We start from the raw sequence: 56,792 nt of genomic DNA on the forward strand, positions 1-56,792 counted from the left end.
CTCGACGTAAACCGCAAGCTAGAGGCGGGCTTGTTTGGAAAAGCGCCTACCAAACGGAAAACTCATGTCTGTCAAATCGATCGTCGCGACAGTTCTCATGACCTGCTTCACAACAGGAGTGGTCGCTGCTGGCGACGGGCGCACCGGTTCCGGATCAGTTCGCGACCGCCTTGCTGTGAGCTTGTGTGCGGGTCTCGTTGGGAAGATGGACAAATCCACCCCCCCCTTCATATTTCGGAGCTTTGAGCCTGCACCGGGCGGTAAAGCGCTTGATCCCGCTCTTTCAAATGCGGGTTTCACCTATGACAATGCCCTGGCGACGATTGCCCTTTTTTCCTGTGGCAACGATGCCGAAGCGAAAAGGGTTGCCGACGCGCTGCTGCTCGCCGTCAACAACGATCGCTATTACAGCGATGGCCGCCTGCGCAACGCCTACCGTTCCGGCCCCGTTGCGAACGAAAACGATGCTATGCTTTTGCCCGGTTTCTGGAGTGAGGCCAGCAAGACGTGGGTCGAGGATGACTATCAGGTCGGCAGCGCAACGGGCAACCTGGCCTGGGCGGCACTTGCGCTTCTCACTGCCAGTGAACGATTAAGCAATCCGTCCTATGTGCAGGCAGCGACCAAACTCATGCGCTGGATCGATGCGCATACGGCGGGCGTCCGCGATATCGGCTACACAGGTGGCACATTCGGTCATGAGCCTGCACCGGCAAAACTCGAGTGGAAATCGACGGAACATAATCTCGATGTGTATGCCGTTGCGGGTTGGCTCGCCGAAATTGAGGGAGCGCGCGCCTGGCAGGCGATGCGGGACAAAACACGCAAATTTCTTGATGCGATGTGGAATGAGCAGCAGGGACGGTTTTACGTCGGCAGCCTACCCGGAAGCGACACACCCAACTCGAGCCAGTCCGGAATAGATTCCGAGCTCTGGCCCATTCTCGCCGTGCCGGAGTTTCGGGGCCGCAGTGGGCGTGTTCTACATTGGGTTGATCGGCATTATGCGGTTGCGGGAGGTTTTGATTTTAACGACGATCGGGATGGTGTGTGGCTGGAAGGTACGGCCCAGGCCGCGCTGGCATTTCAGCAGGTCGGCGATGCCGAGCGGGCCGAGGCGCTGCTTGCCACCATCGCCGCACAAATATCTCCCGATAACCTGATCTACGCGACAGTCGGGGACGAACTGACGACCGGGCTGATGATCGGGCCGACCTCGACATTTGCCGACTTCAAATATTTCAGGTTGCCGCATGTCGGGGCCACTGCCTGGGCAATCCTTGCAGCGAAAGGCTGGAACCCTTTTCTTAGAAAAAGCGGTTGTATTCGTCTTTGTGAGGGATAATCGTCCGTCTCGGCGGCAGCAGGAGGATATTGCTCCAGGCCGTTGCGCCGGAGATTGAAAACTGGGACGCATGACGCTGCTGAAAGCGGCGAAAAGCGTAAAACCGCAACGTTGACTGCCGACTAGCAGTTCCAGTGATTCAAGCCTGACGGTACGATTAACCAAGCCGAATACCGCCCACTGCCAGACCTGTCAGATGCCCGGTGCGGATCGGAACTTCCTGTGCACCTTCAACGACATGGGGCGGTTCCAAGGCCCGAGCACAAATTCGGCGGTGCTGTTGCGGATACGCGCCCGTGATGTTATCGGCCCGCAATTTAAGGGTGCTTGCCTTCGCTCATTCGTTATTTAATTCAAACGCCGATCCCTTTATTAGCGCTGCGCCGGCACAGTAGGGCATGTCCGAATAGCATCCCAACCTCCGGCGAGGCCGCTTCAATTAAACGCCTGTGGCAGGCGAAATCATGCGCGCCTTCTAGCTGCCCCAATTGCCTCCTGAACCGTCGATCGACGTACTGGCTCTTCTGGAGCGACTAAGTCTGGCGGAACGCGCTCTGGGCGCCTGGACGGTATCACCAGGCTGCTCCCGCACTAGGAACTATTCGTGGTGTGGTCTGATCCTTTCAAGTGCGTGGAGCGAGACGTTTGCCACGGCCAGGTCCGCGTATGTGAGAATCGCCTGACAACGCCGAATGCAACCTACTCGGCCGGAACCGACAATGGAAACGTAGACTTAAGGACATAAAGATATCGTTATATGATGTTGACCGATGACGTGGCTTACAATATGGTCGTCACGCCTAAGGTTCCCCAGTCGTTGCACGCAACGTGCCGGGGCTAAGAGGGAAGTCGGTGCTCCGTGTCATACGGAAAAGCCGACGCTGCCCCCGCAACTGTAAGCGGCGAGCTGAAGTCCAATATGTCACTGGTTTACCCCGGGAAGACGGACGGAAGTGATGATCCGTGAGCCAGGAGACCTGCCTTTGGTGAAATAACGTCCACGGGCGGGGTGTCCCAGTGTGCCGTAGCAAAGGCTGCATTGTCGCGGCCCGTCTTGCTATGCGTCCGCAGACCCATGCCCCCAACTTTATAGGGGCACAACATGTCTCAGACCTGCATTTTTACGATCACGAGCGTACCCTTCGATGAGGACTATCGTCCTTCAGAAAATACGCGCATCACCACCAATTTCGCCAATCTGGCCAGGGGCGAAAAGCGGCAGGAAAACCTGCGCAATGTCATGCGCATGATCGACAGCCGCTTCAACGCCCTCGCTCACTGGGATAATCCCAAATCGGACCGATACTCGGTCGAGTTGGAGATCATTTCGGTCGACATGAGCTTCGATGTCGCAGGTGAAAAATTTCCCCTCATCGAGATACTGAAGACGACGATCATCGATCACAAAACCAGTGAACGTATCGACGGCATTGTGGGGAATAACTTCTCCTCCTATGTGCGAGACTACGACTTCAGCATTGTGCTGCCGGAGCATAACAAGAGCGTTCCTGCCTTCAGCATTCCGGCCGACTTCGGCGACCTGCATGGAAACCTGTTCAAGTCTTTTCTGCAGTCGGATGCCTACCGCTCGTACTTTCGCAAGCCGCCGGTCATTTGCATCAGCGCCTCGACCAGCAAGACCTATTACCGGACCGAAAATCATCACCCCGTGATGGGCGTCGAATACCGGCAGAATGGGTTCTCGTCCACCGACCAGTATTTCGGGAAAATGGGATTGCAGGTTCGCTACTTCATGCCTGCAGGCAGCGTTGCGCCGTTGGCCTTCTACTTTGTTGGGGATTTGCTGGGCGACTACTCCAATATTGAGCTAATCGGCGTCATCAGCACGATGGAAACGTTTCAGAGAATTTATCGCCCCGAAATCTACAATGCGAACGCAGCAGCCGGGACATTTTACCAGCCCAACCTGAAGCACCAGGACTATTCGCTGACCCGGGTCATTTACGATCGCGACGAACGAAATCGCTTGGCGGTGGATCAGGGTAAGTTCACCGAAAAACACTTCATCAAGCCATACCGCGCCGTCCTTGAGCAATTGTTTGCTCACCGCCCCGCCTGAGCATCACTTAGAAGAGGTCCCATCGTGAAGAAACTTCTCCCCACATCGACCGCTGGCAGCCTGCCGAAACCCTCCTGGCTTGCGCAGCCCGAAAAACTGTGGTCGCCCTGGAAGCTGGAGGGCGAGGAATTACTGGAAGGCAAGAGAGATGCCCTGCGCCTTTCACTGTACGATCAGCAACAGGCCGGCATCGACATCGTCAGTGATGGCGAGCAAACACGCCAACATTTCGTCACGACTTTCATCGAGCACCTCGACGGGGTCGATTTTGCAAAACGCGAGACAGTCAGAATTCGCGATCGCTACGATGCGAGTGTCCCGACAGTCGTCGGCGCAGTGTCTCGCCAGAAGTCCGTGTTCGTCGAAGACGCCAAGTTTTTTCGCCAGCAGACCAAACAACCCATCAAATGGGCTTTGCCGGGTCCGATGACGATGATCGATACTCTCTTTGACGGCCATTATAAGAGCCGTGAAAAGCTTGCCTGGGAATTTGCCGGGATACTCAACGAGGAAGCAAAGGAATTGGAGGCTGCCGGCGTCGATATCATCCAGTTCGACGAACCTGCCTTCAACGTATTCTTTGACGATGTGAATGACTGGGGTGTTGCCACTTTGGACAGGGCAATTGAAGGGCTGAAGTGCGAGACCGCCGTCCATATCTGCTACGGTTACGGCATAAAGGCCAATACGGATTGGAAAAAGACACTCGGGTCAGAATGGCGGCAGTATGAGGAAACTCTCCCCAAGCTGCAGAAATCCGGCATCGGTATGATCTCCCTCGAATGCCACAATTCTCATGTCCCAATGGATCTTCTGGAACTTGTTCGAGGTAAGAAAGTGATGGTCGGGGCCATCGATGTGGCAAGCGATACCATCGAAACCCCGGAGGAAGTCGCTGCAACGCTGCGAAAGGCGCTTAAGTTTGTCGACGCAGATAAACTTTGCCCCTGCACCAATTGCGGCATGGCCCCCCTGTCTCGTCGTGTGGCAAGAGACAAGCTGAATTCCTTGAGCGCAGGAGCTGAGATCGTCCGAAGAGAGCTCACTGTTTAGTTTTTTGATAGTCTGAACCTGCGGATGGCTGCCGTTCGCCGCCACCGCGCCCATCGCGACACACGCTGGGAGACTTACGAATGGCTATAAGGTCACGGCGCGGATCATCCTGAGAGCTTCGACGGATGTCCGCCTCTTGGCGCAAAGCTGCCAAGACCGCCTGTTCTCTAAAAATCGGCCCTGTTTCTGCTGAGTGTTTGCGCCAAACGTCTCGGTTGGAAGACATTTATTCCAACGCCACCGACGTCTTCGTGACTTTTGCCAAACAGAACAACTTCCCAGACGCCGAAAATCTCGGGAGCACGACGGCCGCTAAGATCGCCGAAAAAAGTGGGTCTCAGTCAGCAGGACGTATTTGCCGAGAGCAGCAATTGCCTTTTGGAAATGGGGACAGTGGTGGCCATACGGTAGCAGCGATCCCAAGATAAAGAAGCCGTTGCCTCAGAACATCGCTTCAGCGGAAATTCCAAAACGATACTATCGGCCAGAGACTTGGCAATCAGTGACTTTGTCAAATCGAATGAAGGTGTGGCGTTCGTATTCCATCAAGGCTGAAGGCGCGAATCGCTACGGCAGCTTTGCACCTGCGCACAAGACATTGCGGTAGTATGAAAATCGGCTAACTTCGCAACGTCGACAGACAGGAAGAGCAACGAGGTGGCAATGATTGAACCCGGCGGGGATGAGCAATTAGTTACCCCACGTGACGACGGAGCAGCCAGGCATTTACCCGGGATGGAGTTGCCTGGCATTGGTTTGGCTGCGACGGATGGCACGACCGTCGATCTGCGTGAGCCGGGGTTAACCGTGGTCTATGCTTACCCCCGGACAAGCCCGCCCGGAGGAAAGGCGATTGACGGATGGGACGCAATACCCGGCGCGAGGGGATGTACACCGCAGTCCTGTGCCTTTCGTGATCATTTCGCTGAACTGAAGGCATTGGGAGCAACGCGTCTGTTTGGCCTTTCTACGCAGACCACGGAGTATCAGCGAGAGGCAGCAGAGCGGCTTCACCTGCCGTTTCCTCTGCTTTCCGATCATTCACTCCTTCTGGTGTCAGCCCTCCGCCTTCCAACTTTCCAGGCTGGAGGCCTGACACTGCTCAAGAGGCTCACGATGATTATCGAAACGGGCGTTATCAAGCATGTCTTTTACCCGGTCCATCCGCCAGAGAAGAACGCAGATGCCGTCATCGATTGGTTGAGTGCTACGACATGATCAGCCCGCCATCGACATTAATTGTCTGGCCGGTGATGTAGGCCGCATCCTCGGAGGCGAGAAACGCCACCAAGGCTGCCACTTCGGCTGGTGTTCCTGCGCGGCGCATTGGAATGTTGCGCACCCATTCGGCCATGAGTTCGCCGGGCTTGTAGTCACCGAGCATCTGGCCCCAGACTCGGTCGTTATAATCCCACATTTCGGTGTGGATGATGCCGGGGCAAATGGCGTTGACGGTGATGCCTTCGGGCGCCAGTTCCTTGGCCAGACTTTGCGTCAGGCCGACGACGCCGAATTTTGAAGCGGCGTAGTGGGGGGTATAGATAAAACCCTGGCGGGCCTGGCCGGAGGCGGTGTTAACCAGGCGGCCCTTGGTGCCACTTGCGCGGAAGCGGCGGATCGCTTCCTGGCAGCACAGGAACGCGCCCTTGGTGTTGACATCGAGGTTGAAATCCCACTGTTCCTGCGTCAGCTCCTCGATCTTGGAGATGGTGATGACGCCGGCGTTCTGGACCGAGATGGAAAGCGGACCGATTGCCTCTTCGGCTGCGCCATAGGCCTCGCGCACCGCCGCCGCATCCCGCACATCGAGGATCACGCCATGGGTGACTGAGCCGGTTTCGTCCGCCAGCTTTTTGGCGGCGTCATTAGTGTCCTTGTCGACAGAGGCGATGGCGACTTTCGCGCCTTCCTCGGCAAAACGGCGGGCGATGCCGTAACCGATGCCCTTGTTGCCTCCGGTCACGAATACGGATTGACCTTCAAAGCGCCTCATGTCTCCTCCTTATGGGATAACGGCTATGTTTCTGTGCCGACCAGTCGTTCGGCGGTGAATTTGTCGGTGACAAGGACATCGATCACGCCGGTTCTGAGCGCACCGGCGATCGCCTCGGTTTTTTTCGAGCCGCCGGCGAGTGCAATGACGCGGTCGACATTGGAGAGGTTCTCCAGCGGAAGGCCTATGACCCGGTCATCGAGCGGTGTCTTGACGGGCTTGCCGTCCTTGTCGAAGAACCTGAGCGAAATATCGCCCACGGCGCCCGCCTGTGCGAGATCGGCAAGCTCCTTGGCGGAAAAGATATTGCCGGAACGTGCAAGAAGCTCCGATGGCTCGACGGCGCCGACACCGACGATGGCGAGCGTGATAGAACCGAAAAGATCGATGGTTTCGCGCACGAAGGGATCGGCCAGCATCAAAAGCTTGGCCTCGCGAGAGGTGGCGACGCCGGGGACCGGCAGCAATTTCGGTTCGGCCTCCGTCAGCCGCGCCAGCCGGGTGGTGATCTGGGTCGCGTGCGTCTGCACGGAAGGATCGCCCATGCCGCCCAGCGTCTGGACGATGTAACGCGCTTTGGCGCCCTTCAGCGGATGGATGTTTTCCACCATCTTGAAGATCGTCTGGCTCCAGCTGGAAACGCCGATGATCTCGTTTTGCGACAGCGTCACCTCGAGAAAATGCGCGGCAGCCTCGCCGATGCGGGCCATGATCGCGCCGTCGCGATCCTCGCTGCAATCGACGACAATGGCTTCCGGCAGGTCGAAGCGTTCGCGAAGCTGTGCTTCAAGATCGCTATAGGTACCGGGCGGCGGAATGATGCTGGTGCGCACGATACCTTCCGTTTCGGCACGCTTCAGCATGCGCGAGACGGTGGCCTGCGAAAGATTGAGATGTTCGGCAATCTCCGCCTGCCGCCTGTGCTCGCTGAAATACATCTGCGCCACGCGGGATATCATCCGAAGTTCGTTGATCCTGCCCATAAGCCCTCCAGGGTGAATTTTTATTCACCCTTACCCGACGTCACAGGTAACGTCGAGCGCGCAATCGCGTCGCGCCAGACGGCAAGCCGTTGCCTGCCGTCACTGGACGAAGGCGGGATGGCGTTGCCGTGACTGTTGAGCGCGGCGATGGCGTCGAGATCGCTCCACAGACCGAGGGCGAGGCCGGCAAGATAGGCCGCGCCAAGTGCGGAGGCTTCCGGCGCGTCACGCTGGATGACGGGGTGGTCCAGCATGTCGGCGACGCATTGCATGAGGAAACGGTTCTGGCTCGGCCCGCCATCCACGAAAAGCTGTCCGAAGCCGGAGGGCGACTGCGCGCGCATGGTCGAGAAGACGTCATAAACCTGAAAGGCGATGGAATCGGTAACGGCGCGGGCCATCTGCGCGCGACTTGTGCTGAAATTGATCTGCGAAAATAGCGCGCGGCAATTGGAATCCCAATAGGGCGCGCCAAGGCCGACAAAGGCCGGGACGAAACCGGGGCCATCTGGTTCAGCGGTCGCGGCAAGCTCCACTAGAGATGCGACATCTGGCAGGCCGAGAATGTCCGTCATCCACGGCAGGGAGGCGGCAGACACAAGAATATTGCCCTCGAAGGCGAAAGTCGGCTTGCCGTTAATCCTCCAGGCAACAGTCGTGGTGATGCCGCGCTCTGGCGCGATGAAATGCGGCAGCGTCGTCATCACCGATGAGCCGGTGCCGAACGTCACCTTGCCGTCACCGGGGTTGAAGGCGCCGTGGCCGAAGAGGGCGGCGTGGCTGTCGCCGACGGCAGCCAGAATAGGCGTGCCGTCCTTGATGCCGGGAACACCTGATGTCACGCCGAAGTCGCCGCTGCTGTCGCGCGGGTCGGGCAGGGCGTTGATGTCGATGCCAAAAAGGTCACAAAGCTCTTCGCTCCACACCTGCCGGATGAGATCGAGCACCTGGCTTCGGGCCGCGTTGGAGGCGTCGCAGGCATGCACTCTGCCGCCGGTCAGGCAGTGGATCAGCCAACTATCGATGGTGCCGAGGCGAAGGCTGCGGCCCTTCGGCGCACGTTCCAACAGCCAGCGCATCTTGGCGCCGGGAAACATCGGGTCAATAGGCAGGCCGGTCAGCGCCATGACACGTTCGGAATGGCCCTTGCTGATGAGATCGGTGCATTCCTGCGCGGTGCGACGGCATTGCCAGCTCAAGACCGGGCCAAGCGGCTCGCCTGTTTCGCCGTCCCAGATCGTCACCGATTCGCGCTGGTTGGAAATGGCGATGGCTTCAATGTTGACGGCAGAGGGTGCCGAAGACAGGCAGGCGGAAATCGCTTCGCGCACCGACGCCCAGATACGGTTCGGATCCTGCTCGACCCAGCCGGGCTGCGGATATGTGATGCCGACCGGCGATGAACCGCGCGCCAGCAATTCTCCTGTTTCAGAAACGAGAATGGCCTTTGAATTGGTGGTGCCCTGATCGATGGACAGAATGGCGCGCATCACTTGAGTTCTTTCGTCGGCAGTTTTTTCGTTTCAGCCTTGCGGTGATTAAACGACGATATTGCAAAGGGTGTCGCCGCGCATCCGAAGACACGCGACGACCCTGGGAGGAGACTTACTTTCTCTTGAGCAGCGCTGCTGCAGCCTCCGCGATGGCCGCGGGTGCCATGCCAAACTCATCGAGCAGCCATTCTGCCGAGCCGGTATGGGCAAAGACGCCCGGAACGCCGAGGCGCTTCATCGGCACGGGGGCGTGATCGACAACAACTTCGGCGATGGCAGAGCCGAGACCGCCGAAGATCGAATGTTCTTCAGCCGTCAGGATTGCGCCGGTTTCCTTCGCTGCGGCAATGATGGCCGCCTCGTCGATCGGGCGCACGGTTGCCATGTTAAGCACACGCGCCTTGATGCCACGACCGGCCAGAATATCGGCGGCCTTGACGATGCGGTGTGTCAGCGTGCCATTGGCGATCAGCGTTATGTCGGAACCTTCGCGCAGCAGGTTGGCGCGGCCGAGTTCAAAGACGTGGCCATCAGGCAGAAGGTCCGGCACGCCGACGCGCGACAGGCGAAGGAAGCAGGGCCCGGCATAGTCCGCAGCCCATTTGACGGCGGCGGCCGTTTCGATGCGGTCGCAGGGGGCAATGACCGGCAGGTTCGGCAGAACGCGGGTCCAGGCGAAATCCTCGATCGAGTGATGTGTCGGACCCAGTTCGCCATAGGCCATGCCCGAGGAGATGCCGATGAGCTTCACATTGGCGTTGGAATAGGCGAGGTCTGCCTTGATCTGTTCCAGCGCGCGACCGGTCAGAAAACAGGATGCGCCGCAGACGAAGGGAAGCTGGCCGCCATTGGCAAGGCCGGCGCCGACGCCCACCATGTTCTGTTCGGCAATGCCGACATTGACGAGGCGCTCGGGGAATTTCGACTTGAAGCCGCCGAGCTTCGAGGAGCCGACCGAATCGTTGCAAACGGCCACGACCCTGTCGTTTGCAGCGGCCAGCGCTTCCAGCGTTTCGGCGAAGGCGTCGCGGCAATCATAGAGTTTGGCGGCGGTTACGGGCGCGTTCATTACAATGCCTCCGAAAGTTCTTTGACGGCAATTTCGTATTGTTCCTTGCTTGGAACCTTGTGGTGCCAGTCGACGCGGTCCTGCATGAACGAAATGCCGTGACCCTTATTGGTGTGCGCGACGATGCAATGCGGGCGCTCGCCACGATGTTCGAGCGCCGGAACGATCTCTTCCATCGCGTTGCCGTTGATTTCGCTCACCTCCCAGCCGAATGCTTCAAGCTTCGGGCGAAGCGGCGCGACGTCGTTGGTTTCCGAGATCGCAGCACCCTGCTGGAAACGGTTATGGTCGATGATAAGCGTCAGATTGTTAAGCTCGAACTGCGCGGCGGACATGATGGCTTCCCAGTTGGAGCCCTCCTGCATCTCGCCATCACCGGTCATGACATAGGTATGGTAATCCGCTCCCGAAAGCTTGGCTGCCTTGGCCATTCCGACGGCAACTGGAAGCCCGTGGCCAAGCGGGCCGGTATTGGTCTCGACCCCCGGTACCTTGTTGCAGTTGGGGTGGCCATTGAGGCGGGAATTGGGTTGCAGGAAGGTCGAGATTTCCTCTTCCGGGATAAAGCCACGTTTGGCGAGCGTCACATAAAGCGCGCAGGCGGTGTGGCCTTTCGACAGCACGAAACGGTCGCGGGCAGGGTTCTTCGGTTCGTCCGGCCAGATGCGCAATACGCGGAAATAAAGGGCGGTCATGATGTCGATCGCCGACATTTCTCCGCCGATATGGCCGGCACCCGCTTCGAAAACAGCCTGGACGTCGCGAAGGCGAATCTGGCGCGCAATGCGCTCTAGCTCTGTGGGCTGCATGGGATCCTCTTCAAAACATGCGTGTGAATATTTATACAGCTTCTTATATAATTGCAGACGTGGCGTTTCTGTCAAGCCGGAATTGTGAATTGTCCTGTTTCAATCCGTGCCGATTATTTCTGCCGCTTCATTTTCACCAATGATGAAGCGCGCCTCCCCGCCTCATTCCTCGGTCCGTAAAAGGAACCTGCTCAGCCTAAGTCCTTTGGCTGAAAGGGCTCTCCTTGCCACGCAGGCGCGCTTGCGCTGGATTCCCGCGATGCGCACCGGAACGGGATGAGAGGCGCAGGTGTGAAGCCATCCCATCACCCGCAAGGCCCGTCCCGCCCTCCAAGCCTATTGACAAGTTTCTCTCAACTGGCTTATGCATGTTTCACCGAGCATGAATAATTATTCTAATCGGTTTAAAAAAATGCAAGATAGCCACTTGGAGGAGCCATGTCCGTGCTTGAACGCAATGAGGGGGTTACGCACACCAGAAGCCCGCTTGCCTGGCTAAGCGGTGCGACCGGACCTCTTTTGGGCCTGCTGCTGCTGTGTGTCTTCCTGACCTTCACCAGCGAAAATTTTCTGTCGCTTCGAAACGGTCTCAACATCCTCGACCAGATCACCGTGCTCGGCATCATGGCCGTTGGCATGACCTTCGTCATTCTGCTCGGCGGCATCGATCTGTCCGTCGGTTCGGTGCTGGCGCTGTCTATGATGATCATGGGCTGGACAGCCAATGTCGCGGGCATGCCCATGGGCATGGCCATCATGCTGGCGCTCATCGCATCCGCAGCCTGCGGCCTTGTCGTCGGCGTTCTCGTCACCGCCTTCCGGGTTCCGGCCTTCATCGCGACGCTTGCAATGATGTCGGTGGCGCGCGGCCTTGCCAATATGATCACGGACGGTCAGCAGATCGTCGGTTTTCCTGACTGGTTCATGATGCTGGCCATCGACCGCCATTTCGGCGTGCTGACGGCGACCGTGCTGCTGATGCTGGTCGTTGTTCTGGTATCGTTTCTTTTCCTGCGCTTCCGCTCCGAAGGCCGCACCGTCTATGCGGTTGGCGGTAACCCGGAAGTGGCGCGACTTGCCGGCATCAACGTCGCCCTGGTGACGATCTGCGTCTATGTTGCCTGTGCGGTTCTTGCCGGTCTTGCGGGTATCGTTCTTGCAGCCCGTCTCGACTCGGTGCAGCCCTCCAGCGGTTTTGGCTACGAGCTGGATACGATTGCGGCTGTCGTCATCGGCGGGACCTCGCTTTCGGGCGGTGCCGGCGGCATCGGCGGAACGCTGATCGGCGTGCTCATCATCGGTGTGCTGCGCAACGGCCTCAACCTGCTCAATGTTTCTCCCTTTCTGCAACAGGTCATCATCGGTGTGGTTATCGTGCTGGCCGTGGGCGCTGAAACATTGCGCCGGCGCAGAAGCTGAATTTGCCTGCGGAGGGCGATGAGCCGTCCGCGCAATAGACGACCCTCCCGGTATGGGAGGCGTGAAAAGCGGCCGAAGGGGAGGAGGTTTGATCTGCCCGAAGGTCAAAAATCAACAAATGGAGGAATAATCATGAAATTTTCACGCATTCTGCTGACATCCGCCGCCCTTCTGGCCCTGTCGCTCGGTTCGGCCAACGCCGCCGAAGTCAAGAAGATCGGCCTTGCCGTTGCCAATCTTCAGGCGAACTTCTTCAACCAGATCAAGCAGGCCGTCGAAGCCGAAGCCAAGACGCGCGGCATCACCGTTGTCACCGTCGATGCCAAGGGCGACGGTCCGACGCAGGTCAACCAGATCCAGGATCTCCTGACGCAGAACATCGACGCGCTGATCTATATTCCCGCTGGTGCCGCTGCGGCGACCGTTCCGGTCAAGCTTGCCAAGGCGGCCGGTGTGCCTGTCATCAACATCGACCGCAATGCCGACGGCGCACCGGGCGATACCTTCCTCGCCACCGATTCCGTCGCTTCCGCCAAGTCGGTCTGCGACTACATCATCAAGCAGGCAGGCGGCTCGGGCAAGATGGTCATCATTCATGGCCAGAAGGGCACGACACCGGAAGTCGACCGCACCAAGGGCTGCATGGAATCGGTCAAGGCCAATTCCGGCGTGAAGATCGTTGCCGAACAGTGGTCCAACATGTGGAGCCAGGATGAAGGCTTCCAGATCATGCAGAACATGCTGCAGGCCAATCCGGACGTTTCCATCGTCTTTGCCCAGGCAGACGGTCTGGCGCTCGGCGCGGCACAGGCGATCAAGGTCGCCAACCCCTCGCAGAAGATCGTCGTTGGCGGCTTCGATGGCGACACGGCAGCGCTTGAGGCGCTGAAGAACGGCGTCTTTGACGTGACAGCGACGCAGCAGACCCAGAAGATGGGCCGCACGGCTGTCGAGATGGCCGTCAAGATCGTCGGCGGCGAGAAGGTTCCGGCCGTGCAACTCTCCGAGGCGACGCTGACGACGAAGGAAAACGTCGACGGCTTCATTGCCAACCATCCCTGATGCATCCGCCCCCGCGCACTCCAGCCGGATGCGCGGGGGCGTCATCTGTTCGTTTTCAGGCAATTCGGACGCAAAGCCGTGGCGCATCGCTGCCACGCGTGTTTCCCAGGAGGTCCCGTCATGCGCGAGCCGGTTCTTTCGCTCCGTGGCATCAGCAAACGTTATGGCCCGCTCGAGGTTCTGAAAAGCGTCGATCTCGACGTCTATCCGGGTGAAGTCGTGGCGTTGCTGGGTGAAAACGGGGCGGGCAAGTCCACCCTGTCAGGCATCATCGCCGGTTCCCGCGAGCCGTCCGAAGGAAAGATGACCTGGCTTGGCCAGCCCTATACACCCGCTTCGCCGCGTGAGGCGATAGACAAGGGCATTGTACTCATCCATCAGGAGCTGAAACTTCTGCCGGAGCTCTCCATCGCTGAAAACGTCTTTATCGGCCGCTGGCCGATGAAGAACGGCATCGTCGACCGCGCCGAAATGGTGCGAAGGGCGCAGCAGCAGCTGGCGCGGCTCAATCTGCATATTCCCGCAACCCGCAAGGTGGCGGGCCTTTCGACCGCGAACCAGCAGCTGATCGAAATCGCCAAGGCGCTGGCGCTCGATGCCAAGCTCCTGATCCTCGACGAGCCGACGGCGGCCCTTGGCGGTGCGGAAACCCAGGCCCTGTTCGAGCAGGTTCGCAAGCTGCGCGCCGAGGGCGTGGGCATCATCTATATTTCCCACCGCATGGAAGAGATCAGGCAGATCACCGACCGCATCGTCGTGCTGCGCGACGGTGAGCGGGTGCATGAATTTGAAGACAGCGCGACACCTGTGCGCACCATCGTCGAAAGCATGGTTGGCCGGTCGCTGGAACGCCTGTTCCCGGCGCTGCCCGAACCGCAGGAAAAAACGGTGCTGGAGGTCAAGGGGCTGACTGGCACGGGCAATTCTTTCCGCGACATCAGTTTCGGCGTCCGTGCAGGCGAAATTCTTGGAATTGCCGGGCTGATCGGCGCGGGGCGTACCGAACTGGTGCGTGCCATTTCCGGTGCCGATCCGACCAGTGCGGGCGAGGTTTTGCTCGATGGACAGGTACTGACGCTGAAAAGCCCGGCGGATGCGATTGCGAAGGGCATCGTCATGGTGCCGGAAGACCGCAAGCTTCAAGGGCTGGTTGTCGAGCATGAGATCGGTGAGAACCTGATCTACGCCAATCTCGACCGTGTCGGCACCGGCTGGATAACGCCTAGCATCAAGCGTGCTTTTACGAAGGAGGCAATTGCCAAATTCGGCGTGAAGGGCCGCAGCGAACAGCCTGCCTCGGATCTCTCCGGCGGCAACCAGCAGAAGGTCGTCATCGCCAAATGGCTTGCACGTAACCCGCGCGTGGTTGTGCTGGACGAGCCGACGCGCGGCATCGATGTCGGCGCGCGGGCTGGCATTTACGATATTATCGTCGGTCTGGCCAAAAGCGGCGTTGCCGTCATCGTCGTCAGTTCCGATCTCGAAGAGGTGCTGGGCGTTTCAAACCGTATCCTCGTTCTTGCACAGGGAAAACAGGCCGGAATCCTCAATCGCGACGAGGCCAACGACGTCTCGGTCATGGAACTGGCAACCATCTGAAGAAGGAAATAGAGATGTCCACCATCACGCTCAACGCGCCGAAACTTTTCGATCTTTCCGGCCAGGTGGCGTTCGTCACCGGTGCCGGTTCCGGCATCGGCCAGCGGATCGCCATGGGGCTTGCCCAGTCCGGTGCCGATGTCGCGCTGCTTGACCGCCGCACCGATGACGGCCTGGCGCAGACGGCCGATTTCATTGCCAGGGCTGGTCGCAAGTCGATCCAGATCGCCGCCGATGTTACCAGCAAGCAGGCGCTGAGCGAAGCGGTAGCACGCACGCAGGCCGAACTCGGTGCTCTCTCGCTTGCCGTCAATGCCGCCGGCATCGCGAACGCCAATCCTGCCGAGGAAATGGAGGAAAGCCAGTTCCAGACGATGATGGACATCAACCTGAAGGGTGTGTTCCTCTCCTGCCAGGCGCAAGCCAATGCCATGCTGAAGAACGGTCGCGGTGCAATCGTCAACATTGCCTCCATGTCCGGCGTCATCGTCAATCGCGGCCTGATGCAGTGCCACTACAATGCATCGAAGGCTGGCGTCATCCACATGTCCAAATCCATGGCGATGGAATGGGTGGGGCGCGGCATCCGCGTCAACACCATCTCGCCGGGTTACACCGCGACGCCGATGAACACGCGGCCGGAAATGGTGCACCAGACGAAACTGTTCGAAGAGCAGACCCCGATGCAGCGCATGGCGGGCGTCGATGAAATGGTCGGCCCGGCGATCTTCCTGCTGTCAGATGCGGCGAGCTTCGTGACGGGCGTGGACCTTTTGGTAGATGGCGGGTTCTGCTGCTGGTAGGGTTTGCGCGGCAGCGCCGCTCGGATCGATGACCACGTGCAAGAGGCAAGGTGGTCTGCCTTTTGATTTTACGCCCGGCTTTCGCCGGGCGTTTTTTATTCACCGCACAGGCGCGTGAAGACTAGGCAACCTGCTTCTGCGCCACTTCCTCGACAACGTCGCCCTTCAGATAGGCAACGAGGTCCTTGATCGTCACGACGAGCAGGCCGTGGCGTTCGGCGAAGATTTCCAGCTGGGGTAGGCGGGCCATGGTGCCGTCGTCATTGGCGACTTCGCAGATGGTGCCGCAGGGGTACTTGCCGGCCAGGCGGCACAGATCGACGGCGGCTTCCGTGTGGCCGGTGCGGCCGAGCACGCCTGCAGGGTTGGCGCGTAGCGGGAAGATATGGCCGGGGCGGGCGAAATCTTCGGGACGCGAGCCTTCCGATACCAGCGCACGCACGGTTTTTGCCCGGTCTGCAGCGGAAATGCCTGTCGTGGTGCCGGGAATATAGTCCACGGAGACGGTGAAGGCTGTCTTGAGGGATTCGGTATTGCGCGACACCATCAGCGGAATGTCGAGCGCGTCGAGGCGCTCTCCCGGCATGGCGACGCAGATCAGCCCGCGCGCATGGTTCATCATGAATGCGATCTGCTGCGGGGTTATGCTGTCGGACGCGGCGATGATATCGCCTTCGTTTTCGCGGTCTTCGTCGTCAACGACAATTACCATCTCGCCACGGGATATGGCTTCGATTGCGTCTTCAATTTTAGCAATGGTCATTTTCTTTCAAGCCTTTCAAGGGTTATGCCGTTTTGCGGCATTTTCGCGCTTCAAGAAGCGCCAAATATCCCTTGGGCGAACAATGCAATGCGAAGCCCGCTGCATGCGGGCGTCTTTTGCCTTGTCCTCTTCCATCCGGACTATACCGTCGGCTCCGGCCTCTCACCGGATCTGCTGACCTTCCGGCTTTGGAGACCGGAAGCGCTCGCGGGCTCCGGGAAAATCCCGATACCGCCGGTGGGGAATTGCACCCCGCCCTGAGAACATTGCCAACATAAGTTATCAAATGGGGAGGACGCAAGCGGCAATATTTTGCCAGGCTCCGCGCGCGCGAAACGGATATCCCGATTATATTCGAGACCGGGTATTTCATTTCGGAATAAGAATTGTCTGGGGTAAGAGACCAGAAGGCGGCGTTTACGTCGGATCGTTAAACAGCTTATGAAGCTCCCGCTCCAGCTGATCCTGCGTATAAGGCTTGCCAAGCCGTGCAACGTCAAGATCAACTCCAGGCGGCAGTTCTGCATAGCCCGAGGCGATGAGTATCGGAAGCTTTGGGACAATATGGCGCACTGCAATCGCCAGATCTCCGCCGGTCATGCCGGGCATTGAATAGTCGGTGATCAGGAGGTCAAAGCCGGTTCCGTCTCCCAGATGTTCCAGTGCCTCTTTCCCCGAATGCGCTTCAACGACATCGTGACCGAGGTCCATCAGCATATCGGCTGAGCTCATCGCTATGAGAGGGTCGTCATCCACCAGCAGTATTCGTTTCGGTCCTGAGGCGCTCGCGGTCGGGCCAGCCGAGACCTCAATCGCTGCGGAGTCATTTGTGATTTCGGATGTCGAGATTGGGATCCACAGTTCCGCCCTTGTGCCCTTACCCAGTTCGCTTGTCAGCTTGAGGTCGCCTTTCAACTGGGACGCCAGGCCATGGATCATGGAAAGACCAAGACCGGTGCCTTTTCCAAGTTCCTTGGTCGAAAAAAACGGCTCGATGGCCTTTAGCAGCGTGTCACGATCCATTCCGTGGCCCTGGTCGACGACCGAGAGGACGACGTAATTGCCTGCCGCAAGCTCACCGGCCTGGACGTTCTGATGGACATCGTGCAGCCCGATAACGATCTCGCCTCCGTCAGGCATGGCATCACGGGCATTGACAACGAGATTGAGGAGCGCGAGCTCGACCTGGTTGGCGTCAGCCGAGACCAGAGGAAGGTGATCTGGCACGTCAGTTTTGATCACCACTGTTGAGCCGACGGATCTTTTCAGAAGGTCTTCCATTCCGGCAACCAGCGCTCGCATATCGACCGGGTCAATGCGTAGGTCCTGCCGGCGCGAGAAAGCGAGAAGCCGCTGGGTGAGGGAAGCGCCACGTTTTGCGCCCTGTTGGGCACCCTCGATGAGACGGACTGCCCTTGCGTCATTGCCAACGTATTTTCGCAGTAACTCGAGATTGCCAAGGACGGCCATCAGGAGGTTGTTGAAATCGTGCGCCACGCCGCCGGTGAGTTGGCCGATCGCTTCCATCTTCTGGGACTGGCGCAACTGTTGCTCAGCTCGTTCTCGTTGGCTTACCTCTTCCATGACAGTAGCATATGCTTCTTCCAGTTCACGCGTTCGCTCCGCGACGCGCTCTTCCAGAACCTCATTCAACTGCCGTTGATGCTCTTCCGCTTTCAGACGTGAGGTTATGTCGGCCGATACGCCAACAAGCTTGATGGCCTTGCCAGTGCGGTCCCTGTAGAGCTGGGCACGGATCTCCACCCAGTGGGTAGACCCGTCATTCCAGACCGTTCGGTATTCTATCGCGTAGTCGGCGCCCGTTTCGATCGTTGCACGAACAGCCAACTGCATGCGCTCGAAGTCATCAGGATGGACCGATGCTAAGAGGTCCGCATAGGAAAACTCTTCGTCGGGACCGCGGCCAAAAATTAATCGACATGTTGCCGAAGTGGTCAGTTCATTGGTTGCAAGATCGAGCTCCCACGCGCCAAGTCGGCCGGCGGCAAGGGCCGTCTGGAGGCGACGCTCGCCTTCATCGAGTGCTTCCATTCTGGCCCGGGCATCGAACTGCCGCCGGCGACCGCGCATGGCCGACCGGGCAACGCTTATGAAAGTCGTCGCATGAAAAGGTCGCTCGACAAAGCTCACATTTCCCAGAACCTCAGAGAGCCTCGCCGCAGTCGGGTTGCGTTCAGGTCCTCCGCCGCGGTTTGTCAGGATAATGAATGGCAGGTCAGACCAACTGGGCTGCGCTGCGATCCAAGCAAAAATCCCTTTCAGGTCCGCTGAACGAAATGCCTCCTCGGTCACCACAGCGAAGGCGATGTTGTCCCCCAGATCGGCGACAAACGACGCAATATCAGCCACGGTGGTGGAAGATACACCAGCTTCCTTCAGGAGTGACGCTGCAATTTGCGCATCGCGGCCGATCGGAGCATAGACAAGTGCGCGTGTGTCGCCGTTAGGAATTCTTGCTACCCTCCCCGTTGAGAGGAAGAAGCGGGTGTTGATCGCCGACAAAGTTTGGAACGCCGCGAAGGATGCCCTGGAAGTCGGAAAGTGGTTCTCCGAGGGTCAGTCCGTTGCCGGATATTCTGAACTCACGGATCGTGTCTTCGTGAGGGCCTGTGCGCTTCTTGATCACTGATACGGCGCGACGCACTTTTCCGAGCGCCTCGAAATATCTCAGAAGGATGACGCTATCTGCCAGATAAGTAACATCGACGGGCGATTTCATGTCCCCGACGAGGCCATGCTGGGCGACCGTCAGGAATGTATTGGCTCCCTGCCTGTTGAGGTACTGTAGCAGTTCGTGCATGTGCAAGATGAGAGCATTCTCTTCCGGCATAGAAGCCTGGTAGCCATTGATGCTGTCGATCACCACTGTCTTGGCATCGAAAGTTGATACCCGGTCGCGCACGCGCTGTGCAAATTCCCCCGGTGATAGTTCGGCGGCATCGAGTTGCTCGATGTGGACGTGCCCATCTGCCTGCAGCTTCTCCAAGTCGATACCCATTGATCTGGTGCGGGCGTAAAGGAGACCAAGTTCCTCATCGAAAATGAAGACCGCAGCCCTTTCCCCACGCTCGACTGCGGCGTTGACGAACTGCAGAGCAAACAGGCTCTTTCCGGTTCCAGCAGGGCCGATGAGGAGAGTGCTTGATCCACGCTCCACGCCCCCACCGAGCAGGCCGTCGAATTCGGAAAGACCGCTCGAGAGGGTCGTTCGTTCGAATTCGGTTCTGTGCTCAATCGCGCGAAGGCGCGGAAAAACTGCAACGCCACCAGTCTTGATAGTGAAATCATGATAGCCGCCGCGAAACGCCTGACCGCGATACTTGATCACTCTCAACCGACGCCGCTCAGAACCGTAATCGGGAGCAAGCTGTTCGAGATGAATGACACCGTGGACTACGCTATGGACCGTCTTGTCAAAATTTTCCGACGTCATGTCATCAAGCAGCAGCACCGTTGCATCGGAGCGAGCGAAGAAGTGTTTCAATGCGAGGATTTGTCTGCGGTATCGCAACGAACTCTGCGCTAGAAGGCGAATTTCAGAGAGGCTATCAATTACGACGCGCTGGGGTTTGATCCGCTCAAAGGCTTGGAAAATCAGTTTTGTCGTTTCACCCAACTCGAGATCTGAGGAGTAGAGCAGGCTTTGCTGTTGTTCGGCGTCGAGAAGGCTTTCCGGGGGGACGAGTTCAAATATCTCGATCCCGCTACCAATCTCCATGCCATGCGATCTGGCGCAATCGCGCAATTCTTCGTCCGTTTCCGACAGGCTGATGTAAAGGCATCGCTCGCCGCGTATTTCTCCTTCAATAAGGAACTGCAAAGCAATCGTTGTTTTGCCAGTCCCTGGAGAGCCCTCAAGTAAAAAGACATGCCTGCGCGTAAAGCCACCGGAAAGAACATCATCCAGTCCCTTGACGCCAGTTTCTGCTTTTTGACTTAAAACCTGATGCATGTTTCCTCCGGACTTTCTAAAACATCTAGGGCGCGACCTCAGGATAATCAAGCGCGTAGGCGCGGGAGTGTCTGAGCCCGGACTGCCAATGGCGCCCGCCGCAGCGCCGCAGCGCGCAGCGTTTGGCGACGGTTGGCACCGTAATTTGCACAGGCCGGAAGCTGACTTCGCCGTGTGCGCGTGGCTCTTTCGGGAGTAATTTGCCGAGGTCAGGTCACAAACAGCATGATCTCGATTGCGTCCCAGGGGAAGAAGGTTCTTCTTCCGAAGACTGGATCAACCTTAAGCACTGAAGCAAACCCTCCTCAGTTGCGTGTTTCCAATGGCACGCGCTTTGTGTTCGCTCGCAGGACGTTCGGGCATCGCCGTTCTGGTGTGAAGATCGGACCGATCGATAAGCATGCCGTTGGGAAGCGAGTGGACGCGAAGCTTGTTTGTAATGTAGTCGCCGACACTGCCCACTTATATTTTGGAATCTCAGAGAGGCTTGCCGAACCCACGCAGAATAACTGCAATCACTCGCTCAACCGCGCTTTTACCAAGCTCAAATCTGGGCGTTTGCGGCAGGGTTTCACCGGGGGGTGTCATCAGCTGCTCAAACCGACGCGAGACAGGATCAAGGTTTGCCAAAAGATGGACCGACGTGCCGCGTGCGAACTCGTAATTCCAGATGACATCTTCCAGATCGAGCTCGGGAAAGGTTTTCTGCATCGCTTTGATAAAGCGATGCGCCGCATGGCTGTTGATGTTGAAATTGTTGTATCCGGCGCGGGCATCGACGCGCATCTGGAAAACGTTCCGGACGTAAAGGCTTCCGCCGTCGCTGGACCGGGAAGCGGTCAGGATGGGCTCGATCAGAGCCTCGAGGATCTGGCGGGGCGTAAGAGCCGCTTCGCCTGCGGCCTGTTCCATTTCGGTGAGGCGCGATAGGCGCTGCTGGTTTACGTCGCCGGTGATCTCCTGCGTTGCGAGACGGACAAGTGCATCCTTCGACTGAAAGTAATAATTGACCGCTGCCGTATTGGCACCAGACGCCTCGGTAATATCGCGCACGGTCGTGCCCTTGGGGCCTTTGCGCGCAACGAGTTCCTTGGCAGCACTCAGGATCGCATCGCGTGTTTCGCTCCGGCGCGTTGTTGCGTCTTCCTCTTCCATGGAGGTCTCCATCCCTGTCTTGCCTGTTTTCTTTAGTTACGATGCTCTACCGAAAAAAACAGACTTGCACCAGCAGATGTTTGAATATAATGTTCAAAACAAATGTTTCAATGATGTGTTTGACAAAGACATATCGTGAATGAAGCTGGGAACGTGACGGGAACGACATGATGCAAGCAAACGTCGATACGGGACAGTATCGGTATGCGCCGATGCGGGGCAGGCCCAATATCACCCTGCCGGGCGGTGCGCGCCTCGCCTTCTGGCTGGCGCCGAACATCGAGCACTACGAATGGCAGCCACCGGTCAATCCCAATCGCTTTCCGTTCCGTACCCTGCCGGACGTCCTGTACTATTCCTCGCGCGATTATGGTAATCGCATCGGCTTCCGCCGTATTGCGGACGAGATGGCCAAGCGCGACATTCGCGGATCGGTTTCGCTTTCGGTGGCCGTATGCGACCATTATCCTGATATCATCAAGCGCTGCAACGATCTCGGCTGGGAACTTTTCAGCCATGGGGTCTACAACAGCCGCTACTTCTACGGCATGACGCCTGACGAGCAGCGCCAGGTCGTCATCGATTCCCGCGAAACACTGGCGAAGGTCGGTCAGCGGCTGGACGGATGGCTGACGCCGGCCATTACGCCAAGCCTCGAGACCCAGGAAATTCTGGCGCAGGAAGGTATTCGCTATACCCTCGACTACTTCCATGACGACCAGCCGATGCCGCTCAACTTGAAAAGCGGCAAGCTTATTTCGGTGCCCTATTCCATCGAGATGAACGACATTCCGATGGCGGCCTGGAACAATAACTCGGTGGACGAAATGTTCGCGTCACTGAAGGCGCAGTTCGACCGGCTTTATATCGAAGGTGCCGACAGCGCCCGCGTAATGTGCTTTGCGATCCACCCACTGGTGCTCGGGCATCCGCATCGCATCGATGCCTTTGCCGAATTCCTCGACTACGTCAAATCGCATGATCAGGTCTGGTATCCGACGGCGCGCGAAATCGCCGACTGGTATTACGAGCACCACTACGACCAGATGTCCGCGTGGCTGTCCGGGCTTGAGGGAGAGCAATGATGATCCGACCAACCGGGCCCGCCTATCTCGAAACGCCGCTGCGCCGTCACCGTCAGATGGATCACGACTTCTACGCCTGGCGCGACACCTGGAGCGAGCGCAGGCTTCAATGGTCTGGCGACACCACGCTCGGCGTCTGGATTCAGATCGCCGTCGAGTGGTTTCCGCTCAACATCTCCGGCAAGCCTTTTCTGCCGGTCGGTGCGCCGAACCGGGCATGGCCGGACACACAGACCTACACCCAGCGCGATTACGGTCACCGGGTCGGTATCTACCGGATGATGGATGCACTGAAGGCAAGGGGACTGAAAGCAAGCGCCTTCCTCAATGCCCGTGTCGCACAGCGTTACCCGATCCTGATGCGGGAAATTCTCGGTGAGGGGTGGGAAATCGTAGCGGCGAGCCTTGATGCCGGTTCGATCCACCACGAAGGGCTGGATGAAAAGACGGAAGCCGCGATGATTGCCGAAACGCTCACCATCTTCGATGGTTTCGGCGTAACACCTGTTGCATGGCATTCACCATCCTGGTCGCAATCGACGCGCACGCCGCGCCTCTTGGTCGAAGCCGGCGTGACGGCGATGGCAGACTGGGTCAATGACGAGGTGCCTTATCGTTTCGACACCGGTGCCGGCAAGATCATTGCGCTGCCCTCGACGATGGAGCTTTCCGACCGTGAAATGCTCGCTGTTCGAAAGCAGCCTCTGCAGGATGTGGAACGCAGCTTCATAGCGGCCGCCAGGCGTCTGACTAACGAAGCAAAGGAAAGCGGGCACGGCCGTCTGCTTACGATCAACCTTTCGCCCTGGATCATGGGGCAGCCCTACAGGATTGCCGCTTTCGAGCGGATACTCGACCAGATTTTCGCGATGGAGGGTGCCAAGAGCGTCACCGTTCCCGAAATAATCGAGGCAACGATTGGGCTTTAGCGCCTGAGCGTTACCTCACGCACCGGATAGACCCAGATGGTTTCGACGCCTCGCCTTTCAGGGGAGCGCAGCCTCATGCTGCTTTCCCTTTCGATCTCGGCCGCCTTTCTGATCGAAGGGCTCGACAGCACGATCATGGTATCGGCAATCCCGGCGATTGCGGCCGACTTCGGCATTGAGCCTCTGCGCGTCAATCTGGCGCTCTCGATCTATCTCGTGACGCTGGCGGCCGTGATCCCGGCAAGCGCATGGCTGGCTGATCGTTTTGGTGCGAAACGTATCTTCCTGTGGGCGATGGGCGCATTCATGCTGATGTCGGTGGGCGCTGCGCTGGCGCAGGACCTTGCGACGCTTGTCGCGATGCGCGCCTTGCAGGCGGTGGCCGGGGCGCTAATGACGCCGATTGGCAGGTTGCTTCTCATTCGGGCGGCACCGAAGGATCAACTGGCCTCGGCCATTGCCTGGATGTCGACGCCGGCACTTGTCGGTCCGGTGCTCGGGCCGCTGATCGGTGGCTATGTGGTAACCTACCTTTCCTGGCAGTGGATCTTTTTTGTGAAGATGCCCTTCGGCATTCTCGGCATGATTTTCGCAGCGCGTTTGCTGCCACGCGACGAACCCGGGGAACGCTATAATTTCGACCTCTGGGGTTTCGTGGCCTGTGCCGTGTTTCTCGGCGCGGTACAGCTGCTGCTCGACCAGCTGGTTCATGTCTTCCTGCCGATCTCCGCGATCATTGTCATGATTGCAATCCTGCCGGTCTGCGCTTTGTTCTACGCCCGCCATATGGCGAGGCGTGAAGCGCCAGCGCTTGACCTCACGTTATTGAAGCTGCGTCTGTTCCGGGTGGGCTTCTTCGGCGGGGGACTTTCGCGCCTTGGCTTCAATGCCTTGCCTTTCCTTTTCCAGCTGCAATTGCAGATCGGTTTTGGCTGGAGCGCGGCGGATGCCGGCTGGGTTGTCTTCATCGTTGCCGCAAGCGCGATTGCACTCAAACCCATGATGCGGCGGGTGCTGGCGAAATTCGGTTTCAAGGTAACGCTGTTTGGTAACGCCATGCTGGGTGCGGTGACCATTGCGCTGATCGGCTTGATCGGACCGGACACACCACTCGCGATCACGGTCTGCGTCGTCTTCCTGTTTGGCGTCATGCGCTCTCTTCAGTTCAACACGACCAACGCGCTTCTCTTCGCCGATATTCCCAGGACGAGGCAAAGTGCGAGTACCTCGCTTGGCGGTGTCGGCCAGCAATTGTCGATGGGATTGGGCATCTCCGTTGCGGCGGTACTGGTGGCGCAGATCCAGGCAATGGGCGTGACAATACCGGCGGATGCCATCTCGGCCTCCATTTTCGTCGTTGCCGGATTAACCGCTTTGTCCGGCATTTTTTTCCTCGGATTACAACATGCCGATGGCGCTGACGTAAGCCGCCACAAAGCATACAGTGCAAGGAGCTGACGCTCATGAAGGCTACAGAAAAAAAAGAAGCAACGGCAAAGGCAGGCATCGGACTTGCCGGCCTGTCGGTGGCAGAGGCAGGGCGGCAAATCGGGAGCGGCGAGATCACGCCATCGGCTTTGTTGGAAGCCGTATTTGCCCGCATCGATGCGGTCGACGGCGTGATCTATTCCTATCTGCGCATGGATCGAGACGCTGCGCGCGAGAACGCCGTCGCATCGGACGAGCGGGCCGCAAGCGGGACGCTGCTCGGCCCGCTTGACGGCATTCCCTTCGCAGTTAAGGACAACATCTACACCGCGGGCATGGAAACGACCGGCGGCTCACGTGTGCCGCAGAGCCACGATCCCGATATGACAGCCACGCTGGTAACGCGGCTGAAAGCGGCTGGCGCCATTCTCGTGGGAAAGCTGAATACCTGGGAATACGGCACAGGGACCGGTGCCGTACATTTCGATCTTGATGCGCCGCCAAGCCGTAACCCCTGGAATACCGCGCATTTTACCGGTGGATCATCGACAGGTTCGGCTGCGGCTGTCGCGGCGGGCACCGCACTGTTTTCAATCGGTACCGATACGGGCGGTTCGGTGCGCCTGCCAGCCGCAGCCTGCGGTCTCGTCGGGCTGAAGGCCACCTTCGGTCGTATCAGCCGTCATGGCGTCATGCCGAATTGCTGGAGTTTCGACACGCCAGGTCCACTGGCGCTCAGCACCGAAGACACGGCACTCATCTATGATGTGATTGCCGGTTTTGATGAAGCCGATCCCGTCAGCCTTTCCGTGCCGGTTGAGCCGACACTGCCGGGTCTGAAGGACGGCGTAAAAGATCTGAAGATCGGGTTCGTCCGCAATCTCGATCCGGGTGGCGTAGCGCCGGAGCCGGCTATTCTCGATGCTCTTGCCAAAAGCGCGGCGATGTTTGCCGCACTGGGCGCTGAGGTGGTCGAAATCGACCTGCCGATTGCGCCATCCGAATATCGCTCGATCGCCATGCCGATCAACCGGGCGGAGAGCTTTTCCATTCATGAGCGCGACTATCTCGAGCATCGGCATCTTATGGGCCGTTCGCTGCGCGAAAAGCTCGAAATGGGCATGTATCTGAGGGCTGCCGACTACCTTGCCGCCCTGCGCCAGAGGCGTGCGCTTGTTGCCCGCACTGATGAGATTTTCGCGAAGGTCGATGTGCTTTTGCTACCGATGACCTATCGGGTGGCGCCGCCCATTCACGACAATCCGGCGGTCATTTCCTATACGGCAGGTTCTGCCGGTAGCCCGTTCTCGCTGTCCGGCCATCCGGCGCTGGCGCTGCCCGCTGGGTTTTCGCCGGAGGGCCTGCCGCTGTCTGTACAGCTGGCGGCCGGGTTCAGGAACGAAGCGCTGCTGATGCGCGCGGCGTGGGCGCTCGAACAGGTTCTGACCCCCAACCCGATGCGGGCAGAGCTACAGCATGTTCTTTCAATCGCCACCAGGGCAGAAGGGTAAGTCGCATGTCTCAGGATACCAAGGATTTGGGCCTTGCCGTTCAGGTGCTGTGGAGAGGTTGCGGCGAGACGGCCCCGACCGGCGATGAACTGGCCGCGGCCGCGATCACGTTCGGCAAGGCGCTTGAAGTGGGACGCATGATCCCGCGCGTCACGGATAAAACCTTCGAGCCGCTGGTTGGACCGCGCCGCGATCTAGAAGACTAAAAATAATAAAAATGAATGAAACATCCATTTGAAATGTTCATTCGAATTCTGTAGCCTGATTAAATATAAAGGGGAACGACCATGAAAAAAATCTACGCCATCATTGCCCTGCTCGCCGTTGCGGCTGGGCCCGCCTGTGCCCAGGAACCGTTGAAGAGTGCGCTCGACGGCAATGCACCACCCTTCGCCCAACCGAAGATGGACGGTTCCATCGAAGGTCTGACCGTCGACATGACGAACGAGATTTCCAAGCGCCTCGGCCGCAAGATTACAATCGACGCCATGGCATTTTCGGCGCTGATTCCGGCCCTGCAGGCGGGCACCTACGACATGCTGTCGGTTCCGATGACGGTAACGAAGGAACGCTCCGACATCTTTCTGCTGACGGAAGGTATCTGGTCTGCCGATCTCGCCTTCGTGACCAAAAAGGATGCGCCGGCGCTAAAGAGCTATGACCAGCTGAAGGGCAAGGTCATTGCCGCCAACAAGGGCAACGCCGACGAGAAGTGGGCGCGCGAGAAGGCCGGCGAAATCGGCTGGACGATCGAGTCCTATGCATCGCTCAGCGATGCCGCGCAGGCCGTTCAGGCAGGGCGCGCGGATGCGGCGATCATGAACGTGCCGACTGCGTTGACCTTCGCCAAGCGGAACCCGGCACTGAAGGCTGCCGACCTGAAGGAAACCACCGGCCGCTACTTCGCTTACACGATCCCCAAGTCCTCGCCAGAACTGCGTAAGCAGATCGAAACCGTCATTGAGTGCATCAAGTCGGATGGCACGGCAGCATCGCTTTATGAAAAATGGCTTGGCGTGAAGCCTGAGGCCGGATCGCTGGAAGTGACCCCGCAAGCCGGTTTCGGCCCGGTCGGCCTCGGCAATTACGATGCGACGCCGCACGAATTGTCGTGCAACTGAAACAGACTGACTGATTAAGGCCTAGAACCATGTCGCAATCGATCGCGCAGCCCATGCTCGACATTCATGCTCTGTATAAGTCCTTCAACGGCGTGAATGTTCTCAACAACATCAACCTGCGCGTCATGCCGGGTGAGCTGGTGTTCTTGATCGGACCCTCGGGGTCTGGAAAATCCACTCTTCTGCGGTGCTGCAACAGGCTGGAAGAGCCGACGGACGGCGCGATCATTGTCGACGGAATCAATATCACCGCCGTGGCGACAGACATCAACAACATGCGCCAGCGCATCGGCATGGTGTTCCAGCAGTTCAATCTTTACCCGCACATGACAGCCGAACAGAATGTGATGCTGGCATTGCAGAGGGTGCAGAAGAAATCCACGAACGAGGCGCGGGAAATCGCGCGCCGTGAATTGACCCGTGTGGGTCTCGGCGCCCGCCTGACGCATTTCCCATCGCAGCTTTCCGGCGGCCAACAGCAGCGCGTCGCTATCGCGAGGGCGCTTGCGCTTGGGCCGAAGGTCATGCTTCTCGACGAGCCAACCTCGGCGCTTGATCCGCAACTCGTCGCCGAAATTCTGCAGGCGATGATGGATATGAAAAAAGAAGGCATGACCATGCTGGTGGTCAGTCACGAGATGCGCTTTGCCCGCGAGGCTGCGGACCGGGTCGCCTTCATGGAGGCGGGGCAGATCGTCGAGATCGGAACGCCCGCCGAAATTCTGGCGCGTGGCGCGGAAAGCCGCGCTTTCCAATTTCTCTCGCACGGACACTGAGCGATGGATATCACCGGTCTCGTCGATCTCTTCTTCAACGGGGCGGTTGCGCAAACATATCTGCCCGATCTGCTGCGTGGCGCTTGGATTACGGTCTATCTGTCGCTGGCGATCGTAATCGCCGGGCTCCTGTCCGGACTTGCGTTGGCGCTGATCCGTCTTGTGTCGAACAAGGCTGTCGTGTGGGTCCTGCGCCTTTTCGTCGACTGTTTTAGAGCTGTTCCGCCGCTCTCGGTCGTGCTGCTGCTTTATTTCGGCTTGCCAAGTGTCGGTATCAGCCTTTCTGCATCTTGGGTACTCTGGCTGACGCTTTCTCTCATACTTGCGTCCTTCGCCGAGGAGATTTTCTGGGCGGGGATCTCAGCCGTCGGCCCAGGGCAATGGGAAGCCTCTCGCTCGACCGGCATGACCAATGCACAGACCCTGCGCTATGTGGTCTTGCCGCAGGCCATGCGGCTTTGCATCCCGCCGCTGACCAACCGTGCACTGGCCATTTCCAAGAATACGGCGCTTGGAACAGCAATCGGCATGCCAGAGCTTTTGAACGAAGCGCAGACCGCGCTGTCCTTCTCCGGAAATGCCACGCCACTGATCATGGCGGCGATCCTTTACCTGATCATCTTCATGCCGCTGATGGCTTTGGCAGGCGGCCTTGAAAAATGTATGGCCTGGGGGACGCGGACATGACCGATCTGATCGAACAATTCTTCAATCTCGACATCATGAGCCAGGCGCTACCCTATCTCGTCTCCGGCCTGATGATCACCCTTGTGCTCACGGCCGTGCTGGCACCCGTCGGTTTCGGTATCGGCCTTGGGTTAGCGCTGATGTCTGAAGCGCGCTCGCCGGTGCTGCGCTGGATTGTCAGGACATGGGTTAACGTCTTTCGCACCATGCCGCCGCTGGTGCTCATCATCGTCACCTTCTCCGCCCTGCCGTTTCTAGGCGTCAGGCTGCCTGCGATCTTGTGCGCGATCATTGCACTGTTGCTTAACAACACGGCTTATTATTGCGAGATCATTCGAGCGGGCCTCGGTTCGGTGTCGCGGGGGCAAATGGAAGCTGCCCGCTCCACCGGCCTTGGATACACAGATTCCCTTCGTTATGTCGTGCTGCCGCAAGCATTGCGCAACGTGCTGCCGGATCTTGCATCCAATACGATCGAGGTTGTAAAAGCGACTTCACTAGCCTCGATTGTTGGTGTTCACGACCTTCTATATTCGGCCAGCACCATACGGTCCGTGACGTTCAACACCTCGTCGCTGACGCTGGCGGCGATAATCTATCTCATAATCCTTTTACCAGCAGTTCGGCTTTCAGGCCGGTTGGAACGGAAGCCGCAAACGGTTTAGAGCTCCAACCCACTGCCAGGTCTATCCGACGACCGTACGCTGGAGTGGGCCATGCTTCTATAGGGCAGCAGACGAGGTGAAGCCCCTTCGCCCTGCGTCATTTCGTTCGATTTAGATCGATGTCTGTCTACCGGGTAGGCGAGGGCGCCACGGTCTTCGTGATCCGCATCAGCGATCGCTATGAAGATTGGGAGGGTAGCGACGATTAGCCAGAACTGCTCTTCCGTTCATCCACGATGGCCACGGAAGGCGCTGGCGATGATATCGACCTAATGGTGCCCTTTGCTATGCATAAAAACACCATCGGTGGGAGACACCGAAACGTTGGAAGAGACTTGGCGCGAGAAAGCCCCTGGTTCACGTTTGCGCCGCTCGAGCAACGACTTCAGCGGCCCCGTTTCTGGTTGCCGCTGAACATGCCGCCACGAAATACCTGGACGTCAGTATCGAACGAGAACAAGACGATATCGGTCTCGGTCAATGCCGTTGGATGTTGTTCGAACGAGGTCACGAACACGCTCTCTCCGTCGGAGACCGTCTCGTTTCCAAATCGAATTTTCCCCTTGAAGACAAAGAGCAGGCCAGCCAACCCTGAGTTATCAGGGGTTGGCAATCTCAGCGTCGTGCCTGCGCTGAGGCGCACGTCAAAGACCCAGACATCGGATCTTACCGTCAATGGCGCTTTTCGTGGCCCTGCAATCAGTCTCCAGCTATCGTCACTGAATTCATCGACGAAATCATGAAACTGCACCATTGGCTCAAGATTTTGAGCGTTAGGCCGCAGGAAAATCTGTAGGGCCCGGACGGGTGTTTCCCCAAGCATAAGCTCTTCATGCTGGAAGTGATGGCCGGCGTTCATCATCATGAAACGTGTCTTGTCGAGCTTTTTCTCGTTTCCGACGGTGTCTCGGTGGAGTATCTCGCCGCCGCGCATGTAGGTCAGTATTTCGTCGTCCTTGTGCGGCTGCATGCCTATGAGATGACCCGGCTGAACCTGGGCGCGGTCAATCCTGCCGATGGGACCGATCCCGCTGTCGTCGGTTGTCAGTGACAGCCCCGGATACATGATCTCGACGCCGAAGCCCTGGCCGATATTGCCGCGCATAAGTCCTGCAGGGATTTTGGTGATGGTCATTGGACTGTTTCCTTCGATCTCGGGCGCGGGCGACAGTCGCCCGCGCCGAACACAGCGACTTGCGTTGTCAGTGGTAGTTCAGGATGCCGACGAGCTTCTGGCCGAGCGGGCTCGTCCAGTCGACGGCGAGTTCCGAGATGATCTGGTCGACAGTGGTGATAATTGCGCCTGCCTTTTCCATGCGCCTCAGGGCGATATCGTCGCCGTATTTGGTGTAAGAGGCGGATGCGTCCGCCGAGACCTGCACCTCGTAACCTTCGTCAAGCATCTGGAGGACCGGAAAGGTGACGCAGATTTCCGTTGTCACGCCTGCGACGAACAGCTTCTTGCGGCCGATCGCCTTGACGGCCTGGTTGAAGCCGTCGTGATGCATGGCGTTGACGATACCCGGGCGCTTGATGCGGGCTTCGAACGCCTCGGGCAGGATTTCCTTGAGTTCCGGAATCAGCGGCCCCTGGATTTGTTCTTCCATGCTGGACGTCAGGATGGTCGGGATGTTGGCGGCTTTGGCGATCCGGGCGAGCTTGAGTGCGTTCTGCTTGACCAGGTTGATGTCGTGGGAGTGGGTCCAGGCCATCGTGCCGATCTGATGGTCGATCAGCAGCATGGCGGAATTCTCGGGAGTAAAGACGTCCTTATGCATTGTCGTATTCCTTTTTGCGTTGTCGGCGGCTGTCGGGTTGGATTTAGGTCCGCTCGATGAGTGGAATTTAGCGTTGCGATAGACGGCACGGTAGCTCTAGGATGAGCCACTCTGTGGAACGGAAAATGGAACGCAATAATGGTCAGCTTCGAAGATATGCAGACTTTCGTTGAGGTCGCCGATGGCGGCGGGATCACGGTTGCGGCGCGACGTCTCGGATTGCCGAAATCCATCGTCAGCCGTCGCCTCGTTCGTCTCGAGAGCGAGCTGGGCGTCCAGCTCCTCGCCCGGACCACACGAGGTGCATCGCTGACGGAGGCTGGAGCGTCGTTTCGCGAGCATGCCGCGCGCATGTGCCTGGAAATGGAGGTTGCGCGCGAGGAGATGGCGCCGACCGGGGAGCTTCGGGGACGGCTGCGCGTCGCCGTTCCGTCATCCTTCGGTCCGCGGCATTTTGCGCCAGCGCTCGCCGAACTGGCCCGCCAGCATCCGCTCTTGCAGCTCCATGCGCACTACAGCGACCGTTACGTCGATCTGGTGGCGGAAGGCTTTGATTGCGGGATACGTGTCGGTTATCTGCAGGACTCGAACCTGACGGCGAGGAAGATCGGTGCATTCGCGGCTGGATTGTTTGCCAACCCCGAATACCTCCGCAAGCATGGCGTCCCGCGAAAGCCTTCGGATCTGCTTGACCATCAGGCGATCCTGCAGGGCACCGAGAGCTGGAAGGTGTCCGATGGCAGCCGAACCATCGTCATCAATGCGCAGGGAAGGTTCAAGGCGGATAGTGCCCTTGGCATTGCCGAAGGGACGGCAGCCGGACTGGGCATCGCTGCACTGCCGGTTGTGATCGCGGAAAGCTATGTTGCCGCAGGGACCCTTGTGCCGATTATGTCGGACTACGGCCTGCCGGAGATCGGCGTTTACATCGTGCGTCCGCCAGGATCGCACGTGTCCCGGAAGGTCAGAGTGCTAATCGACTTCTTCGTGCAGCGCTTCGCGGCAAAGCCCGGTCCCTGACGCGGACGACCGGTCATGCCTTCGTGGATTGACAGCGACCTTGGAAGGAAACTCCCCAGTCGCGCATCGCCATCAGCACGGGGGCCAGCGTTTTTCCGAATTCGGTGAGGGAATATTCGACGCGCGGAGGGACCTCGGCGAAGACCTCGCGGCTCACGATCCCGTCGGCCTCGAGTTCGCGGAGCTGCATCGTGAGCGAGCGCTGGCTCGGATCGCCGACCAGGCGGCGCAGCTCTCCAAACCGGTACGGACCGTCGAGTAGACGATAGATGATCATCGGCTTCCACTTGCCGCCCGTGACATCGACGGTAACTTCTACCGGGCATTTTGGGCCAACAGCCATTCAGTTCTCCATTAGTGTACTTTTTATTCCTATAGGCAAAACTGTTGCCTACTTGCAAGTTTGCCTGTGTCACGCCCAGATGGAAGCCACATTTAGGAGAGGTGTGTTATGCGAGCTGCGTTCTACGAACGGCAAGGAACTGCGAGAGAAGTATTGACCGTTGGCGAGCTTCCCGATCCCCAGCCCGGGGCGGGGGAAGTCCGGGTCAGGATCGTGGTCTCGGGCATCAATCCTTCGGACATCAAGACGCGTGTCGGCTTCGGCGGTAAGGCCATGCCATTTCCCAGAATCGTTCCGCATCAGGACGGGTCGGGCGTCATCGACAGTGTCGGCCCCGGCGTGTCGCAGGAACGTATAGGCGAGCGGGTGTGGGTCTACATGGCCCAGACGGGGAGGGCGTTCGGGACGGCTGCGGAATTCGTCGTGGTGCCGTCGAGGCAGGCAGTCAGGCTGGCCGACAACGTCCCCTTCGGGGTCGGTGCGTCGTTCGGCGTCCCCGCGATGACGGCGCATCGATGCCTGTTTGCCGATACAAACCTGCGAGGTAAGCGGGTTCTCGTGCACGGTGGCGCCGGTGCGCTCGGTAACGCCGCCATTCTTCTTGCAAAGTGGGCAGGGGCGTGGGTGGCGGCAACGGTGAGCCGCGACGAACAGGCAGACGTTGCCCGCGCAGCCGGAGCCGATCTCGTCGTCAACAGGCATGCCGGTGATGTTGCTGTGAAAATAAGGTCGGCGACCGATGGTCACGGCGTCGACCGTATTGTCGACGTGGACATCTCCGCCAACATCGACACGGCAATCGCCTGCCTTGCGCGTGACGGGGGCGTGTCGGCTTACTCCACGGGATCGCCGCAAGCCAGGCTCTCGATCCCGTTCTTTCCGGCGCTCGTTGGTGGCTTTTCTTTCCGTTTCGTCTACGTCTATACGATGCCGGAAACAGCGATGCGCGATGCTGTCGAGGAAGTCTCGGCCTGCGCGGCTTCGGGAGCCTACGTTCCCAAGATCGCCGTAACGCTCGGGCTTGATCAGATTGCCGAGGCCCATGAACTGCAGGAAAGCGGCAAGGCCATTGGCAAGATTCTGATTGGTTTTTGATCTGCCCGCTGCGCTCGGATCAGTTCAGGAGACGGTTCTCACGCAGGCGGGCAACTGCCATGTCAACGAAAGCCCGCACCTTTGCGGGTGCATTCCGACCCTCTGGATGCATGATGTGGATAGGCAGGGGCGGCTCTTCAAACTCGCTGAGCACGATCTGAAGGTCGCCCGCCATAAGGTCAGGGCCTATCTGGTAGTTCAGCACGCGCGTCAGTCCCCAGCCCTCGCGTGCGGAGGTTATGGCCGCTTCGTTGGTGTTGCACTGAAGAGCAGCGTCTATCGTCACGCGGAAATCGTCGGAAAAGCGCCATTCAGGGGAGGCCCAGGCGCTGGTGGACGCCGCGATGCGATGATCCTTGAGGTCGGATGGCGTTGTCGGAATGCCATGTCGGTCAAAGTATGCCGGTGAACCACACACGACACGCCTGACGCTCCCGACCTTTATGGCGGAGAGGCCGGAGTCGGGGAGGTGACCAATGCGGACAGCGACATCGATGCCTTCATCGACAATATTGACAGGCCGGTCGATAAACAGGGTTCGCGCCTTCATGGTTGGAAATGCGTCCAGAAAGCCCGTCACGACGGGCAGCACATACATCTGCCCGAACATGACCGAAGCAGTTACGGATAGGGTGCCTGTCGGTGTAGCGTAGGAGCCTCCCGCTGCCGCCTCTGCTTCAGCAATGTCTGACAAAATCTTGCGGCAGTCCTCGAAATACCGGGCACCCGCCTCGGTCATTTTTACCGAACGGGTCGTTCGCACGAACAGGCGTGCTCCGATGATATCTTCCAGGGCTGCAACAGACCGTGTGACGGCAGGAGCACTCATGTGCATCTGGCGGGCGGTATCTGCGAAACTTTCGGTCTCCGCTACTTTCACGAAAATCCGCATTGCCTGCCAACGATCCATCCGGTCCCCCATGCCCTCGATACGGTGACCATAGTAGAATCCTGGACGACAAGACCGCAAGCCGTCCGCGGCATGGATTAGCTGCCAGCGACCTGTCGGTTGGCAGCAGCAAGGTGCTCGATTTCGACGCAGCTTCGCTCACAAAGGCCAGCGGCGCTTGCACGTGCACGCGTGTGCTCATTGACCGCGAGTGCAAACGCTATGGCCCTCGCTATTTTCAGATCGAAGCTCAGGCCACGGCGTGCCAGATCGATTTCCGCACCCGTCAGCCCAAGCGCACGGCTATCGTCTTCCTGCTTGCGCTTACACGACAGGTCGCCGCTCGATGCGGTAAGAGCGAGTTCAACGGACACTCGAACTCGCTCGTTGAGTTTGAACGGCGGCATTGACGAGGCCAACGGACCGACGCCCGGCTCAAAAGCCGAAGTCGCTGAGACCGGGATGGTCGTCAGGCCTTCGGCCGAGCGGCCAGTGAAACCTGCGGTCGGCCTCAGCGATCGGGTGTTCGTTGATGCTGGCGTGACGCGCGCGCATCAGGCCGTCTTCGGCAAACTCCCAATTCTCGTTCCCGTAGGCCCGGAACCACTGGCCGCTGTCATCATGATATTCGTAGGCGTAGCGCACCGCGATCCTGTTGCCCGTGAATGCCCAGAGTTCCTTGATCAGGCGGTAGTCGAGTTCCCTGTTCCACTTGCGGCCCAGAAAGGCCTCGGCTTCAGCGCGGCTCGTTACGAATTCGGCACGGTTGCGCCAGCGAGTATCCACCGTGTAGGCGAGCGCCACCCTGGCAGGATCGCGGCTGTTCCAGCCATCTTCCGCAAGGCGGACCTTTTCGATGGCGCTCTCTTCAGTGAAAGGGGGAAGCGGGGGACGGGACATTGTGATGGCTCCAGGTTTCGTAAGGGGAGGGAAGGATGACGGCTCTCGTGTCACCCCGTCCTGAATGTCATGCCGCAAGACGATCGATACGCGGGAAATCGATCTCGGTATCGAGGGCTTCGTTGACGTAGTTTGTAAAGGTATTGAGCGCGACATGCGCAATGATCTCGACGATTTCCGCGTCGCTGTAGCCGGCGTCCCGAACTTTTACGATTTCCCCAGGTGCCACCGAGCCACGCGCGGTCGTCAGGGCGCGGGCGAATTCGACGGCTGCCGCAGCCTTGGCGTCGTTCGATGTTCCGCGGCGGTTCGAAGCGATCTCCGCTTCATCGAGCTTGGCGAACTTCGCTCCGGTGAAGGTGTGCGCGGAAAGGCAGTAGTCACAACCGTTGGCTTCGGCCATAGCCAGGGCGATCCTTTCCCGAGTGGCGGGTGCAAGCTTGCCCTTTCCGAGCGCACCCTGCAACGAGGCGAGGCCGTTGAGGGCCGCTGGGCTGTTGGAGACGAGGCGGAAGATATTCGGCACGGAGCCGATCTGCTTCTGGATGGTCTCCAGGATCGGCCGTGAGGCTTCGGGCGCCTCCTCAATCGTGGCGGGGGTAGGAATGCGTGACATGGTATTCTCCTTTAATGGTTTTGAGAGACGTCGCTCTCTGATCCTCAAGATGATTGGTAACCGGTTGTTGTTGAACGTCGAAAAGCAGGAAGGGACTGTTGCGTCAGGCGTAGTAATGTTGGTTTAGACGGCGATCTGGATGCCGCCTTCCTGGCTTGCTGGAACGGCACAGCAAAGGAGGATCTCGTCATCGTCAACCTTCGCTGTCGGCTCCTTCAGGTACGTCACAGCGCCTTTGACGAGTTTTGTTTTGCACGTACCGCAATTGCCTTCGCGGCAACTGAACTCGGGCTGAAGACCGCGTGCTTCTGCAAGTTCCAGCAGCGTTCCGGAGCCGGGTACCCAGCGGGCCTCCTTCAGCGAGTTCGTGAATATGACAGGCACCGGCTTGTCGGACGGCAGCGCACGCAAAGGGGCGGCCCTGGCATCTTTGGCCTCTATAGACCGAACCAGCGACGAGGGCCCGAACGCTTCCGCGTGGATACGATCGTCTGCAATGTTGTAGCCGCGTAAACCGTCATAGAGCGCCTGCGTAAACTGCGGCGGACCACACAGATAGAAGTCGTAGTCGTTGAACGGCAGATGCTTGGTGAGCATAGCCATGTCGATACGGCCGGCAGTATCGTAGTCGGAGCCCTCTGTGGCATCGCCGATGTCGCTGAGAACTCGCACTAACCGGACCACGCCCTTGGCCGCAGCCACGAGTTCGGCGATCTCCTTGTCGAAAGGTCGCTCGGCTTTCGTGCGGGCGGCGTGGAACAATGTGATCGGCCGGATGCGCTGTTTGCGAATTCCCTCGTAGACGACATGACGGAGCATGGCGAGCAGCGGCGTGATGCCGACACCACCGGCAAGGAGCACTGCAGGGCGCGTGGCACGGGCGTCAACACCGAACCCCCCTGCGGGGGGCCGCGCCTCAATAACGTCGCCAACGGAGATGCTGTCGTGCAGAAACTGCGACACGAGCCCATCGCGTTTGACACTGATGCGGTAGATGCCATCGGACGGTGCGACAGACAGGGTGTAGGTCCTGACAACAGGCCGGTCGCTTCCCGGCAGCACCAGCCGGATCGGGAGGTGCTGCCCGGCAGCATGCGGCAGCAACCCCGCGCCGTCGCTTGGCTGGAGATGGATCGAGCGGATCGTCGTGCTTTCCTCGACGATCCTGGTGACCGTCATCGGCCGCCATGTGTCTGAAAGTCCGGTGGCACGCATCCGGTCTGCTGCCTGCGCCCAGTTCCCGGTCATCAGAGAATTCGGCGACCATCCATCCTTCTGGAATGCCCAGCGGAGTGCGAGTGCATTCGGTCTCCGGACGATCCGGGTTGGCCTGAACGTCCAGAGCCGTTCCGCGCCCTGGAAGGCCGCAATCTCGGGTGATTCCAGGATGACGTCGGCTTCGCCTGTCATCTGCAGCACATCGCCCGTCGCGAAGTCTACGAAGAGCAGACCTGCTTTCTTGTTCAGCAGAATATTCCCCAGTGTCGAGAAGAAAAGGTTTCCGTCGAAATCGGGAATTGTCAGAACGTCATCATCGCCAACGCGGACGAAGCCAGCATTCCCGCCGCGATGCGAAACGTCAACCTGGCGCCTGTCTTCGCGGTCGACATAGGAGGCAACGAAGAACGCGTCCGCAGCCGTGATCGTGGAGCGAGCAAGGTCGTTAAGCTCGGACAGGTCTTCACGCTGGTTCTGGCTTGGTTGGCCGGGTGCTCTCTCGAATTGGAAATCCCGCAATTGTATGTAGCGCGGGCAGTTGCCGAAGCTCTGATCCACATCGATCCGATAACCGTTCGCTGCGGTGGAGACAAAGCCGTTCATGCGATTGCGGCGACGCGTGTGCATCTCGATGCCGAGCAGGCCGATCGGTTTGCCGTCTGCCATTCCTTCGCTGGCGGGGTCGCTTGGCTCCAAGGTAGAGCGGATATCGAGCGTGGTCGGCGTAGGAGAGGACATGAAGCCGGGTCGGCCCTCGACAAAGGTGGCCCAGGCGTCATCGTGGCCATCCACACTGCCAAGGACGATGAACGGGAGCTGGGCATAGAAGTCCCGATGCTGATCCGGCATGAAATCGCGAACGACCCGCTGGCCGACGACCTCCATACGCTCGGCGACACCGACTTTTTCCTGGATGAACTTCTCGCCTTCGTGCCATGTCGGCAGTTTTGTCAAAGTGTCGGTCATGTCAGCTCTCCTAAGAAGGGATCGGGCACGCTTCGGCGCGCACCCGAATGCGGATCAGGCGGCAAGGCCAACCGGAGTCCCGATAAAGTCCACGAAGCCCGGAAGCGCTTCGATACGACGAAGCAGCCTGTTGACCGCAGGATAAGTGGAAAGATCCACGTTGCCTTCAGGGGCGCGGGCCACGTAGCTGTAGATTGCGACGTCGGCGATCGTCGGGCGTTCGCCTACCAGCCATTCGCGGTCGGAAAGCTGAGTTTCGAGTTTTCCAAGGACCGCATGGGCGCGAGCAATGACTTCGTCCGGATTGAACTTGGCACCAAAGACGGTGACCAGGCGGGCCGCCGCCGGACCATAAGCGATCTCGCCGGCAGCTACCGACAGCCAGCGTTGGACCGCTGCGGCGCTCTTCAGGTCATCGGGCAGCCAGTCCGTGCGTCCGGCTTTCTTGGCAAGGTAGACCAGGATCGCGTTGGAATCCGATACGTATTCGCCGTCGTCGTCGAGAACCGGAACCTGGCCAAACGGGTTCATCTTGAGGAAATCGGGCGTCTTGTGCGCGCCGGACATGAGGTCCACCTCAACCAGCTCATGCGGCAGGTTGATCAGTGAAAGGAACAGACGGGCCCGATGCGAGTGGCCCGACAAAGGATGATGATAGAGTTTCATTGTGCGCTCCTGCGAGTATCGTTCGGGTCAATTCCCGATCCGCACCTGCAGATTGCTATTATTACGTGGTGATGAGAACGATCGCGCTTCACACTTCATCATTACGCCAGGTGCAACAATGGCCGCCCAACAGGGTTCGCTCGACGGTATGTGGCATCAGGCCACGCAGCTAAAAAGTTGCGTGGCCTTTAAATGTCACGACAGTACGGCACGGGGTTCGAGAAAGGCCTCGAGCCCAAAGACGCCGAATTCCCGCCCGAAGCCGGATTGCTTGAATCCGCCGAATGGTGCCATTGGGTCATGCGGCGCATCGTTGATGAACACGCGACCTGCCTCGATCTGGTTTGCGACGCGTTTTGCCCGCGCGACGTCGGAAGAAAAGACGTGCGCCTGCAGGCCGTAATCGGTGTCGTTCGCGATCGTGATGGCGTCTTCCTCGTCGCGGTAGGAGATCAGCGATAGCACGGGGCCGAATATCTCCTCGCGCGCGATGCGCATGTCGTTGCGAACGCCGGTAAAGATGGTGGGCTTGACGAACCAGCCGCGCTGCAGCCCTTCCGGACGACCTTCGCCGCCTGCCAGCAGTCTGGCGCCTTCCTCCTGTCCCAGGCGAATATAGCTTTGCACGCGATCCCACTGCTTCTGGCTGACCATCGGACCAACCTGAACCTGTTCGTCGGCCGGTTCTCCCGACCTGAAGTCTTTGATCGTGTGGCTGAGCCGTTCCTCGATTTCACCGAACCTGCTTTCTGGAGCAAGAATGCGGGTTCCGGCAATGCAGGCCTGACCGCTGTTGCGGAACCCTGCCACCAGCACCTGCGGGATGGCGACCTCAAGATCGGCATCGTCCAGAATGATGCTGGGGCTTTTGCCGCCAAGTTCCATTGTGACGCGCTTCATAGTGGCCGCTGCTGCCTGAACAATGCCGCGACCTGTGGCAGTGGAACCGGTGAAGGTGATCTTGGACACGTCGCGGTGAGCAGTCAGTGCCGCACCAACGACGCCTCCATACCCGGTGACGATATTGAAAATGCCATCGGGAAGACCGGCCGCGTGCAGGCATTCAGTGATCACCTGCGTCTGCAGGGCGCTCATCTCCGAAGGTTTGATCACCATCGTTGCTCCGGCTGCAATGGCGGCGGAGAGCTTGCCGCAGATAAAACTGTAATTGCTGTTCCAGGGCGTGATCGCCACAGCAACACCCGACGGTCGCATCTCGACATCGGCGCTGCCCATGCGGCGTTGGAACTCGTAGTCCTTCAGCGTTCTTGCCATGTCGAGAAAGACGCTACCTGCGCGTGACGCTGAAAAGCCGATGAAGCCCGATGGCGCACCGTATTCTTCACGCATGGCGGACGCCAGATCGTCGGTTCGGGCGGACACCGCGGCATGCAGCCGGTTCAACATGTCGATCCGCTCCTTTCTGGTCGTATTCGAAAAGGCTGGGAAAGCGCGTTTGGCAGCAGCAACTGCGCGGTCGGCGTCCCGGTCATCTGCGAGCCGCACGCTGCCGATCTGGTCCTCGGTTGCCGGATTGAAAAGCGGCGCCCATTGATCGCCGTGCGGCGTGACAAACGCCCCGTTGATATAGATTCGATCGATGATGTGCATGTTTCTTCTCCTGTGATGGCTTCACAGCAAAAATGGCATGCGGTAAGTGTTGCGTGTAGTAGGACAAAATCGGACAGCCTGATGAACTGGATTGCGCAATGAGGGCAAGCCTGATCGAGCTTGAAGCGGTTGCCGGCGTCGCGCGTCACGGTGGATTCCGGGCTGCCGCGCGCGAACTCGGTATGTCGTCATCGGCTTTGAGCCATGCGATCGCCGCACTTGAGGAGCGCCTTGCCGTCAGGCTTTTCAACCGCACCACGCGTAGCGTGTCCTTGTCTGCAGCCGGTGAGCAATTCCTATCTGAAATCGCACCTGCCCTGCAGACGCTCGAGAAGGCGATCGAAAATGTCGGTGAACATTCAGATCGGCCCTCCGGAAGACTCCGGCTGAATATGGCGCCGGGCGCGGCGCGCATTCTGCTGCAGCCGCTCATCCTCGAGTACAGCCGTCGATACCCGGATGTCGACATCGAGATCGTGACCGAAAATGCGCTCGTGGATGTGATCGGCAAAGGTTTCGATGCGGGCATTCGTCTCGCCGAGGCTATCTCGCCCGACATGGTGGCCGTACCGATCATTCCGAAAATGCGGTCTTTCGTCGTCGGCTCGCCGCGCTACTTCGACGGCCGTTCAAAGCTTGTCGTCCCAGCCGATCTCGCCCGGCACGTCTGTATCCAGATGCGCATGACAAGCGGGAGACTCTATCGCTGGGAGTTTGAGAAGCACGGGGAAACACACTTGATCGATGTCAGCGGCCATCTGACATTTGATGGGTCTGACCTTATTCTGGAGGCCGCTCTTGCCGGATTTGGGCTCGCCTATCTGGGTGAACATGCACTTGCGCCCCATATTGCCTCAGGCGATCTCATTCCTGTTTTGGAAGACTGGTCTCCCGAATATCCGGGACTTAGCCTTTATTTCTCGCAACGGCGACACATGCCAGCCAAGCTGCGTGCCTTCATCGAGCTGATCCGAGAGCGTTCGACTGGCGACAATTGATAACGAGGATGCCTATCTTTGTCGTAAGCCTGGTCGTTGGTGCATATTTTGTCGATACCGGTCTTCTTGCAAGCTTGCGGGAAGGCAGTCTGAACAGTCTTCGACGCGACAAGATTCGGCGTGGTGCGCCACTGGAGAGTCGCGATGTTTCCAGCGAGCTCTTTTTAGTATCGGCGCGCCGATCCCCCGGCCTCGGCATCCCCTGTATTGTAGGGCGAACAGAGACCGACTTCACGTTTTGAAATGAACGGTCACCGAAAATGAGTTCCCATTCCGTGCCAATGCGGTCATGTCTTTGCAAAACTTGCACGAGCCAGTGTTCGATGACAAACTTTAAAGAGTTGACAGCATGGAAAATCCGGTTGCATTGAATCGCCTTTCTGAAAACACGGTCTTCCGTAAAGGCGACGTTTTCGTACTCTTCGGCGAACTGTTCGGCCGCGGATACGCCACCGGCTTGCTCGACGAAGCGAGACGGGCTGGAATGGAGATTGTGGGGATCACCGTCGGGCGGCGCGACGAGAACAACACGCTGCGGCCGCTCGACGCCGATGAACTGTCTTCGGCGGAGGCCCAGCTGGGCGGCAGGATCATCAACATACCTCTTATGGCGGGTTTCGATCGCGATGCGCCCGCAGACGGGCCGACTCCCACCGATCTCCTGGCAAAAATGACGCTTGAGAGCTGGGAGCACGACAAGCTCGACTGGGACTATGTCAGGCAATGCCGCGACATTGCCAATGCGCGTTTTACGGAATCGCTTTCGAAAGTCATGACCGTTCTCGATGGTATGATCGCCGATGGCCGCAATGTTTTCTTCGCCCACACAATGGCAGGCGGCATCCCGAAGGCGAAGGTGTTCCTGGTTATCGCTAATCGGATCTACAAGGGAACTGGAACCCGCCACATGTCCTCGCAGACCCTGCTCGACAGTGACATGGGAAAACTCATCCTGCAGAATTTTGACGACGTCTCCGCAAACACCTTTCGCCATCTCATCGATTTCAGTGCGGCGATCCGCGAGCGCGTTGAAGCTTCAGGCGGTCAAGTGCGATATACGGCCTATGGTTATCACGGATCGGCGGTCCTCATCGACGGAAGTTATCGTTGGCAGACCTACACCAACTACACCCAGGGTTACGCGAAGATGCGGCTCGAAGGCATTGCAGAGGAAGCCTGGGCTAAAGGGATCAAGGCAACAGTTTATAATTGCCCCGAAATCCGGACCAATTCGTCCGACGTGTTCACCGGTATCGAGCTGCCCCTGATACCGCTGCTGCTTGCGTTGAAGAAAGAAAACGGCGGCCAATGGGCAGATGACCAGTGGCAGGCCTGCCAGCAGCTGCTGGTAGATGGCCTAACGATGGAAGACGTCTTCGGCAAGATCGCCGCCATGCAGGCCAGCGATGTCATGCGTCCGTTCTATGACTTTTCGGCATGGCCCATGGCAAACAGCCAGGCGCAGGCTGATCTCACCATCGGCACGTCCAACGAAATCACCCAGATGCATCGGGATAGCAAGGTGATGATCAGCGATCTGTTGAGCAGTCTCGTTGTGACGGCAACAGGGCAGCTAATCTTCGGTGAATCTTCCGAACCCTCCGGTCCAGTTCTGTGGCTCAACCATGACATTGTGGCTCGGCGACTTAACGCTTCCCACCCGCATTCGAAGTCTTCCGCGCCGCTAATGGGATCCGCGCAGCCTGAGATGGCGTGAAGGCTTCCCAGCCTGGCCTGGAGACCGGGTGCTTTAGCCATGAACGATCCAGAACCAGATGGGAGGACTGGTCCCTGGTGGTAAGAAACAACTACCCCGATGCCGAGCTTTATGTTGATCGTCTCTCCCGGGCCTTGGTCGGATCGTCGCTGATCGCGGCGAGATGCGTTGGCAAGTTGCAGGCTAGGGCTTGCAGGACTAACGTCTAGGCCAGGTCTGAAGGGTATAGCAGCGCAAAAAAATCGGGCTTGCTATAAGACAACTTAGGCTCACACCGGGAGACAGCGGTGCGAGCCTGCGTTAACAGGGGATTGAGACATGCCATATCATTTCCTTGAAGTCGCCGTGACGCCAAGCGTCAGAGCCGCTCAGTCTGCCATGGGCGTGGACCAGATCTGGTTGGGTAATGATAGCCGTCCCTCCGATACTCTCACAGAAGACGAGATCGCTTTCATCGCCGCACGTGACAGCTTCTATATGGCATCAGTCTCTGAAACGGGCTGGCCCTACGTTCAACATCGTGGAGGCAAAGCCGGTTTTCTCAAAGTCGTTGATCAACGAACTCTGGCCTTTGCCGATTATCGCGGCAACCGACAGTACATCAGCACCGGCAATCTGGCTGCCAACGACCGGGCCTGTCTTTTTCTGATGGATTACGCGCGAAGGGCGAGGCTTAAAATCTATGTTCATGTAGATCGGCTGACACTTGATGCCGACCCGACGCTCAACGATCTGGTATCCGACTCCACATATAAAGGCCGCGCGGAGGGGATTTTCAGGCTTCGGCTTGAAGCGTACGACTGGAACTGTCCCCAGCATATTACTCCGCGCTACACCCAACAGCAGGTTGAACAGGCAGTCGCTCCTCTTCGTGAAAAACTGCTGCAATTAGAAACCGAAAACGCAGCCTTGCGAGCACAGTTGGGAGGACTTCAAACATGAATGAAGTTCTACGACCACCATGTCCCCCGTTCAGCGCGGTGGAGAAAGTCCTGCATGCCGTCTGTTAGGATATCTGGCAGGCGCGTTCTTGGCCGCTCCTTTGAGCACGCGCAACACCTGCAGTGATCAGCCTCATGGGGTACTCACGGTCTACCGGAAATAATTGTCAGCTTTCGGGCGTCGAGTTTGCGGTGAGGCCGTCACAACGCTTCCGACCGCCTTGTGTCGACTGCGGTAATTGTGGAAGAACGGCCAAGAGTGTTCGGCGAGCCGCTGCCTTGAGGCTTGTGCCAATGCGTATCGGAGCAAGCCATCAGGTAAGCACAAAAAGTGAGAGAAAATGTTCCGTTTTTCAGTGATAGTGGCTGCGTGCTTGAGTATCAGCGGATGCGGACTAACCAAGGTACCTGATTTTGTGCATGATCGCGACGTGAGCAAGCTGGATGCGGTAGGTGTCAGCCTGGAAGCCGCAAGAGCGATGGCGACGCGAAACGGCTTCCGATGCAACCAAAGCCTTGATCGAAACCGCACTGTCGTGACCAAAGACAACGTCCAACGCAAGACCGATATCCTTGAGTGCCATAAAACCTCCTTTGATCTGGTCTGCCCGCAGCGAAGATACGTGGTTTTCAATGCCGATCCGCAGAGCGGCATAGTTTACAGCGTAGGCCGGCGTATAACCCAACATTCCTGTTTCTAAACCGATGAACTTAAAATGCTCCGGCGTTGAACCTGCCGACGAATGTTCTTTCACGGCAAAGATCACCGCTGCAACATTGAACCTGTCGATGAAATGTCAGGCCAAGTGCTGTGATCGCGCGTGATACCAAGAGTGTTGGCATAAGTGCTTAACGAAGCAGTCCGTCCACGTCGAACTCCTCCCAGCCGCCGAGCTTCGAGGCCGGATCATCGCAAGACGTCGTTGACCGCTTCGCAACCTTCTTCTGGAGCGACCGCGTCAGCTTCGCCTGATATGCCGCGCGCCGCCTCTTTTCGGCTTTCGCCTCTGCATCCTCCACCCGCCATTCGTCCACAACGCCACGGTCGAGAAGGTCTTCGACCACCTTCGGGTCAAAGACATGGAACGTGATCTGACGGGCGCGGCCATTCAGTCTGACCGTTCGCGTCCCCGCGCTCGGCAGGCGACCGTCGGCAAGCCAACGATGCCGCTCGCTCGTCTTGATAGTCAGGATGTCCTCGATTTCGCGCGGGATTACCGGCAGTGCAGCGGCCTCCGTCACCACTTTTGTGACGATGGTCGCTGCTGCATTGAAGGCGGTCTTTTCACTGGCCGTCATCGCCAGGGTGAGATCAACTCCTTCGAGCGAGATCAACTTTTTTGCAAGAGCGGGCAGCCTTGCCTGTATTTCTTGAAGGACGCCTTTGGCGCGAACGGCCGACCCCATTGTCACGGTAGCCGGCAGGGTCCATGTTCTGATCAGTTCGATGTGATGTTTTTCATGCTTCGGCATGTCGCACAGATGGTGTTTGAGCGCGTTCAAGTCAAACAGCTAATTGATGGCACTCGTTCACTCGGCCAACTTGCTACGAGGCATGAAAGACAAGTCTGATGAACATCAGCCGATCTTTCTTCTCCCTTCGTATTGCTGAAATCTTCCATCAGGATACGCAGGAATGGTGTAGCAGCAGGGGCGTTTCTGCCGGCTTTCTGGCCGGACTGCGGTGATGTTCGCCCTCTTGGGGCGAAAGATATCGCTGAGCTCTCTCTCCCGAGGCTTATTTGGGAGCCCTCGTTGTCGGTTTGTCTCAAGCCCAGGGTGAAGGCTGATCTGCAATAACTGAGTTGAAGTCGCCTATGGCAGCGTAGCGCGCGGCTCGCACCTTTCTGAATTTGCTGCTGTCCACCACCAGATGCTTTTGAACCGAGCGTTGCATAACCATCTGCTTGATCGGCACTTCATGAAAATGGGAGCAGGTGACGCCATGCTGTTCGTCCACGCCACCGGCAGACAAAAATGCCTTGTTGATATTGATGCGCTTCAGCACCTCGATACCCTCATCACCCGAAAACGAAGCCGCTTCCGGATGATAGACCCCCCCGAGCATGATCAGGCGGACATCGGTTCTGCTCGCCAGCTCCTCTGCAACATTGAGGGAATAGCAGATGACCGTGACATGGGCGTTTGCCGGAATTTGCCGCGCCAGATGCGGCATCGTCGTTCCGCAATCGATGAATACAGTGTCATATGGTTCGATTAGAGCTGCCGCCTGCGTGCAGGCGCGCGCCTTGGCAGTTGCATGGCTGTCCTTCTCCTGCTCGAGCACATAGTCGCTGCTGATGGCGCCATCCTGAACCGGAATGATGTAGCCGCCAAGACAGCTAAGCCGCTGACCGTCGGCGGCAATGTCGCGGCGAATGGTAATTTCGGATACGCCAAGCCGGGACGCTGCGTCCCGCAGCCTCAGGACACCCGTTTCCTGAACCAGCCCGGCCAGTGCGTCCAACCTGGCATTGTGTGCACTTATTCTGCTCACCTTATCTCCGCTTTCGGTTTGTCCCTGCGCTTCATATTTCGGTGTTAGTTTCCTTGCAATCGCCCCTCTCTACGCTTGACAGAAGAACAACAAACATGAAACGATCGAAACATAATGATCGGATTGTATCATAATAGTTCGCATTATCGGGAGAGGAAGACAACAGGTTTCTGGGTCACATCGTGGTCCATCTACCGGGGCGTGGGAAGCCTTTTCCGGGAGAATGAGGAGGCGTCGGACGCGTGAGGAGCGGATACCGGCGTTAGGGATCGACCATTGTCGGGTGCTGCGACTGGAATAGGTCCGGCACAGTGCAGTTTCAAAGGGAGGAGTTATCCGTGAACAAGATTTTCGCAACCATCGCGCTTGCTGCCACGCTTTCGGCGTCGGCTGTCTTTGCGCAGAGCGCCGTCGATACATCGAAGGTCAATAAGGAATTGATCACCGCGGCGAGTGGCAAGAAATACACCATTGCGACCGTCGTGAAGGTGGATGGCATCGCGTGGTTTGACCGCATGCGCGATGGCGTCGAGCAGTTCAAGGGCGATACCGGAAACGATGTCTGGATGGTTGGCCCAAGTCAGGCCGATGCCGCCGCCCAGGTACAGATTGTTGAAAATCTCATCGCGCAGGGCGTTGACGCCATCGCCATCGTGCCGTTCTCGGTGGAAGCGGTGGAACCGGTGCTCAAGAAAGCCCGCGATCGCGGCATTGTCGTCATCAGCCATGAGGCTTCCAATATCCAGAACGTCGATTTCGACATCGAAGCCTTCGACAACAAGGCCTATGGCGCGAACCTGATGAAGGAACTCGGCAAATCCATGGGCGGCAAGGGCAAATATGTCGCCACCGTTGGCAGTCTGACGTCCAAGTCGCAGATGGAATGGATAGATGGCGCCGTCGAGTACCAGAAGGCCAACTTCCCGGAAATGTCGCAGGCGACCGAGCGGCTGGAAACCTATGACGACGCCAATACCGACTATACCAAACTCAAGGAAGCGATGACCGCCTATCCTGATATCACCGGTATTCTCGGCGCGCCGATGCCGACATCGGCAGGCGCGGGTCGCCTGATCGCCGAAGGCGGTCTGTCGGGCAAGGTCTTTTTCTCGGGCACGGGCCTGGTTTCCGTTGCCGGCGAATACATCAAGAACGATAACATCCAGTACATTCAGTTCTGGGATCCGGCCGTTGCCGGTTATGCCATGAACATGCTGGCTGTCGCGGTTCTCGAGAAGAAGAACGAGCAGATCAAGGCCGGCCTGAATATGGGCCTGCCCGGTTACGAAAGCCTGCTGGTTCCTGACGCCTCCAAGCCACATCTGCTCTATGGCGCAGGTTGGGTCGGCGTGACCAAAGAAAACATGGACAAGTACGACTTCTGATCCGAACCACGGAGGGAGGGGCAACCCTCTCTCCTTACACCCCGTGTTTTCCAGCCTTGCACGAGGCCATTATGACTGAAAATCTGATCGAGCTGCGCCATATCGGCAAGCGGTTTGGCGGCGTGAAGGCGCTCGACGACGTGTCGCTGAGCATTCGCCCGGGAGAAATCCATTGCCTTGCCGGTGAAAACGGTTCCGGTAAATCCACCGTCATCAAAATCATGTCCGGGGTTTACACGCCCGAGGACGGCGAGATTCTGATCGACGGGAAGCCTGTTGGCAAACTCGATCCGGTAAAATCCGTTCACCACGGTATTCAGGTGATCTATCAGGATTTTTCGCTGTTCGGTAACCTGACGGTCGCCGAAAACCTGGCGATCAATACATTCTTGATGGAAGGCCGCAAGACGGTCGACTGGCGACAGGTTCGTCAGCTGGCTCAAAAGGCGTTGGACCGCCTCGGCGTGAGCATCGATCTTGATGCGGATGTCGAAAGCCTGCCCACGTCGGGCAAGCAGATCGTGGCGATCGCCCGCGCTCTCATGGCCGATGCGCGCCTGATCATCATGGATGAGCCGACGACGGCGCTAACGCGCCACGAGGTCGATGCCCTGTTCAAGATCGTGCGCGATATTCAGGCGCAGGGCATTGCCGTTCTCTTTGTCAGCCACAAGATGCGCGAGATGCTCGAAATCAGCGAGCGCCTGACCGTTTTCCGCAACGGCAAGAAGGTTGCCGAAGGACCGATTGCCGAATTCGACGAGCCGGCAATCACACGCGCGATGACGGGGCAGGAACTGACCGCCCACAGCTACCAGTGGGCTCCTCGGGAGGGCGCCGACATGCCGGTGCTGGAAGTGCGCAATCTCTCGGTTCCGGGTTCGGTGGAAAATGCCGACCTGACGCTGAGGCCGGGCGAAATCGTCGGTATTTCGGGCTTGATCGGTTCGGGTCGTACCGAACTTGCACTGGCGCTGTTTGGCATGCGCCCTGACTTTACAGGTTCAGTGCGCCTTGCAGGCCGCGAGGTTCACCCGAGGACCGTTCAGGAAGGTATTGCCTGCGGTGTCGCTTATGTTCCGGAGGACCGCCTGACCGAGGGGCTATTCCTGACACAATCGATCGAGCGCAATATCATTGTCACGTCGATTGAGAAATTTGTCCGCGGTCTTTTCATCAATCGTAAAAAGGCCGACGAAACGACCCGCGATATGTTCTCGGCCATGCAGATCGTGGCGCCGGGACCGCACACGCCGGTCAACCATCTGTCCGGCGGCAACGCACAGCGCGTGGTTCTGGCCCGCTGGCTGCTGACGGGCGCCAAAGTGCTGATCCTGAACGGCCCGACCGTCGGTGTCGATGTTGGTTCCAAAGCACAGATTCATAACATCATCCGCAAACTGGCCGAAAAGGAAGGCCTGTCCGTGCTGATGATTTCCGACGATGTCCCGGAACTGGTGCAGAACTGCAATCGCGTGGTGGTTATGCACCGCGGCCGTTTCGTTGACGAATTGTCCGGAGAAGGCATGACCGAAGACGCCGTTAATGACCGGCTCAAGACGCTGAATTGAGGGGCCGCAAAACATGAAATTCTTCAGAAGCACAGAGTTTATTATAGCCGGCGTCTTGCTGGCGGCCATGGTCATTATTGGTACTATCAACCCGGCATTCTGGTCGCTGGACAACATTTTCGGGCTGCTGCGTTCCAATGTCGTGATCGGCATTATGGCGCTCGGCGTCCTGCTGGTGATGATTTCGGGCGGTATCGATGTTTCGTTCACGGCCTTTGCCATTGCAGCGATGTATCTGACTGTGCGCGCCATGGTCTATCTCGGTTATGACGGCGTGCTCGTTCCCTTCGTTGCGGCAACGCTGATTGGGCTGGCTCTTGGTGCGTTCAACGGTTTCATTATCCACCGTTTTAGGATGATCCCGCTGATCGTGACGCTTGGAACCGGATCGATCGTGCGCGGTCTGGTTCTCGGCCTCGTCGGCACCAGCATCGTCAACATCAACAAGATGCCAAAGGAACTGATCGGATTCGGCAAAACCGACGTCATCTCGCTGACGTCGGCCACGGGATCGACTTTCGGCCTGACCGCGATGTTTGTGGTCTATATGGGTCTGGCATTGGTTATCCACCTCGTCCTCACCTACACCATGATCGGGCGCAGTGTTTATGCCTATGGCGGCTCGCCCGAAGCGGCCAAGCGCGTTGGCTTCAATACGGGCGCGACGATCTTCTTTGTCTACTGCGTTGCCGGTGCGCTGGCAGGTTTCTCAGGGCTGCTGCACTCATCGATGATCTGGCTTGCCAACCCGCGTGACTTTGTCGGTCTCGAACTAGACGTGATAGCGGCCGTGGTTCTGGGCGGTGCATCGATCTTTGGCGGACGCGGCACGGTTCTCGGCACCTTGATGGGCGTGTTCATGCTGGTGATGGTCAAAAACTCACTGATCATCATGAAGGTGGACACCACCTGGCAGCGCGTCGTGGTCGGCCTGATCATCATCATCGCCACCGCCATCACCGCATGGCGCGATCGCAAAAGCATAGCGTAACGGGAGAGCGCATCATGAAAAATTCGTTCGATATGCGCCGGCTTCTCGGCAACGACAACAACATCCTTCAGCTCCTTGTGATCACCGTCATCGTCTTCGCGCTGATGACCTGGATGAACCCCGGCAAGTTCCTGAATTATTACAACTTCGAGTCCATCAGCTATATCATGCCCGAACTGGGGATCCTCTCCATCGCCATGATGATTGCCATGCTGACCGGCGGCATCGATCTTTCCGTGGTGGGCATTGCCAATCTGGCGGGTATCATCGCTGGCGTCTATTTCCATTCCACCATGGTTCAGGCAGGGCAGTCCTCTACATCGGGCATGGTGTTCTACACCGGTCTTGGCATCCTGCTCGCCATGGCAGTCGGCTTGCTGGCCGGTTTGGTCAACGGCCTGCTGGTCGCGAAACTGCGCATTACGCCGATCCTTGCCACGCTTGGCACAGGCCAGGTCTTGATGGGGCTGGCACTGGTGATGACCGGCGGGCCGGCAATCGTCGGTTTTCCCGATGCATGGAACTGGATCGGTAACGGTAAAATCTTCGGCATCGCGACTCCGTTCCTGCTGTTCGTCGCCGTGTGCATCATCGTGGCTATCCTGCTGACGCGCTCGACGCTTGGCATCAACCTGATGCTGATCGGGACCAATCCGCGGGCCGCAGTGTTTGCCGGCATCCGCAAAGATCGCATGATGCTGTATTCCTACATGCTGACCGGCGTTCTGGCGTCACTGGCGGGGATCATTCTGTCCGGCCGAACCAACGCAGCGAAATCCGACTACGGTGCGTCCTATCTGTTGCAGGCGGTGCTGATCGCGGTACTCGGCGGCACCAATCCCGCAGGCGGGAAGGGGCGGGTTCTTGGCATCGCCATCGCACTGATCGCCCTCATGCTGCTTTCCTCCGGCTTCCAGATGATGCGGTTCTCCAACCACCTTATCGACTTCATCTGGGGGGCATTCCTCATTCTCGTCATCGCCATCAATGCGTGGCGCAACCCCGGCAGGTGACCCCATGCAGGCGACGGAATTTCATCTCCGCAGGCAGGACTTTACAGACGTCCCGTATCTTCTGGCGGCAACGGGCGGGCTGCAGATTACAGCCTTCCGGTATCCTACCGGCATCGAGGCGCTGCAGTTAGACAATCGCCACGGCCGGATCGTCATCTTGCCCTTCATGGGTCAGATGATCTGGAGCGTGGCGTTCAACGGCGTCGACCTGACCATGGGAAGCCGCTTTGCCATGCCACGACCGGCAGGTTCAATCGTCGAGACCTATGGGTGTTTTGCATTCCACAGTGGCATGCTGCGCAATGGTTGCCCGTCGCCGCAGGACAATCACCCCCTGCATGGTGAAATGCCCTGTGCCGCCATGGACAAGGCCGGTTTTGTCATCGGTCACGACGCGCGCGGCGCCTATGTTCGGGTAACAGGCGAAGTTGAATATGTCATGGGCTTCGGCGCCAATTATCTTGCCCGCCCCAGCGTGACTTTGCATGCTGAAGACACGCTTTTTGACATGGTCATGGATATCCAGAACCTGTCATCAGCGCCCATGGACCTCATGTATATGTGCCATGTGAACTTTGCTTATGCCGAGGGTGCGCGGATCGTTCAGCCCGTGCCGTATACGCCGGAGCAGGTGAAGGTGCGCACGGCCGTGCCCGGCCATGTGACGCCAAACCCCGATTATCTTTCCCTGCTGGAGACGCTGGCAAAGCAGCCTTCAGCCATGGAAGTGCTTAACGAGCCGCAACGTTACGACCCCGAACAGGTGTTTTACATTAACGGCCTGCCGACGGACGGCGAGGGGCTTACGCATCTGATGATGCAGCGGCGTGAGGGCGATGGCTTTGCCATCTCCTATCCGCTTGCCGCCTTCCCGAAGACGGTGCGCTGGATCCTGGTGAATGGGGATTCGCAAGTTGCCGCATTTGCCCTGCCGTCGACCTGCGAGCCGGAGGGCTATCTGGCGGAGAAGGCCAAGAACAACGTGCAGAGCCTGGCACCGGGCGAACGCAGGGCGTTTCCGGTGCGGCTCGGCTATCTCGATTGCGCTGCCGCCGATCAGTTCGGCGCCAGGATCAGCGCCCTTTGAAACAGGATATCCAGGGAATTTCGGCATGAGCAAGAAAATCGGGGTCGTAGGCTCCAACATGGTCGACCTTATCACCTATGTGAACCGTATGCCCGGACCGGGCGAGACGCTCGAAGCTCCCGCCTTCGAAATGGGTTGCGGCGGCAAGGGCGCCAATCAGGCGGTGGCTGCGGCGCGTCTTGGCGCTGACGTCATGATGGTCACCCGGGTCGGTGACGATGTCTTCGGCGACAATACCATTCGCAATCTCGAGAGCTTCGGCGTGGATACGCGTCACGTGGTGAAGGTTGCCGGCAAGTCCAGTGGCGTCGCGCCGATTTTCGTCGAGCAGTCGGGCGAGAATTCGATCCTCATCGTCAAGGGCGCCAATGCCGATCTTCTGCCGGCAGAGGTCGACAAGGCGGCCGCCGATCTGAAACAGTGCGGCCTGATCCTCATGCAGATGGAAGTGCCGGTTGAGACAGTCTATCACACCATCGAACTTGCGGCCCAAAACGGTATCGAGACGATCCTCAATCCTGCGCCCGCCGCTGCCAATCTCGATCCGGAGCGTATTCGCCAGGTAACGTTCCTCGTTCCGAACGAGAGCGAGCTGGCATTACTGTCCGGCTTGCCGACCGAGACCGACGAAGCAATCATCACTGCCGCCCGTTCCATGATCGCACGCGGTATCCGTACCGTCATCGTGACGCTGGGCGGACGTGGCGCGCGCATGATTACGTCAGATGAGATCGTCAATATCGAGCCCGTCAAGGTAACGCCGAAAGACACCACCGGCGCTGGCGACGCCTTTATTGGCTCCTTTGCCCGCTTTTATGCCGAAACGGGAGAGGTCGTGTCCTCACTGAAGAAGGCATCTCTCTATGCGGCGCATTCCATCACCCGTCCCGGAACACAGAAGGCCTACGCCAGCATCGAAGAGTTCGAGGCATTCTGCCGCGAACATGACCATGCCGCAGCCTGACCAGAAGAATGGACAGAAAATGAGCGAAGCATTCCCCAGAAACAACGGCACGGCTCTCAAACCGGAATGGTTTGAAGATGTATCGGTCAATCGCAGTGCCTCTGAACGGCGGGCAGCAACAATCACCACCCGGCGCTCGGTCAAGAAGGAATATCAGGTTGCCTGGCAGATCAAGGCGATTACCTGCATCGATCTGACAACGCTGTCCGGCGACGACACGCCCGGTCGTGTGCGCCGCCTGTGTGCGAAAGCGCGACGTCCGGTCAGGGACGACATTCTTGAGGCACTCGGTCTTGCTGACGCCGGTATCACAACCGGTGCCGTCTGCGTCTATCCGACCATGGTGTCTCATGCCGTCAAGGCGCTGGAAGGCACAACTATTCCGGTCGCATCGGTGGCGACGGGCTTTCCGTCCGGCCTCACTCCGCTACCGCAGCGGCTGGCAGAAATCCGCTATGCCGTCGAGCAGGGCGCTAAGGAAATCGATATCGTCATTACTCGCGAGTTCGTTCTGACGCAGAACTGGCCAGCACTTTATGATGAGATCGCCGCGATGCGTGAAGCCTGTGGCGACGCCCATATGAAGGCTATCCTGGCGACGGGTGATCTCAATACGCTGACCAATGTCTATCGCGCCTCGATGGTGGCGATGCAGGCGGGGTCGGACTTCATCAAAACCTCGACCGGCAAAGAAGAAGTCAACGCCACTCTGCCGGTCAGTCTGACCATGGTGCGTGCGCTGCGCGACTACGGCGAACTGACTGGCCAGATGGTCGGCTTCAAGCCTGCAGGCGGCTTGAAGACAGCGAAGGACGCGTTGTCATGGCTGACGCTGATGAAGGAGGAGCTGGGCAATCGCTGGTTGGAACCGGACCTGTTCCGCATCGGCGCCAGCTCGATGCTTGGCGATATCGAGCGCCAGCTCGAACATTTCGTAACCGGTCGCTATTCCAGCGCTCACCATCACGCTGCCGCATAAGGACTGAAAAAATGCGACCCATCAAGGACATTTTGGAAACCATGGAGTATGGACCTTCCCCCGAAGCCAATGGTGATGTGAAACAGTGGCTCGACGCGCATGGACGCTCGTTTGGACATTATATCAACGGCCGGTTCGTTTCTCCGGAGGGCCGCGAGACCATTTCCGTGTCAAACCCCGCGAACGGGGATAAGCTGGCGGAAATCATTCGCGGCAATGAGGAAGACGTCGATCAGGCGGTCAAGGCCGCCCGCACGGCCTTCGCAAAATGGTCGAAGCTGTCGGGTCACGAGCGCGCTCGTTACCTCTATGCCATTGCCCGACATGTACAGAAGCGCGAGCGCTTCCTGTCCGTTCTGGAAACGATGGACAACGGTAAGCCGGTTCGCGAAACCCGCGATATCGACATCCCACTCGTCGCCCGCCATTTTTACCATCACGCCGGATGGGCCGAAATGGTGGAAGACGAGTTCCGTGGTTTCTCGCCGGTCGGTGTTTGCGGTCAGGTGATCCCGTGGAATTTCCCTCTGCTGATGTTGGCCTGGAAGATTGCGCCGGCGCTTGCTGCCGGCAATACCGTGGTACTTAAGCCTGCAGACCTCACACCGCTGACCGCTGTCGCCTTTGCGGAAATCTGCCACGAGGTCGGCCTGCCCGCCGGTGTCGTCAACATCGTGCAGGGCGATGGCTCGACAGGCGCTGCAATCTGCGGCCATGACGGCGTCGACAAGGTTGCCTTCACCGGCTCGACCAAGGTCGGTCGCGTTATTCGCGAGCAGATTGCCGGTTCGGGCAAAAAGCTGTCGCTGGAACTGGGCGGCAAGTCACCATTCATCGTTTTCGAGGATGCAGATCTCGATGCGGCGGTTGAAGGTGTTGTTGACGCGATCTGGTTCAATCAGGGCGAAGTCTGCTGCGCCGGTTCCCGCCTGCTGGTGCAGGAAGGTATTGCCGATAAATTTTATGCACGGCTGAAAAAGCGGTTGGAAACCCTGCGGGTCGGCGATCCGCTCGACAAGTCGACCGATGTCGGCGCGATTGTTTCGGCCACGCAGGTGAAACGCATCACGGATCTGGTGCGCAAGGGCGTGGAAGAGGGCGGTGAACTTTGGCAGAGTTCCAACCCGTTGCCGGCCACCGGCAATTTCGTCGCTCCCGGCTTCTTCACCGAAGTCGATCAGGCATCGACGGTTTGTCAGGTGGAAATCTTTGGCCCGATCGCTGCGGCGACCACCTTCCGCACGCCGGATGAAGCCGTTTCGCTGGCCAACAATACCCGTTACGGCCTTGCCGCCTCCATCTGGTCGGAAAACATCAATGTCGCGCTTGATCTGGCCGCCCGCGTCAAGGCAGGTGTAGTCTGGATCAACTGCACCAACATGCTCGATGCCGGTGCAGGTTTTGGCGGCTACCGCGAAAGTGGCTTCGGTCGCGAAGGTGCGCGCGAGGGGCTTTACGAATATCTGGCGGCAGACTGGGAAAAGAGCCTGCCGGTTACAAAGCCCGCTGAATCCTTCACGCCATCTGCATTGCCGAACGCTGACAGCAAGATGGCGATTGATGGCCTTGATCGAACCATGAAGAACTATATCGGCGGCAAGCAAGCCCGCCCCGACGGTGGCTACAGTTATTCGGTGACCGGCAAGGGCAACGCCGTGATTGGCATGGCCGGAATAGGCAGCCGCAAGGACATCCGCAATGCTGTGGAAGCAGCGTCCAAGGCAGGCAGCTGGAGTTCCGCAACCG

General features: G+C 58.5%; 52 protein-coding genes and 2 riboswitches (1 of these 54 only partly in view). Of the genes, 30 read left to right on the plus strand and 22 right to left on the minus strand.

Translation table 11 applies throughout. The features are described 5' to 3' along the window. Window positions 1–64: 64 nt before the first annotated feature. The 4 genes from ACQZ63_RS22240 to ACQZ63_RS22255 all read left to right on the plus strand — a co-directional run bounded on the left by ACQZ63_RS22240 (window position 65) and on the right by ACQZ63_RS22255 (window position 5,696). Window positions 65–1,345 carry a hypothetical protein gene (locus tag ACQZ63_RS22240; protein ID WP_173998688.1) on the plus strand — a complete coding sequence of 427 codons (1,281 nt, stop codon included), beginning with the start codon at window positions 65–67 and terminating at the stop codon, window positions 1,343–1,345. A 786-nt stretch (window positions 1,346–2,131) separates the two neighbouring features. Continuing rightward, window positions 2,132–2,344: riboswitch (cobalamin riboswitch) on the plus strand. 103 nt (window positions 2,345–2,447) lie between these two features. Then, on the plus strand, window positions 2,448–3,425 hold the full coding sequence (locus tag ACQZ63_RS22245; protein WP_013637516.1) for a DUF1852 domain-containing protein: 978 nt from the start codon (window positions 2,448–2,450) through the stop codon (window positions 3,423–3,425). Window positions 3,426–3,449: 24 nt separating this feature from the next. Then, a complete protein-coding gene (locus tag ACQZ63_RS22250; RefSeq protein ID WP_173998686.1) occupies window positions 3,450–4,478 on the plus strand; it encodes a methionine synthase in 1,029 nt (342 codons plus the stop codon). Between the two features lie 663 nt (window positions 4,479–5,141). Next, complete coding sequence (locus tag ACQZ63_RS22255; protein ID WP_035200842.1) at window positions 5,142–5,696, plus strand: peroxiredoxin; 555 nt, start codon at window positions 5,142–5,144, stop codon at window positions 5,694–5,696. Here ACQZ63_RS22255 and ACQZ63_RS22260 read toward each other — a convergent pair. The 5 genes from ACQZ63_RS22260 to ACQZ63_RS22280 form a co-directional block, all read right to left on the minus strand. Continuing rightward, the gene (locus tag ACQZ63_RS22260; protein ID WP_003517095.1) at window positions 5,686–6,471 is read right to left on the minus strand and encodes an SDR family oxidoreductase; all 786 of its coding nucleotides are present in this window, start codon (window positions 6,469–6,471) and stop codon (window positions 5,686–5,688) included. The two genes, ACQZ63_RS22255 and ACQZ63_RS22260, sit on opposite strands and share 11 nt — an antisense overlap. Before the next feature lie 23 nt (window positions 6,472–6,494). Next, window positions 6,495–7,454 carry a sugar-binding transcriptional regulator gene (locus tag ACQZ63_RS22265; protein ID WP_013637520.1) on the minus strand — a complete coding sequence of 320 codons (960 nt, stop codon included), beginning with the start codon at window positions 7,452–7,454 and terminating at the stop codon, window positions 6,495–6,497. A gap of 20 nt (window positions 7,455–7,474) precedes the next feature. Continuing rightward, window positions 7,475–8,944, minus strand: a complete 1,470-nt coding sequence (locus ACQZ63_RS22270; RefSeq protein ID WP_173998684.1) for an FGGY family carbohydrate kinase — start codon at window positions 8,942–8,944, stop codon at window positions 7,475–7,477. A gap of 115 nt (window positions 8,945–9,059) precedes the next feature. After that, window positions 9,060–10,016: a transketolase family protein gene (locus tag ACQZ63_RS22275; protein WP_003517089.1), complete on the minus strand. Its 957-nt coding sequence runs from the start codon at window positions 10,014–10,016 to the stop codon at window positions 9,060–9,062. Continuing rightward, window positions 10,016–10,825, minus strand: a complete 810-nt coding sequence (locus tag ACQZ63_RS22280; RefSeq protein WP_003517086.1) for a transketolase — start codon at window positions 10,823–10,825, stop codon at window positions 10,016–10,018. Before ACQZ63_RS22280 ends, ACQZ63_RS22275 begins: the two co-directional genes overlap by 1 nt. Before the next feature lie 438 nt (window positions 10,826–11,263). Here ACQZ63_RS22280 and ACQZ63_RS22285 point away from each other — a divergent pair, with 438 nt between their 5' ends. The 4 genes from ACQZ63_RS22285 to ACQZ63_RS22300 all read left to right on the plus strand — a co-directional run bounded on the left by ACQZ63_RS22285 (window position 11,264) and on the right by ACQZ63_RS22300 (window position 15,708). Next, entirely contained in the window at window positions 11,264–12,244 is a 981-nt protein-coding gene (locus tag ACQZ63_RS22285; protein WP_003517084.1) for an ABC transporter permease, read from the plus strand. Between the two features lie 132 nt (window positions 12,245–12,376). Next, the gene (locus tag ACQZ63_RS22290; RefSeq protein ID WP_003517083.1) at window positions 12,377–13,306 is read left to right on the plus strand and encodes a sugar ABC transporter substrate-binding protein; all 930 of its coding nucleotides are present in this window, start codon (window positions 12,377–12,379) and stop codon (window positions 13,304–13,306) included. Window positions 13,307–13,426: 120 nt separating this feature from the next. Next, window positions 13,427–14,905, plus strand: coding sequence for a sugar ABC transporter ATP-binding protein (locus tag ACQZ63_RS22295; protein ID WP_019565851.1), 1,479 nt, complete (start codon window positions 13,427–13,429; stop codon window positions 14,903–14,905). Between the two features lie 14 nt (window positions 14,906–14,919). Then, the gene (locus ACQZ63_RS22300) at window positions 14,920–15,708 is read left to right on the plus strand and encodes an SDR family oxidoreductase (protein ID WP_003517081.1); all 789 of its coding nucleotides are present in this window, start codon (window positions 14,920–14,922) and stop codon (window positions 15,706–15,708) included. A 121-nt stretch (window positions 15,709–15,829) separates the two neighbouring features. Here the strand turns inward: ACQZ63_RS22300 and ribB are convergent, their stop codons facing one another. From ribB to ACQZ63_RS22320, 4 genes are all read right to left on the minus strand, one after another. Continuing rightward, complete coding sequence (ribB, locus tag ACQZ63_RS22305; protein ID WP_173998682.1) at window positions 15,830–16,471, minus strand: 3,4-dihydroxy-2-butanone-4-phosphate synthase; 642 nt, start codon at window positions 16,469–16,471, stop codon at window positions 15,830–15,832. 119 nt (window positions 16,472–16,590) lie between these two features. Continuing rightward, a riboswitch (FMN riboswitch) is annotated at window positions 16,591–16,740 on the minus strand. Window positions 16,741–16,888: 148 nt separating this feature from the next. Continuing rightward, window positions 16,889–18,994, minus strand: a complete 2,106-nt coding sequence (locus ACQZ63_RS22310) for a hybrid sensor histidine kinase/response regulator (RefSeq protein WP_013637527.1) — start codon at window positions 18,992–18,994, stop codon at window positions 16,889–16,891. Beyond that, entirely contained in the window at window positions 18,936–20,444 is a 1,509-nt protein-coding gene (locus ACQZ63_RS22315) for an ATPase domain-containing protein (protein ID WP_113556347.1), read from the minus strand. The genes ACQZ63_RS22310 and ACQZ63_RS22315 overlap by 59 nt, the downstream gene beginning before the upstream one ends. A 477-nt stretch (window positions 20,445–20,921) precedes the next feature. Continuing rightward, window positions 20,922–21,599 carry a TetR/AcrR family transcriptional regulator gene (locus ACQZ63_RS22320; RefSeq protein ID WP_158008479.1) on the minus strand — a complete coding sequence of 226 codons (678 nt, stop codon included), beginning with the start codon at window positions 21,597–21,599 and terminating at the stop codon, window positions 20,922–20,924. A gap of 167 nt (window positions 21,600–21,766) precedes the next feature. On the opposite strand from ACQZ63_RS22320, the gene ACQZ63_RS22325 reads away from it, so the two are divergent. The 9 genes from ACQZ63_RS22325 to ACQZ63_RS22365 all read left to right on the plus strand — a co-directional run bounded on the left by ACQZ63_RS22325 (window position 21,767) and on the right by ACQZ63_RS22365 (window position 29,801). Continuing rightward, window positions 21,767–22,684 (plus strand): polysaccharide deacetylase family protein, encoded by a 918-nt coding sequence (locus tag ACQZ63_RS22325; RefSeq protein WP_211387627.1) that lies wholly within the window; start codon window positions 21,767–21,769, stop codon window positions 22,682–22,684. Beyond that, complete coding sequence (locus tag ACQZ63_RS22330; protein ID WP_162760869.1) at window positions 22,684–23,613, plus strand: polysaccharide deacetylase family protein; 930 nt, start codon at window positions 22,684–22,686, stop codon at window positions 23,611–23,613. The genes ACQZ63_RS22325 and ACQZ63_RS22330 overlap by 1 nt, the downstream gene beginning before the upstream one ends. Window positions 23,614–23,649: 36 nt before the next feature. Further along, complete coding sequence (locus ACQZ63_RS22335; RefSeq protein WP_080815085.1) at window positions 23,650–25,071, plus strand: MFS transporter; 1,422 nt, start codon at window positions 23,650–23,652, stop codon at window positions 25,069–25,071. 5 nt (window positions 25,072–25,076) lie between these two features. Next, window positions 25,077–26,552, plus strand: coding sequence for an amidase (locus ACQZ63_RS22340; RefSeq protein WP_173998680.1), 1,476 nt, complete (start codon window positions 25,077–25,079; stop codon window positions 26,550–26,552). 5 nt (window positions 26,553–26,557) lie between these two features. Continuing rightward, window positions 26,558–26,758, plus strand: a complete 201-nt coding sequence (locus ACQZ63_RS22345; RefSeq protein WP_173998678.1) for a hypothetical protein — start codon at window positions 26,558–26,560, stop codon at window positions 26,756–26,758. An 81-nt stretch (window positions 26,759–26,839) separates the two neighbouring features. Further along, on the plus strand, window positions 26,840–27,673 hold the full coding sequence (locus ACQZ63_RS22350) for a transporter substrate-binding domain-containing protein (RefSeq protein WP_065662782.1): 834 nt from the start codon (window positions 26,840–26,842) through the stop codon (window positions 27,671–27,673). 29 nt (window positions 27,674–27,702) lie between these two features. Further along, a complete protein-coding gene (locus ACQZ63_RS22355; RefSeq protein WP_272870729.1) occupies window positions 27,703–28,449 on the plus strand; it encodes an amino acid ABC transporter ATP-binding protein in 747 nt (248 codons plus the stop codon). Between the two features lie 3 nt (window positions 28,450–28,452). Beyond that, on the plus strand, window positions 28,453–29,136 hold the full coding sequence (locus tag ACQZ63_RS22360; RefSeq protein WP_173998676.1) for an amino acid ABC transporter permease: 684 nt from the start codon (window positions 28,453–28,455) through the stop codon (window positions 29,134–29,136). Further along, window positions 29,133–29,801 carry an amino acid ABC transporter permease gene (locus ACQZ63_RS22365; RefSeq protein WP_112402998.1) on the plus strand — a complete coding sequence of 223 codons (669 nt, stop codon included), beginning with the start codon at window positions 29,133–29,135 and terminating at the stop codon, window positions 29,799–29,801. Before ACQZ63_RS22360 ends, ACQZ63_RS22365 begins: the two co-directional genes overlap by 4 nt. A 385-nt stretch (window positions 29,802–30,186) precedes the next feature. Here ACQZ63_RS22365 and ACQZ63_RS22370 read toward each other — a convergent pair whose 3' ends face one another. Continuing rightward, window positions 30,187–30,936, minus strand: a complete 750-nt coding sequence (locus ACQZ63_RS22370) for a pirin family protein (RefSeq protein WP_173998673.1) — start codon at window positions 30,934–30,936, stop codon at window positions 30,187–30,189. Between the two features lie 67 nt (window positions 30,937–31,003). Then, window positions 31,004–31,579: an isochorismatase family protein gene (locus tag ACQZ63_RS22375; RefSeq protein WP_003526149.1), complete on the minus strand. Its 576-nt coding sequence runs from the start codon at window positions 31,577–31,579 to the stop codon at window positions 31,004–31,006. 138 nt (window positions 31,580–31,717) lie between these two features. On the opposite strand from ACQZ63_RS22375, the gene ACQZ63_RS22380 reads away from it, so the two are divergent. Further along, the gene (locus ACQZ63_RS22380; protein ID WP_173998671.1) at window positions 31,718–32,599 is read left to right on the plus strand and encodes a LysR family transcriptional regulator; all 882 of its coding nucleotides are present in this window, start codon (window positions 31,718–31,720) and stop codon (window positions 32,597–32,599) included. A gap of 13 nt (window positions 32,600–32,612) precedes the next feature. On the opposite strand, the gene ACQZ63_RS22385 is transcribed toward ACQZ63_RS22380, so the two are convergent. Continuing rightward, on the minus strand, window positions 32,613–32,942 hold the full coding sequence (locus tag ACQZ63_RS22385; protein WP_003517048.1) for a winged helix-turn-helix transcriptional regulator: 330 nt from the start codon (window positions 32,940–32,942) through the stop codon (window positions 32,613–32,615). A 108-nt stretch (window positions 32,943–33,050) separates the two neighbouring features. Between ACQZ63_RS22385 and ACQZ63_RS22390 the strand changes: the two genes are divergently transcribed. Then, complete coding sequence (locus ACQZ63_RS22390; RefSeq protein WP_173998669.1) at window positions 33,051–34,037, plus strand: NADPH:quinone reductase; 987 nt, start codon at window positions 33,051–33,053, stop codon at window positions 34,035–34,037. A gap of 19 nt (window positions 34,038–34,056) precedes the next feature. On the opposite strand, the gene ACQZ63_RS22395 is transcribed toward ACQZ63_RS22390, so the two are convergent. The 7 genes from ACQZ63_RS22395 to ACQZ63_RS22425 all read right to left on the minus strand — a co-directional run bounded on the left by ACQZ63_RS22395 (window position 34,057) and on the right by ACQZ63_RS22425 (window position 40,903). Beyond that, on the minus strand, window positions 34,057–34,947 hold the full coding sequence (locus ACQZ63_RS22395; RefSeq protein WP_076844223.1) for a LysR family transcriptional regulator: 891 nt from the start codon (window positions 34,945–34,947) through the stop codon (window positions 34,057–34,059). Between the two features lie 77 nt (window positions 34,948–35,024). Beyond that, the gene (locus ACQZ63_RS22400) at window positions 35,025–35,300 is read right to left on the minus strand and encodes a hypothetical protein (RefSeq protein ID WP_025591647.1); all 276 of its coding nucleotides are present in this window, start codon (window positions 35,298–35,300) and stop codon (window positions 35,025–35,027) included. Between the two features lie 61 nt (window positions 35,301–35,361). After that, a complete protein-coding gene (locus tag ACQZ63_RS22405) occupies window positions 35,362–35,826 on the minus strand; it encodes a nuclear transport factor 2 family protein (protein ID WP_025591648.1) in 465 nt (154 codons plus the stop codon). Between the two features lie 67 nt (window positions 35,827–35,893). Continuing rightward, window positions 35,894–36,442, minus strand: a complete 549-nt coding sequence (locus ACQZ63_RS22410; protein ID WP_025591651.1) for a carboxymuconolactone decarboxylase family protein — start codon at window positions 36,440–36,442, stop codon at window positions 35,894–35,896. Between the two features lie 123 nt (window positions 36,443–36,565). Continuing rightward, on the minus strand, window positions 36,566–38,626 hold the full coding sequence (locus ACQZ63_RS22415) for a 2Fe-2S iron-sulfur cluster-binding protein (RefSeq protein WP_173998667.1): 2,061 nt from the start codon (window positions 38,624–38,626) through the stop codon (window positions 36,566–36,568). A gap of 54 nt (window positions 38,627–38,680) precedes the next feature. Next, the gene (locus ACQZ63_RS22420) at window positions 38,681–39,292 is read right to left on the minus strand and encodes a glutathione S-transferase family protein (protein WP_025591654.1); all 612 of its coding nucleotides are present in this window, start codon (window positions 39,290–39,292) and stop codon (window positions 38,681–38,683) included. Between the two features lie 195 nt (window positions 39,293–39,487). Further along, on the minus strand, window positions 39,488–40,903 hold the full coding sequence (locus ACQZ63_RS22425) for an aldehyde dehydrogenase family protein (RefSeq protein ID WP_025591656.1): 1,416 nt from the start codon (window positions 40,901–40,903) through the stop codon (window positions 39,488–39,490). A 98-nt stretch (window positions 40,904–41,001) separates the two neighbouring features. Between ACQZ63_RS22425 and ACQZ63_RS22430 the strand changes: the two genes are divergently transcribed. The 3 genes from ACQZ63_RS22430 to ACQZ63_RS22440 all read left to right on the plus strand — a co-directional run bounded on the left by ACQZ63_RS22430 (window position 41,002) and on the right by ACQZ63_RS22440 (window position 44,560). Further along, window positions 41,002–41,901, plus strand: a complete 900-nt coding sequence (locus tag ACQZ63_RS22430) for a LysR family transcriptional regulator (RefSeq protein WP_003517025.1) — start codon at window positions 41,002–41,004, stop codon at window positions 41,899–41,901. Between the two features lie 349 nt (window positions 41,902–42,250). Continuing rightward, complete coding sequence (locus ACQZ63_RS22435; RefSeq protein WP_060641980.1) at window positions 42,251–43,618, plus strand: enoyl ACP reductase FabMG family protein; 1,368 nt, start codon at window positions 42,251–42,253, stop codon at window positions 43,616–43,618. 318 nt (window positions 43,619–43,936) lie between these two features. After that, on the plus strand, window positions 43,937–44,560 hold the full coding sequence (locus ACQZ63_RS22440) for a pyridoxamine 5'-phosphate oxidase family protein (RefSeq protein ID WP_025591660.1): 624 nt from the start codon (window positions 43,937–43,939) through the stop codon (window positions 44,558–44,560). A 394-nt stretch (window positions 44,561–44,954) separates the two neighbouring features. Here the strand turns inward: ACQZ63_RS22440 and ACQZ63_RS22445 are convergent, their stop codons facing one another. From ACQZ63_RS22445 to ACQZ63_RS22455, 3 genes are all read right to left on the minus strand, one after another. Then, window positions 44,955–45,314 (minus strand): hypothetical protein, encoded by a 360-nt coding sequence (locus ACQZ63_RS22445; RefSeq protein WP_336510321.1) that lies wholly within the window; start codon window positions 45,312–45,314, stop codon window positions 44,955–44,957. 94 nt (window positions 45,315–45,408) lie between these two features. Further along, complete coding sequence (locus ACQZ63_RS22450; protein WP_173998754.1) at window positions 45,409–46,032, minus strand: hypothetical protein; 624 nt, start codon at window positions 46,030–46,032, stop codon at window positions 45,409–45,411. Between the two features lie 295 nt (window positions 46,033–46,327). Then, window positions 46,328–47,056 carry a DeoR/GlpR family DNA-binding transcription regulator gene (locus ACQZ63_RS22455; protein WP_013637539.1) on the minus strand — a complete coding sequence of 243 codons (729 nt, stop codon included), beginning with the start codon at window positions 47,054–47,056 and terminating at the stop codon, window positions 46,328–46,330. 338 nt (window positions 47,057–47,394) lie between these two features. Between ACQZ63_RS22455 and ACQZ63_RS22460 the strand changes: the two genes are divergently transcribed. The 8 genes from ACQZ63_RS22460 to ACQZ63_RS22495 form a co-directional block, all read left to right on the plus strand. Further along, a complete protein-coding gene (locus ACQZ63_RS22460) occupies window positions 47,395–48,441 on the plus strand; it encodes an autoinducer 2 ABC transporter substrate-binding protein (RefSeq protein ID WP_003517012.1) in 1,047 nt (348 codons plus the stop codon). Window positions 48,442–48,512: 71 nt separating this feature from the next. After that, window positions 48,513–50,012, plus strand: a complete 1,500-nt coding sequence (locus ACQZ63_RS22465) for a sugar ABC transporter ATP-binding protein (RefSeq protein WP_003517010.1) — start codon at window positions 48,513–48,515, stop codon at window positions 50,010–50,012. A gap of 13 nt (window positions 50,013–50,025) precedes the next feature. Next, entirely contained in the window at window positions 50,026–51,003 is a 978-nt protein-coding gene (locus tag ACQZ63_RS22470) for an ABC transporter permease (RefSeq protein WP_065660547.1), read from the plus strand. 14 nt (window positions 51,004–51,017) lie between these two features. Beyond that, entirely contained in the window at window positions 51,018–52,016 is a 999-nt protein-coding gene (locus ACQZ63_RS22475) for an ABC transporter permease (RefSeq protein WP_003517006.1), read from the plus strand. A gap of 4 nt (window positions 52,017–52,020) precedes the next feature. Next, window positions 52,021–53,103, plus strand: coding sequence for an aldose 1-epimerase family protein (locus tag ACQZ63_RS22480; RefSeq protein ID WP_080850325.1), 1,083 nt, complete (start codon window positions 52,021–52,023; stop codon window positions 53,101–53,103). Between the two features lie 25 nt (window positions 53,104–53,128). Further along, window positions 53,129–54,067, plus strand: coding sequence for a ribokinase (gene rbsK / locus ACQZ63_RS22485; RefSeq protein WP_035200804.1), 939 nt, complete (start codon window positions 53,129–53,131; stop codon window positions 54,065–54,067). A gap of 19 nt (window positions 54,068–54,086) precedes the next feature. Beyond that, window positions 54,087–55,046, plus strand: a complete 960-nt coding sequence (deoC, locus tag ACQZ63_RS22490) for a deoxyribose-phosphate aldolase (RefSeq protein ID WP_035201438.1) — start codon at window positions 54,087–54,089, stop codon at window positions 55,044–55,046. An 11-nt stretch (window positions 55,047–55,057) separates the two neighbouring features. Next, on the plus strand, window positions 55,058–56,792 hold the 5' portion of the coding sequence (locus ACQZ63_RS22495; RefSeq protein WP_173998665.1) for an aldehyde dehydrogenase family protein. Its footprint extends 662 nt past the window's final position; the window shows 1,735 of its 2,397 coding nt (coding positions 1–1,735); its start codon is at window positions 55,058–55,060; its stop codon lies off the right edge, out of view.

It is taken from the genome of Agrobacterium sp. CG160-95 (assembly GCF_053521725.1).

Excerpts from the sequence above, each read along its gene's own strand:
- ACQZ63_RS22240 (WP_173998688.1), top strand. The coding sequence starts at position 65 with ATGTCTGTCAAATCGATCGTCGCGACAGTTCTCATGACCTGCTTCACA.
- ACQZ63_RS22245 (WP_013637516.1), top strand. The coding sequence starts at position 2,448 with ATGTCTCAGACCTGCATTTTTACGATCACGAGCGTACCCTTCGATGAG.
- ACQZ63_RS22255 (WP_035200842.1), top strand. The coding sequence starts at position 5,142 with ATGATTGAACCCGGCGGGGATGAGCAATTAGTTACCCCACGTGACGAC.
- ACQZ63_RS22260 (WP_003517095.1), bottom strand. The coding sequence starts at position 6,471 with ATGAGGCGCTTTGAAGGTCAATCCGTATTCGTGACCGGAGGCAACAAG.
- ACQZ63_RS22265 (WP_013637520.1), bottom strand. The coding sequence starts at position 7,454 with ATGGGCAGGATCAACGAACTTCGGATGATATCCCGCGTGGCGCAGATG.
- ACQZ63_RS22270 (WP_173998684.1), bottom strand. The coding sequence starts at position 8,944 with ATGCGCGCCATTCTGTCCATCGATCAGGGCACCACCAATTCAAAGGCC.
- ACQZ63_RS22275 (WP_003517089.1), bottom strand. The coding sequence starts at position 10,016 with ATGAACGCGCCCGTAACCGCCGCCAAACTCTATGATTGCCGCGACGCC.
- ACQZ63_RS22280 (WP_003517086.1), bottom strand. The coding sequence starts at position 10,825 with ATGCAGCCCACAGAGCTAGAGCGCATTGCGCGCCAGATTCGCCTTCGC.
- ACQZ63_RS22285 (WP_003517084.1), top strand. The coding sequence starts at position 11,264 with ATGTCCGTGCTTGAACGCAATGAGGGGGTTACGCACACCAGAAGCCCG.
- ACQZ63_RS22290 (WP_003517083.1), top strand. The coding sequence starts at position 12,377 with ATGAAATTTTCACGCATTCTGCTGACATCCGCCGCCCTTCTGGCCCTG.
- ACQZ63_RS22295 (WP_019565851.1), top strand. The coding sequence starts at position 13,427 with ATGCGCGAGCCGGTTCTTTCGCTCCGTGGCATCAGCAAACGTTATGGC.
- ACQZ63_RS22300 (WP_003517081.1), top strand. The coding sequence starts at position 14,920 with ATGTCCACCATCACGCTCAACGCGCCGAAACTTTTCGATCTTTCCGGC.
- ribB (WP_173998682.1), bottom strand. The coding sequence starts at position 16,471 with ATGACCATTGCTAAAATTGAAGACGCAATCGAAGCCATATCCCGTGGC.
- ACQZ63_RS22315 (WP_113556347.1), bottom strand. The coding sequence starts at position 20,444 with ATGCATCAGGTTTTAAGTCAAAAAGCAGAAACTGGCGTCAAGGGACTG.
- ACQZ63_RS22320 (WP_158008479.1), bottom strand. The coding sequence starts at position 21,599 with ATGGAAGAGGAAGACGCAACAACGCGCCGGAGCGAAACACGCGATGCG.
- ACQZ63_RS22325 (WP_211387627.1), top strand. The coding sequence starts at position 21,767 with ATGATGCAAGCAAACGTCGATACGGGACAGTATCGGTATGCGCCGATG.
- ACQZ63_RS22330 (WP_162760869.1), top strand. The coding sequence starts at position 22,684 with ATGATCCGACCAACCGGGCCCGCCTATCTCGAAACGCCGCTGCGCCGT.
- ACQZ63_RS22335 (WP_080815085.1), top strand. The coding sequence starts at position 23,650 with ATGGTTTCGACGCCTCGCCTTTCAGGGGAGCGCAGCCTCATGCTGCTT.
- ACQZ63_RS22340 (WP_173998680.1), top strand. The coding sequence starts at position 25,077 with ATGAAGGCTACAGAAAAAAAAGAAGCAACGGCAAAGGCAGGCATCGGA.
- ACQZ63_RS22345 (WP_173998678.1), top strand. The coding sequence starts at position 26,558 with ATGTCTCAGGATACCAAGGATTTGGGCCTTGCCGTTCAGGTGCTGTGG.
- ACQZ63_RS22350 (WP_065662782.1), top strand. The coding sequence starts at position 26,840 with ATGAAAAAAATCTACGCCATCATTGCCCTGCTCGCCGTTGCGGCTGGG.
- ACQZ63_RS22355 (WP_272870729.1), top strand. The coding sequence starts at position 27,703 with ATGTCGCAATCGATCGCGCAGCCCATGCTCGACATTCATGCTCTGTAT.
- ACQZ63_RS22360 (WP_173998676.1), top strand. The coding sequence starts at position 28,453 with ATGGATATCACCGGTCTCGTCGATCTCTTCTTCAACGGGGCGGTTGCG.
- ACQZ63_RS22365 (WP_112402998.1), top strand. The coding sequence starts at position 29,133 with ATGACCGATCTGATCGAACAATTCTTCAATCTCGACATCATGAGCCAG.
- ACQZ63_RS22370 (WP_173998673.1), bottom strand. The coding sequence starts at position 30,936 with ATGACCATCACCAAAATCCCTGCAGGACTTATGCGCGGCAATATCGGC.
- ACQZ63_RS22375 (WP_003526149.1), bottom strand. The coding sequence starts at position 31,579 with ATGCATAAGGACGTCTTTACTCCCGAGAATTCCGCCATGCTGCTGATC.
- ACQZ63_RS22380 (WP_173998671.1), top strand. The coding sequence starts at position 31,718 with ATGGTCAGCTTCGAAGATATGCAGACTTTCGTTGAGGTCGCCGATGGC.
- ACQZ63_RS22385 (WP_003517048.1), bottom strand. The coding sequence starts at position 32,942 with ATGGCTGTTGGCCCAAAATGCCCGGTAGAAGTTACCGTCGATGTCACG.
- ACQZ63_RS22390 (WP_173998669.1), top strand. The coding sequence starts at position 33,051 with ATGCGAGCTGCGTTCTACGAACGGCAAGGAACTGCGAGAGAAGTATTG.
- ACQZ63_RS22395 (WP_076844223.1), bottom strand. The coding sequence starts at position 34,947 with ATGGATCGTTGGCAGGCAATGCGGATTTTCGTGAAAGTAGCGGAGACC.
- ACQZ63_RS22405 (WP_025591648.1), bottom strand. The coding sequence starts at position 35,826 with ATGTCCCGTCCCCCGCTTCCCCCTTTCACTGAAGAGAGCGCCATCGAA.
- ACQZ63_RS22410 (WP_025591651.1), bottom strand. The coding sequence starts at position 36,442 with ATGTCACGCATTCCTACCCCCGCCACGATTGAGGAGGCGCCCGAAGCC.
- ACQZ63_RS22415 (WP_173998667.1), bottom strand. The coding sequence starts at position 38,626 with ATGACCGACACTTTGACAAAACTGCCGACATGGCACGAAGGCGAGAAG.
- ACQZ63_RS22420 (WP_025591654.1), bottom strand. The coding sequence starts at position 39,292 with ATGAAACTCTATCATCATCCTTTGTCGGGCCACTCGCATCGGGCCCGT.
- ACQZ63_RS22425 (WP_025591656.1), bottom strand. The coding sequence starts at position 40,903 with ATGCACATCATCGATCGAATCTATATCAACGGGGCGTTTGTCACGCCG.
- ACQZ63_RS22430 (WP_003517025.1), top strand. The coding sequence starts at position 41,002 with ATGAGGGCAAGCCTGATCGAGCTTGAAGCGGTTGCCGGCGTCGCGCGT.
- ACQZ63_RS22435 (WP_060641980.1), top strand. The coding sequence starts at position 42,251 with ATGGAAAATCCGGTTGCATTGAATCGCCTTTCTGAAAACACGGTCTTC.
- ACQZ63_RS22440 (WP_025591660.1), top strand. The coding sequence starts at position 43,937 with ATGCCATATCATTTCCTTGAAGTCGCCGTGACGCCAAGCGTCAGAGCC.
- ACQZ63_RS22450 (WP_173998754.1), bottom strand. The coding sequence starts at position 46,032 with ATGCCGAAGCATGAAAAACATCACATCGAACTGATCAGAACATGGACC.
- ACQZ63_RS22465 (WP_003517010.1), top strand. The coding sequence starts at position 48,513 with ATGACTGAAAATCTGATCGAGCTGCGCCATATCGGCAAGCGGTTTGGC.
- ACQZ63_RS22470 (WP_065660547.1), top strand. The coding sequence starts at position 50,026 with ATGAAATTCTTCAGAAGCACAGAGTTTATTATAGCCGGCGTCTTGCTG.
- ACQZ63_RS22475 (WP_003517006.1), top strand. The coding sequence starts at position 51,018 with ATGAAAAATTCGTTCGATATGCGCCGGCTTCTCGGCAACGACAACAAC.
- ACQZ63_RS22480 (WP_080850325.1), top strand. The coding sequence starts at position 52,021 with ATGCAGGCGACGGAATTTCATCTCCGCAGGCAGGACTTTACAGACGTC.
- rbsK (WP_035200804.1), top strand. The coding sequence starts at position 53,129 with ATGAGCAAGAAAATCGGGGTCGTAGGCTCCAACATGGTCGACCTTATC.
- deoC (WP_035201438.1), top strand. The coding sequence starts at position 54,087 with ATGAGCGAAGCATTCCCCAGAAACAACGGCACGGCTCTCAAACCGGAA.